This is a genomic window from Methylobacterium amylolyticum (assembly GCF_030700245.1).
Classification (GTDB): Bacteria; Pseudomonadota; Alphaproteobacteria; order Rhizobiales; family Beijerinckiaceae; genus Methylobacterium.
In genome coordinates, this window is the sequence record NZ_JAUYZI010000006.1 from 109155 (window position 1) to 161798 (window position 52644).

Below are 52644 nucleotides of genomic sequence, written 5' to 3' on the forward strand. Positions count from 1 at the left end.
CGCGCATGATCTCGGCGGTGTAGGCGCCGACGTTGATCACCAGGGCGAGCACCGCGGCCGGGAAGGCGCCGATGCGCACCTGCAGCACGGCGAGCCCGAAGAACAGCCAGAACACCTGGATGACGAGCGGCGTGTTGCGGATCGCCTCGACGTAGACGATCGCGACCCGCCGCACCCAGGGCGGCCCGTACAGGCGCCCGACGGCGCAGAGGGTGCCGAGCAGGAAGCCGGGGAGGACCGAGGCCGCGGTCATGCCGAGCGTCAGCCACACGCCGCGCAGCAGTTCGGGTCCGTATTCGTCGAGAAACGCGAAGTCGAACTCATACGACATGCGCGGTCCCCGGCTCTCTCCCACACAAACGCATCGCCCGTCCCCAAGGTCGGCCCTCGAGCGATGCCGTGCATCGTCGCGGTGATATGCTGGAATGTGCCGATGGATGGCGTTCACCGGCCGATCAAAACGGCGCGACGACTGTGTTTCCTCGGGCAGCGGCGCCCTTCGGCGCTCTTGACTTCTCGACGGCTAACATGATTGAACATTGCACGCAATAGCCAATAAGCCGCCGCGCCGCCCACCGGATCCCGCCGGGGGCCCCGGGGCGGCCCGGAGGACACACCATGCCGACCGCGCCCGACAGCGCCCCCGCCATCCGTCTCAACCCGGCCGACAACGTCGCCGTCGCCCGCTCCCGCATCGCGCCGGGGGCGGAGACCGGCTTCGGGGTCGCGGCCCTGGGGGAGGGGGTCCCGAGCGGGCACAAGGTGGCGATCGCGGAGATCGCCGCGGGGGCGCCGGTGACGAAGTACGGGCAGCTCATCGGCTACGCGACCCGGGAGATCGCGCCGGGCGAGCACATCCACCTGCACAACATGGCGATGCGCGACGGCGCCGTGGCGCACGAGTTCTGCGCCGACGCGCGGGCGACGCCGCTGCTGCCCGAGGCCGAGCGCCGGACCTTCCGGGGCTACCGCCGGCCGAACGGCGCCATCGGCACCCGCAACTACATCGGCATCCTCACCTCGGTGAACTGCTCGGCCACCGTCGCCAAGGCGACCGCCGACCTGATGAACCGCACCGGGCTGGCCAATCACCCGAACGTCGACGGGGTGGTGGCGCTGACCCACGGGGGCGGCTGCGCCCTCAACACCGCCACCGAGGGCTACCGGTTCCTGGCGCGCACGCTGTCCGGCTACGCCCGCAACCCGAACTTCGGCGGCATCCTGATCATCGGGCTCGGCTGCGAGACCAACCACATCGGCAAGCTGATGGAGGAGTCGCGCCTCGCCGAGGGGCCGTTCCTGCGCACCATGACGATCCAGGGCATGGGCGGCACCCGCAAGACGGTGGAGGCGGCAGCGCAAGCGATCCGCGGCATGCTCGACGCCGTGAACGCGGTGGAGCGCGAGACCGTGCCGCTGTCGGGCCTTCGCCTCGCCCTCCAGTGCGGCGGCTCGGACGGCTACTCGGGCATCTCGGCCAATCCCGCCCTCGGCCACGCCGCCGACCTGCTGGTGCGGCACGGCGGCACGGCGGTCCTGTCCGAGACCCCGGAGGTCTACGGGGCCGAGCACCTGCTCACCCGCCGGGCCGTCGATCCCGCCGTGGCTTCGAAGCTCGTCGAGCGCATCGACTGGTGGCGCGACTACACCGCCCGCCACGGGGCGGAGCTGAACAACAACCCCTCCCACGGCAACAAGGCCGGCGGCCTCACCACGATCCTGGAGAAGTCGCTCGGTGCGGTCGCCAAGGGCGGGACCATGCCGCTGGAGGCGGTCTACGAGTATGCCGAGCCGATCGACCGCACCGGCTTCGTGTTCATGGACACGCCCGGCTACGATCCGGTGGCGGTGACGGGGCAGGTCGCGGGGGGCTGCAACGTCATCTGCTTCACCACCGGCCGCGGCTCGGTCTCCGGCTTCAAGCCGGCGCCCTGCATCAAGATCGCCACCAACTCCGAGATGTACAGCCACATGGAGGAGGACATGGACATCGATTGCGGGGGCATCGTCACCGGCACCGACACGATCGAGGCGGCGGGCGAGCGCATCTTCGAGCGGATCATCGCGGTCGCCTCGGGCGAGCGCTCCTTAAGCGAGGGCTACGATTACGGCGACAACGAATTCGTCCCCTGGCCGCTCGGCGCCGTGACCTGACGGGCGCGCCCTGACGCCGATGCTGGAGCGCCCGCGCCCCGCCTACGCGCTGATCGGCGACGCCCTGCGCGGGGCGATTCGGGACGGGCGGCTGCCGGCCGGGGCCGTCCTCGTCGAGAGCGCGCTGGCGGTCCTGTTCGGCGCGAGCCGCTCGCCGGTGAAGCAGGCGTTCGCGGCGCTTGAAAGCGAGGGGCTGGTGCGCCGCTTCGGCGGCCGCGGCGTGGTGGTCGGCGCCGCGGAGGCCGACCGGCGCATCGCCGTCACGCCGGACCTGCTCGGGCTCGGCGCCCCGGCGGAGGCCCGCGACGACGGCTGGACGGCCCTGTACTACCGGGTCGAGCGCGACATCATCCTGGCCTCGCTGTTCGGGCGGCCGCGGGTGAACGAGTTGGCGCTCGCCCGCCATCTCGGCGTCGGGCGCACCGTGGCGCGCAACCTGCTGGTGCGCGCCCAGGGCGTCGGGATCCTCGCCAAGGACGGCAACGCCCCCTGGCAGGTGGTGCCCCTCGACCGCGCCCGGATCGACCATCTCTACGAGCTGCGCATCGCCCTCGAACCGCCGCTGCTGCGCGCCGCGGTCGGACGCATCCCCGAGGCCGAGATCGCGGCGATGGAGGCGCGCCTGATCGAGGCGGCGCGCGCGATCCCCGCCCTCGACATCACCGCCCTCGACCGGCTGGAGACCGACCTGCACGTCGCCTGCCTCGGCCACAGCCCGAACACGGAGATGGCCGAGGCCCTGCGCCGGACCCGGCGCCTGCTCGTCGTCGGCAAGCACATCCAGGACGCGCTGCCGGGCCGCCCCGGCATCGACCCGTTCATGGACGAGCACCTCGCGGTGCTGCGCGCCGTCCGGGCGGGCGACGCCGCGACGGCCGGGGCGGCGCTCGCCGCCCACCTCGTCTCCTCGCAGGAGAAGGCGGTGCAGCGGCTCGCGGCCTTCCACGCCGACCGGACCGGGGCGCCGCCCCCCTTCATCGCGGCCTGACAGCCTCGCCGAGACAGCCTCGCCGAACCGGCTTCAAGTTCGCCCGCGCGTCGCGGTTTTCGGCGGCGCGCCCGGTTCCCCCGGCGCGAAACGACTCTACGAATGGTTGCACGAACGAGGGCCGGCCCCGCCAGAAGGGCCGCGCCGCGGCGCCTGGGAGGGAAGCGATGACCAAGCCCGACATCCGCGTGGCCACCTTCAGCGGGCCCGGCGCGGCGCCCCGCATCGAGAGCGTGCCCTGGCCGAAGGTCCCGGACAACGCCGCGCTGATCCAGATCGGCGCCTGCGGCGTCTGCGGCACCGATCAGCACATCCTGAAGGGCCACTGGCCCAAGCCCCTGCCGTGGCCGTTCACGCTGGGCCACGAGATCGGCGGCGTCATCGTCGAGAAGGGCGCGCGCTTCACCTGCGACTTCATGGAGAAGCCGCTCGACATCGGCTCGAAGGTGATGATCCCGCCGCTGATGCCGTGCGGGCACTGCTACTACTGCGTCCACTACCCCGAGCAGGCCAACAAGTGCCTGACCCCGGTCTATTACGGGCGCTATCTCGGCTTCGAGAAGGCGCCGCACCTGTGGGGCGGCTGGGCGGAGTACGTCTACGTCGATCTCGACATGCTGCCGGGCACCAAGGTCTACAAGCTGCCCGACGACATGTCCCTGCGCCTCGGCGCGCTCTCCGAGCCGCTGACCTCCTGCATCCGCGCCTTCAACCGGGCGGTGCGGGCCGGCGGCTTCAAGTGGGGCGACACCGTCGTCATCCAGGGCTCGGGGCCGATCGGCATCCTGGCGGTGGCCGCCGCCCGCGAGATGGGCGCGGGCCGGGTGATCTGCGTCGGCGCCCCCGAGGAGCCGCGCCTCGCCCTCGCGCGCCGCTTCGGCGCCGAGGCGACGGTGGACATCACGCAGGTGACGACCCCCGAGGACCGGATCGCCCGGGTGCGCGAGATCGTCGGCGGGTTCGGCGCCGACCTCGTGATGGACTGCTCCGGCCACCCGAGCGCCGGCCCGGAGGGCATCGAGTTCCTGCGCGACGGCGGCACCTACGTGGAGATGGGCCAGTTCACGGATGCGGGGAAGATCGAGACCTCCTGGCACCGGATCTGCTCCAAGGATCTCAACGTGCTGGGCTCCTGGGCGTTCACCGGCAACGACCTGCCGCTCGGCGTCGACATGCTCTACCGCGCCCGGGACAAGTATCCCTGGCTCGACATGCAGACCGTCTACCCGTTCACCGAGGAGGGGGTCGCCAACGCGGTCGCCGACGCGATGGCGATGCGGACGGTGAAGTCGACGATCGTGCCGTTTCCCGAGCTGGTGGCCTGACAGGCGGCCAGATCCCTGCGGAGGATGGCCGGGAGGCGCTTGCTTTCCGGCCGCCGGTCGATTTGTATTCAAAGCGCGGGAGCGGCCGGCAGAGCTGACCCGATGGGAGGGACGGGTATGGCCTCGGTGGGCATCCGCGAGGTGCGCAAGGCGTTCGGGTCGACGACCATCCTGCACGGGGTGTCGGTCGATATCCGGGACGGGGAATTCGTGATCCTCGTCGGGCCCTCGGGCTGCGGGAAATCGACCCTGCTGCGCATGATCGCCGGGCTGGAGAACATCTCCGGCGGCGAGATCCGCATCGACGACCGCGTGGTCAACGACGTCCCGCCCAAGGAGCGGGACATCGCCATGGTGTTCCAGAACTACGCGCTCTACCCGCACATGAGCGTGCGGGACAACATGGCCTTCTCGATGAAGATCCGGAAGGCGAAGCAGTCCGAGATCGACGAGCGCGTGAACCGCGCGGCCAAGATCCTGGGGCTGAGCCAGCTCCTCGACCGCTACCCCCGCCAGCTCTCCGGCGGCCAGCGCCAGCGCGTGGCGATGGGCCGGGCGATCGTGCGCGACCCGCAGGTGTTCCTGTTCGACGAGCCGCTGTCGAACCTCGACGCCAAGCTGCGCGTGGCGATGCGCACCGAGATCAAGGAGCTGCACCAGCGGCTGAAGACCACGACGATCTACGTCACCCACGACCAGATCGAGGCCATGACCATGGCCGACAAGATCGTGGTGATGCACGACGGCGTCATCGAGCAGGTCGGGCCGCCGCTCCAGCTCTACGACCACCCCGACAACCTGTTCGTGGCGGGCTTCATCGGCTCGCCGGCGATGAACTTCATCCCCGGCACGGTGAAGGCCAACGGCCGCCTGACCTTCGCCTCCGAATCCGGGCTCACGATCCCGCTCGACGCCGTCCCCCCGAACGTCGAGGGCAAGAAGCTGATCCTCGGGGTGCGGCCGGAGCACTTCGCGGTCGCGCCCGATGGCATCCCCGCCGAGGTGGCGGTGGTGGAGCCGACCGGTTCGGAGACCCTGCTCGCGGTGCGGGCCGGGGGCCAGGAGCTGACCTGCGTGCTGCGCGAGCGCGTGCGCGAGAAGCCCGGCGAGACCGTGTCCCTGCGCCCGAGCCTCGTGCACTTCTTCGACGCGGATACGGGCCGGCGCCTGGAAGCCTGACGGGACCTCGAGCCCCGATCGGGGCTGCCCGGGCCCGGGACCCAGGCCGGGCGCGAGACGAGAGGGGCCGGGCAAGGCCCCCGCGGACAGAACGACCGGTGCGACCAACCGGGACATGATCTAGGGAGAGCCGACACGATGACCGTTCTCGATCGCCGTTCCCTCCTCGCGGGCGCCGCCGCGACGGGGCTCGCCGCCGGCGGCGACCTGCTGGGCTTCGCCCGGGCCTGGGCACAGGAGAGCGCCTGGAAGCCGGAGCCGGGCGCGAACCTGTCGCTGCTGCGCTGGAAGCGCTTCGTGCCCTCGGAGGACGAGGCGTTCATGCGGCTCGTGGACGCCTTCTCGAAGGCGACCGGCGTCAAGATGACGGTCACCAACGAGTCGTTCGACGACATCCAGCCCAAGGCGTCGGTGGCCGCCAACACCGGCCAGGGCCCGGACATGGTCTGGGGCCTGTACTCGTTCCCGGCCCTGTTCCCCGACAAGTGCCTGCCGATGGCCGACGTGGCCGAGTCCCTCGGCAAGAAGTACGGCCCCTGGTATCCCTCGGCCGAAGCCTACGGCAAGGTGAAGGGCAAGTGGATCGCCATCCCCGTGGCCTTCAACGGCGGCTATCCGAACTACCGGATCTCGGCGATGAAGAAGGCCGGGTTCGACAAGTTCCCCACCGACACCGCCGGCTTCCTCGAACTGTGCCGCGGCCTCAAGAAGAACAACACCCCGGCCGGCTTCGCGCTCGGCCACGCCACCGGCGACGGCAACTCCTGGTGCCACTGGGCCCTGTGGTCGCACGGCGGCTACCTCGTGGACGCCAACGAGAAGATCATCATCAACTCGCCCGAGACGGCCAAGGCGCTCGAGTACGTGAAGGCGCTCTACGAGACCTTCATCCCCGGCACCGTCTCGTGGAATGACTCGTCCAACAACAAGGCGTTCCTGTCGGGCGAATTGTACCTGACCAACAACGGCATCTCGATCTACGCCGCGGCCAAGAGAGAGAACCCGAAGATCGCCGAGGACATGGACCACGCGCTGTGGCCGATCGGCCCGGTCGGCAAGCCGACCGAGTTCCAGCTCGCCTTCCCGATCCTGGCCTACACCTACACCAAGGCGCCCAACGCCTGTAAGGCGTTCATCGCGTTCATGATGGACGCGGCCAACTACAATCCCTGGTTGGAGGCGGCGCAGGGCTACCTGTGCGAGCCGATGAAGAACTACCCGAAGAACCCGGTCTGGACGATGGACCCGAAGAACGCGGTCTTCGCCGAGGCCGGCGCGCGCTCGCTCGCGGCCGGCGGCCTCGCCCCGGTCACCGAGAAGACCGCCGCCGCGCTCGCCGACTTCGTGGTCGTCGACATGTTCGCGAGCTACTGCACCGGCCGCGACGACGTGAAGGGGGCGATGCGCAACGCCGAGCGCGCGGCCCAGCGCATCTTCCGCAACGCCTGATCCGCCGCCGCGGGCGCCACGCGCCCGCGGCCCGCTCCCCACGGAGGCGACAGCATGGCGGACGCCGCCCTCACACACGACCGTCCCGCACCGGCCTCGGGCCGCACCGCCTGGGAGCGCCTGCGCGCGACCCGCGGCTGGGCCGGCTTCTGGTTCATGCTGCCGACCGCGCTGATCCTCGGCCTGTTCCTCGCCTACCCGCTGCTCAAGGGCATCTGGCTGTCGTTCACCAACGCCAAGATCGGCCGCGCGGGGGTGTTCATCGGCCTGGAGAACTACGAGTGGCTCTGGGACGACGACGTGTTCTGGCTGTCGGTGTTCAACACCTGCCTCTACACGGCGATCGCCTCGGTGGTGAAGTTCGGCGTCGGCCTGTACCTCGCGCTGCTCCTGAACAAGCACATCCCGTTCAAGTCGCTGGTGCGCTCGATCGTGCTGATCCCGTTCGTGGTCCCGACCGTGCTGTCGGCGATCGCGTTCTGGTGGATCTTCGACAGCCAGTTCTCGATCATCTCGTGGTCGCTGCGCCACCTGGGGATCATCGACGGCAACATCGATTTCCTGGGGCGACCGGACATGGCCCGCGCCTGCGTGATCTTCGCCAACATCTGGCGCGGGGTGCCGTTCATCGCCATCACCCTGCTCGCCGGGCTCCAGACCGTGTCGCCCTCCCTGTACGAGGCCGCGACCATCGACGGCGCCTCGCCCTGGCAGATCTTCTACAAGATCACCCTGCCGCTGCTGACGCCGATCATCGCGGTGGTGATGACCTTCTCGGTGCTGTTCACCTTCACCGACTTCCAGCTCATCTGGGCGATGACCCGCGGCGGGCCGGTGAACGCGACGCACCTGATGGCGACCCTGTCCTACCAGCGCGGCATCCTGTCGGGCTCGCTGGGGGAGGGCGCGGCGATCGCCACGGCGATGGTGCCGTTCCTTCTGGCCGCCATCGGCATCTCGTGGTTCGGCCTGCAACGGCGGGCGTGGCAGAGCGGGGGAGACGACCGATGAGAGCCCCGTCCCCGCCCGCACACGCGGACCCGACCCTGAGCGCGGCCACCGTCGCGCCCGCCCCGCTCACCGACAACTCGGAGGGCATGGCCTACCTCGACAAGCTGCCGCGGCGGATCGTGACGGTCTACCTGCCGCTGCTCGTCATCCTCGCGGTGCTGCTGTTCCCGTTCTACTGGATGGCGCTCACCGCCATCAAACCGGACGAGCAGTTGATCGACATGGAGCGGTACAACCCGTTCTTCGTGGTGTCGCCGACCCTCAAGCACATTCAGAAGCTGCTGTTCGAGACCCAGTACCCGCGCTGGCTGTGGAACACGATGTACGTCTCGGTGGCGGCCACCGCCCTGTCGCTGTTCGCCAGCGTGCTCGCCGCCTACGCCTGCGTGCGGGTGCGCTACCGCGGCGCGAGCTGGGTCGGGGCGGCGATCTTCCTCGCCTACCTCGTGCCGCCCTCGATCCTGTTCATCCCGCTCGCCACCATCATCCAGGCCTACGGGCTGTACGACTCGCCCCTGTCGCTGATCCTCGCCTACCCGACCATCCTGATCCCGTTCTCCACCTGGCTGCTGATGGGCTACTTCAAGACCATCCCCTACGAGCTGGAGGAGTGCGCGCTGATGGACGGCGCCAGCCGCTGGCAGATCCTCGTCAAGATCATCCTGCCGCTCGCCTTCCCGGGGCTGATCTCGGCCGGCATCTTCTCGCTGACCCTGTGCTGGAACGAGTTCATCTACGCGCTCACGTTCCTGTCCTCGACGCAGAACAAGACCGTGCCGATCGCCGTGGTGAGCGAGTTCGTGGACGGCGACATCTACCGCTGGGGCTCGCTGATGGCCGGCGCCCTGCTCGGGTCGCTGCCCCTCGTGATCCTGTACTCGTTCTTCGTCGAGTACTACGTCTCCGCGCTCACGGGCGCCGTGAAGGAGTAGCCGGTTGAGCCTGTCCCTCAAACTCGCCGCCCTGGCCGAGGCCGGCAAGCCCGTCCGCGTCGGCGTGATCGGTGCCGGCAAGTTCGGCTCGATGTTCCTGTCGCAGGCGCCGCGCACCCGCGGCCTGCACGTGGCCGGCATCGCCGACCTGAACGTCGAGCGGGCCCGGGCCTCGTGCGAGCGGGTCGGCTGGGAGCCGGAGCGGGCGCGGGCCGCCTCGCTGGCGGACGCCTTCGCCAAGGGCACGACCTTCGTCACCGAGGATGCGGAGGCGCTGATCGCCGCCGACGGGATCGACGTGATCGTCGAGGCCACAGGCCACCCCGGCGCCGGCATCCGCCACGCGCTGCTCGCCTGCCGCCACGCCAAGCACGTGGTGATGGTCAACGTCGAGGCCGACGCGCTGGCCGGCCCGCTGCTCGCCCGGCGGGCGGCCGAGGCCGGGATCCTCTACTCCTTCGCCTACGGCGACCAGCCGGCGCTGATCGCCGAGATCGTCGACTGGGCGCGCACGGCCGGCTTCGAGGTGGTCTGCGCCGGCAAGGGCACGAAGTACCTGCCGATCTACCACGCCTCGACCCCGGACACGGTCTGGGGCCATTACGGCTTCACCGAGGAGCAGGTGGCCGGCGGCGACTTCAACCCGCAGATGTTCAACTCCTTCCTCGACGGCACCAAGTCGGCGCTGGAGATGGCGGCCGTCGCCAATGCCTGCGACCTCCAGCCCGCCGACGAGGGCCTGCTGTTCCCGGCCTGCGGGGTCGACGACCTGCCCGACGTGCTGCGGCCGCGCGCCGACGGCGGCCAGCTCGCGCGCAAGGGCACGGTGGAGGTGGTCTCCTCGATCGAGCGGGACGGGCGGCCCGTGTTCCGCGACCTGCGCTGGGGCGTCTACGCGGTCTTCGAGGCGCCCTCGTCCTACGTGCGGGACTGCTTCAAGCAGTACGGGCTGAAGACGGATTCGAGCGGGCGCTACAGCGCCATGTACAAGCCCTACCACCTGATCGGGCTGGAGCTCGGGATCTCGGTGGCGAGCATCATGGTCCGGGCTGAGCCGACCGGCACCACCCGGACCTTCAGCGGCGACGTGGTCGCCACCGCCAAGCGCGACCTCAAGCCCGGCGAGCGCCTCGACGGGGAGGGCGGCTTCATGGTCTACGGCCGGCTGATGCCGGCCGCCGCCTCGCTCCGGGCCGGCGGCCTGCCGATCGGCCTCGCCCACGGGCTGACGCTCACCGGCCCCGTCGCCGCCGGCCAGCCGGTGCGCTGGGCGGACGTGCAGTTCGACGACGGCAACGAGGCGATCCGCTTCCGGCGGGAGATGGAGGCGGCCTTCCGGGGCTGAAACAACGGGATCCCGAAGGGCCCTCGGCCCTTCGGCGGGTTCTCAGGGCAGAGCCCTGAGCCTGCTCGCAGGGCTCGCGCCCTGCACCCGCGAAAGGGCTCGCCCTTTCGAAACCCGGGCTTGCCGGCCCGCCGGCTACAGCGGCAGGCTGCCCCGGGCCTCCAGCCCCTCGCGGATCGCCCGCTTGGTGATCTTGCCGTAGCCGGATTTCGGCAGCTCGTCCCAGAAGAACACCCGCTTCGGCAGCTTGTAGCGGGCGACCTCCGCCGCGAGCCACGCGATCAGCTCGGCCTCCGCCACGGTGGCGCCGGGGCGGCGCACGCAGACGGCGACGCCGACCTCGCCCCAGGCCGGGTCCGGCACGCCGAGGATCGCGGCTTCCGCGATGTCCGGGTGCTTGAGGAGCTTCTCCTCGGTCTCGCGCGGGTACACGTTCGAGCCGCCGGAGATGTACATGTCCGAGGCGCGGCCGGTGATGAACAGGAAGCCCTCGGCGTCGAGATGGCCGAGGTCGCCGGTGCGGAACCAGCCGTCGCGGAACGCCGCCGCGTTGGCCTCCGGGTTGTCGTAGTAGCCCGCGAACACCGCCGGGCCGCACACGCAGATCTCGCCGGTCTCACCCGCCGGCAGCGCCCGGCCCTGCGTGTCCTGGATCTCCACCTGCATGCCGGTGCGCTCGAAGCCGCAGGTGCCGACCTTGACGCCCGCGCCGTCCTCGGCCGCGTGCAGGCGCGGCGGCAGGACGGTGATGTTGCCCGTCACCTCGCCCAGACCGAAATACTGCACCAGCACCGGCCCGAGCGCGTGGAGCGCCCGCTTCTGGTCCTCGCGGTACATCGGCGCGCCGGCGTAGATCACGTGGCGCAGGCTCGACCGGTCGTGGCGGTCGACCGCCGGGTGCTCGACGAGCAGCTTCACGATGGTCGGCACCGTGAACATGTTGGCGACCCGCCAGCGCGCGACCAGCGCCCAGGCCTCCTCCGGGTCCAGCCGCTCGCCCGCGGTCAGCACCGTCTTGGCGCCGGCCGCCACCTGCGTGAGCTGGTGGATGCCGGCCCCGTGCGAGAGCGGCGCCACCACCAGGGAGGCGTCGGCCTCGGTGGTGCCCGGCATCAGGTCGCAGAGGTGGTTGGTGACCACGAAGGCCATCTGGCCGTGTGTGAGCACCGCCGCCTTCGGCCGCCCGGTGGTGCCGGAGGTGAAGAAGAACCAGCACGGGTCGTCGTGCTCGACCGCCGCGGTCGGCGCGGCCTGACCGGCATGGTCGGCGACGAGGGCGTCGTAATCCTCGCCGAAGCGCGTGCCGCCGATCTCCACCACGACCCGCAGGTCGGGCACGGCCGCGCGGATCGCGGCGGCGTGGTCGGGAAACACCGAGCCGCAGATCAGCGCCGAGGCATGGCTCGCCTTGGCGAGGTAGGCGACCTCGGCGGGCGTCTGCCGGAAATTGGCCGGCACCCAGACCGCGCCGAGCCGGAAGCAGGCGAACATCGACTCGAACATCTGGTTGCCGTTGCGGGCCTGCACCAGCACCCGGTCGCCCTTGGCGACGCCGCGCGCGCCGAGGGCTGCGGCCATCGCGTCGACCCGGGCGTCGATCTCGCCCCAGGTCCAGGTCTTCTCGCCCCACACGAGGCCGACCGCGTCGCGCAGCCGGCCGGCCGAGCGGCGCAGGAAGTAGGCGAGGTTCATCACCCGCCGCGAGCAGGGGGCGACCCCGCCCCGGGGCGCGAGGGCCGCGCTCATCGCCGCAAACCCTGCCGCGCCAAGCCCTGCCGCGCCCCCGTCCGCATCAGGACAGCTTCCCGCAGTACTTCTCGAGGATCGACCAGCCCTCGTCGCCGTAGCGGCCCTTCCACTCGGTGTAGAAGCCGGCCTTGCGCAGCTTGTCGCGGAAGGGGGCCGGGTCCGGCTTGTTGAAGGTCATGCCGCCCTTGGTCAGGTCGCCCTGGAGGCTGGCGTTGAGCTTCTCGACGTCCGCACGCTCCTTCATGCCGGCGTCGTTGATGTGCCGGGCGACCATCGTGCGCAGGTCCTCCGGGATGCGCTCCCAGGCGCGGCGGTTGGCCAGGAACCAGTAGCCGTCCCACATGTGGTTGGTGAGCGAGCAGTACTTCTGCACCTCGTTGAACTTCGCCGTGGCGATCACCGCCAGCGGGTTCTCCTGCCCCTCGACGATCTTGGTCTGGAGCGAGGAGTACACCTCGTTGAAGTTGATCGAGGTCGGCGCGGCGTCGAACGCCTTGAACATCGAGGTCCAGAGCGGCGACGGGGGGACGCGGATCTTGAAGCCCTTGAAGTCGTCGGGGTTCGCGATCGGCCGGGTGGAGGAGGTGGTCTGGCGGTAGCCGTTGTCCCAGATCTTGTCCATCGCCACGAGGTTGACCTTGGCGATGTGGCCCCGCACCCAGGCGCCGAGTTCCCCGTCCATCGCCGCCCAGACCTTGTCGTAGTCCGGGAAGGCGTAGCCGATGCCGTTGATCGAGGCGTTGGGCACGAGCGTCGAGAGGATCAGCGGCGAGAGCGTGAAGAACTCGACGCCGCCCGCGCGGAGCTGGCTCAGGGTGTCGGTGTCGGAGCCGAGCTGGCTCGACGGGAAGACCTTGAGGTCGAACCGGCCGCCGCTCTCGGTGCGCAGGGCCTCGGCCATCTCCCGCGCCCGGATGTTCATCGGGTGCGTGTCGGGCAGGTTGTTGGCGTATTTGTAGGTGAACTCGGCCTTCTGGGCCCGGGCGACGTGCGGGGCACCGATCGCCCCGGCGAGGACGGCCGTCGAGCCGGCGGACAGCAGGCGGCGGCGGGACAGGAGCATGGGGCGGCCTTCCGGTTGCGGGCCGCGGGGAAGGGGCCCGGCGTTTCCTCGGATCCGCGTCGACGCGCCGATCCTTGTCGTTCGCCCGCTTCGATATCCGCTCAAGCCCCGCTGTCAACGGCGCGCCGGTCGGGCGCGGGGGCAAGCGGCGCCGTTATGCCTTTCAGCCGCCGCCGTCTGTGACCGGCGGCGTGCCGTCGGCGCCGCGGCGCGGGTCAGGCGGCCTTGCGGCGTCCCCTGGGCTCGCCGTCGGTCTCGCCCTTGCCGTCCCCGATGCCCTCGCCGCGGGTTTCGCGCTCGGCCATGGCGCCGGGCTGGCCCAGACCGATCGCCTTGGCGAGGTTCGAGCGCGCCTGGCTGTAGGCCGGGGCCACCATCGGGTAGTCGGCCGGCAGCCCGTAGCGGGCGCGGTAGCCGTCCGGGGTCAGGCCGTGGCTGGTCAGGTGGCGCTTGAGCGTCTTGTAGGCCCGGCCGTCGAGGAAGCTGACGATGCCGTCCTGCTGGATCGACTTGCGGATCTGCGCCGGGGTCGGCTTCTCGATCTCGGCCTCGGCGGGTGCCGCGGCGGTGGCGCCCGCGCCGAGCCCGCGGATCGCCGCGTGCACGCTGGCGATCAGCGCCGGCAGCTCAGATGCCGGCACCGGGTTGTTCGACACGTAGGCCGCAACGATGTCGCCCGCGAGCTCGATGTAGTCCCGTCCCTGGCCGATCGTGTCTTCCGTCATTCTACTTTCACCTGATGGGGGCGACACGTCCGCGAATGCGGCGGCCGCACTCCGTACATCAGGATAGTATCGCCGGAATCAAGGGCTATCCGCGCCGATAACCTCCGGTGCTGTTGAAAAACCTCGGGCGGCGGGAAGCTCAATGGGCCGTGGCGGCCTCGACCCGCGAGCGGGTGAACAGGCTGGCGCCGACCGCCGCGCCGGCCGCGCGGATCAGCGCCGCCTCCTCGCAGGTGCGGGCCACCTTCAGGCCCAGCGGCTGGAGCCGCGCGTTCTCGGCGCAGTAGGCCGCCACCCGCGCCCGCCCGTACTCGGGCATCGCCGCGACCATCCTGTCGAACTCGTCCGCGTCGGCGCGGTAGAGCGCCGAGATCAACCCGATCGGGATCGGGTACTTCGCCAGGGTGGCCGTGATCGGTCGGGTGGGTGCAGACGCCATGCTTGCCTCGCCGCTCGGATGACGCGGCCAGGATTCGCGCACGTGGTTAACGGTCCGTTGCCGGGATCGCGGCGTCTCCCCGCGCGGGGACGGCACCGGCCGCGCGGCGGATGCCGGGCCCCGCTCAGCCGTCGCCGCGCGCGGCCGGCCGGGCCCTGCGGCGGGGCGGATCGATCCAGGCCCGCCCGTCCCCGGCCCCCGACGCCGTCTCGGCGGAGGTGGACCCGGACGGGGCCCCGGACGGCGGCGCGATCGATCCCGTGACCGCGGGGTCGTCCCAGATCACCGGCTGCCCGGCGAGGACGGGCGCCGGATCGGGCATGTTGCCGACGTAGCCGGAGACCGCGGCGCCCAGGGCGACGCCGACGAGGGCGAGCGCCGCGCCGTCGAGGAGGATCTTGCCGAGTCGCGCCATGGCACCGTTCCCGCGGGATCCGGTCGGGCTACGGCAACAGGCTTAACGCTTGACGAACTTTCCCTGAGCGGACCGTCCTCCGCCACGGCGGCCTTCAGACGGACACCGCCGCCATCACGCCGAGGCCGGCGGCGGGCAGGGCGAAGGCGAGGACGGTCAGCACGTCGAGGGAGGCCGGCCGGCCCGCGGCGAGCCAGCGGCGCGCGGCGAGGTTCTCGGCGGCCAAGCCGGCCAGCACGAGGCCGCACCCGACCATCAGCATGTTCATCGATCCCATGGCAGTGCCCTGATCCGGTGCGCGGATCGGCACCATACCCGGACAAGTCGTGGCGCGATGCCGCGGTTCAGCGGATCGCGACGGCGCAGGCGCAAAAGACGAGGCCGACGCCCGCGGCGGTCAGGAAACCGGCGCGCCACGAGGGGCCGCTCGGGCTGCGCAGCCTGGTCTCGGCGACCGCCGAGAGGAGGATGCCGGCCAGGAACAGGCCGCACGGGATCAGGTCGCTTCCGAGCATCGCACTCCTGCCGCGCCGGACGCCGTCCGCGGCCGTCCGTTCAGCAGGGCAACGAGCGGAATGGTGGCGGGTGCCGCGCGGCATTTCGGTCATCGCGGCGGGAGCGACTTTTTCCCAGGGCGGGCGCGGGGAGAACGGCGGACGGCTCCGGCGTCCACCCCGCGGCGCAACCTCACGAGCCCAGGAGGACGCTCGCCGAGCCGGCGACGGCCAGGGCGACGCCGCCCGCGAAGGCGGCGATCATCGCGTAGGAGAATCCCTTCAGCATCGTGCGCGCCCCGGTCAGCAGCGGTAGCCGCCGGCGGTCTGGCCGTACTGCTTGACCGGCCGGTTCTGCTGGTTGGCGTTCCCCTCGGCGGCCGAATCGCCTGGGCAGCGGTCGAACGGCGCGCCGGGGACGCCGATCGAGCCGGTGACGAGGACGTCGCCGGGCGTGACCGGCACCCCGCGCTCGACGGCCGGGGCGCGGCCGAACGGCGCGACGTCCTGGGCGAGGGCGATCGTGGCCGGGGCGGCGAGGGCGGCGGCGACGGCGATGCGGGCGAGAACGCGCGTGAACATGGCGGGACTGGAACTCCTGGAGACGGCGCGGCCCGGTGGTCCGGGCACGTGTTCGACCGTGTGACCGGCGACCGTGTGATCGGGAGATGGGGAGCCGGGTGCGCCCGCGACGTGCGAGCCCGCACGCTGCACTGCGGAACAATCGCTGAGCAGGCGCAACATGCCGGCCTGGCAGGCCAGGGCTCCGAACTCGGATGAACGCGACACAGCCGCAGCGTGTGTGTCGCCGATTCTGACACATGCTCCGTCATCCCGGGGCGCCGGAGGCGAGCCCGGGATCCAGAGCCGCCGACCACAGCCATGCCCGGCACGCCCTGTGGTTCTGGATTCCGGGCTCCGCTGCGCGGCCCCGGAATGACGGCGGTGGTGGATCGCAGCCGAGGTGGCCCGGCGTTACCCCGAGTTCGGAGCCCTGCCCGGCGGGCGCCGCGCGCCGGAGTGGCGACGGGACCGCCGCCTCAGCGCAGGCGGCTCGCGGAGGCGGCCTCGACATCGAACCGCGAGGGTTTGTGCTGCGGCGCCGAAGCGCACGCGGCGAGGCAGACGAGTCCGAGGACCAGGATCGCGATACGCTTCATGATGCCCCCCGCGGCGCGCCTCCGCGCACGGTCGGACGCGTTTGCGGCCGGATCATGCCGCGTCGAGGCGGGATGAGGCGCGGGGCGGTAGTCCGCCCCACTTCCGGCGGCGCGGTCCGCCCCGTACCCGGGTCTTGCGGGAGGCCTGCCGCCGGCCCGCGAACCCGGATGATCGCCGATGCCGATCGAACTCCATCCGCGCGGCGACCCGGCGCCCGCATGGGCGGATCGGATCGCGCGGTCGATCTGGCGCGCGGAGATCGCCCTCCAGATCTGGCAGCTCAGGCTGCGGCGTTGGCTCGACCGGCGCTAGGGCGCTCTCCGCCGAGGTGGGCACCGGCTCGGCGGAGAGCGCGTCAAAACAAGGGCTTGGAGCCGTGCACGATTGCAACGCGATCGGGACCGGCTCTAGGGCCGCGCGCCGAGCGCGTTGGACCCGCGGCTGGGGAGATACCGCGATCGCCGGCACCCCGCCCGATAAAGAAATCTTCTCACTTGCGACGTATGAGCCTGCGATCGGAGGCGGGCCAACATTCAATCGATCCGCATGGCGTCAATCTTCGAGCAACCGTGGTGGATCGGCGCGGCCACCGACGGTGCGGTTCGGCAGATCGCGTTCGCGGACGGCGCGAGTTGCCGCGCGCATCTGACCGTGGTCCCGCACCGGGCCTGGGGCCTCCGGCGGCTGGCGATGCCGCGGCTCGCCCGGGTGTGGAGCCCGCAGATCACGTTCGGCAGCGTGCGGCCGAAGAACCCCCTGCCGGCGCAGGTCAGGGCGTTGCAGGGCCTCGTCGCGCAGCTCCCGGCCCACGACGACCTCGCCTACACGCTGCCGCCGGAGAGCGACCTCGTCCTCGCCCACGGCCTGGCCGGCTTCGCGGTGACCCCGACCTACACGTTCCGGTCGGTGCCGTGCCGGGACGGGATGGCGGACGACGGGATGGCGAGCGACGGGATGGCGGGCATGGATCAGAAGATCCGCTACAACATCCGATCCGGGCTGAAGCGCGTCGCGGCGGTCGAGCACGGCGACATCGAGCGCTACATCGGCCTGTCGCGGGCGTTCATCCGCAGCCGCGCGTTCCGCAATTCCTACGACTACGACGCGCTCCGACGGATCTTCCGCGCCGCCCACGAGCGCGGCCAGGGCACGGTCCTGTCCGCGCACGACAGGCAGGGCCGGGACGTGGCCAGCGCCGTCCTGCTCCTGGACGAGCGCTCCGTCTATTACTGGCTTAATTGCCGCGACCCGGAGGCCGGCGACTACGTCGCCAACAGCGTCCTGATCTGGGAGGCGATGCGGTACGCCGCGGCGCGGAACCTGCAATTCGACATGGACGGCTACCACACGCCCGAGGCCGGGGTGTTCCTGTCCCGCTTCGGCCTCACCCCCGTGCCGCGCTACGCCGTCAGCCGCGCATCGCCGCGCTACGCGATGCTGAGCGCCCAGTACGATCTGGCGAAATCGCTCCTCTCCCCGGAGATGCGCGGCCGGCTGCTCGGCGCGCGCGGCCTGCTGGCGAAGGTCCGCGCGGCCCGCATCCGCTGAGAGCGGGGCTCCGGACGGTCCGGGGCGGGGCCGCCGCGGTCAGCGGGCCGCGGTGCAGGTGATCGGCGCGGCGCCGGGCGCCGTCCAGGTCACCTGCTCGCCCCGGCCGCGTAGCGCGTGCCGGCCGTCGCCGTAGAGGAAGCCGTCCCCCGACGGCTGCGCGGCCAGCGTCAGCTCGGGCCCGGCGGGCGGGCGGACCGTGGCGGGGGCCTGCGGGTTCGCCGCGTCGAACTGCGCGACGAGCGTCGCCCCGCCGGGACAGCGGAACGCGACGCTCTGCGCCGCGGCGGCCGGCGACGACACCGCGACGGCGAGGACGGCGATCACTCTCAGCATGCGCGCTCCGGGCAGGCGACGCCGCCCGCGAATCGCGGCGGACCTCCGTGCCGGCTCTCACCGTATCAGAAGCAGTGCCCCGACCAGAACGACCGCGATCGCCGCCACGGCGCCGAGATACACCGGGAGCGTCCAGCGCCGGGTTCCGTGCGGGTCGGCCGCGCGCCGCACGCGCTCGGAGGCCGCCTCGTTCGCCCGCGCCAGCTTGACCCGCTGCGGCGTCGGCGGTGTCCCGCCGGCCTCGTCGCAGGTGCCGAGCATGGCCATGCCGACATCGCCGTGGCGGACCTTGTCGCCGGTGCGCCCGCTGTCGATGTCGGCCTTGAGCTGCGCCACGGTCGGGTGGTCGGACGGCGGCGGCGCGCCGAGATCGATGTCGGCGGGCGGGGGCGGGGTCTCGGATCGCAGGGTCATGGACGGTCTCACGGGCAGTCTCACGGGTGGCGGGAAGCCAACGCGCCCGCGGCCCGCCCGTCGCGCCCGCGGCCTGTGGCGCGCTGACGCCGGTCCCGTCGGCGGCAGGCTGTCCCGGCACGCCCTCGCCCTACCTGTGGACGGAGACGATCGAGGAAGCGCCATGCAGAGCAGGCTCACGAAGACGATCATCGGCGCCGTCATCGCCGTGGCCCTGGCGGCGGCCGTGTCCTACGGGCTGATCAGCCAGCAGACCGCCGACCAGATCCAGACGCAGGCCAACCAGACCCTTCAGACCGATCAGACGGCGACCGCGCCCGATCCGCGGCAACCCTCGCCGCCCCAGAACACGATCCCGCAGGCCCCGGCGCAGCCCGGATCGTCGCCGCAGAGCCCGGCCCCCGCATCCCGCCCGTAGCGGCCCGCCAGGAACGGCCCGCCAAGACGCCGTCGGCGGCTCTCGCGACCGTCGTGCGGCGGTGCAGGCGACCCGGCACCGGTCGTGGCCCAACCGAGAGGGGGCGCCACGGCGAGCGTGGCCGATCGCGCCGGCCGGTGCCAACTCGGACCGATGCCCGCGCCCTGTGAGCGAGCCCGGGCCGCGCTACCTGGAAGGCGATGTTCCTCCCACCCGAAGACCGCGCGATCCCGCCGCGCCGGGAGCCGCCGCGGCCCCGGAAGCGGCCGGGCGATCCCGCGACGCTGCTGATCCTGCTGATCGCCGCCATGGGCCTGCTCGCGCCGGTCGGGGGCGGGACGGTCGTCGCGATGGTGTGGGCGCTGCGCAAGCTGTGGGGGTGAGACCTCGCGCGCCGTGAGACCTCGCGTGCCGTGAGACCCCGCGCGCACCTGCGCGAAATCTCTATTCCCGCGCGCTCCGGCCGGGACCGGCCGCATCTCCCGAAGACATCCGCGCCGATGCGCCCGCCGAACCTGCATCCGCCCCGGCGCGCGGGCCGCTTGCCAGACCGAGTTCGGCAGGTCTTGTATCGTGTCCGGGCGCGCGCCGATTCGAGACGCGCCCGAGACTTGTCGAGGCTGTCGGAGTCGAAGCAGATCCGTTCCTGAGCCCGCGGCGATCGATCTGGCATCGCCTGCGCCCGCGCATCACGCCGATTGCGTTTGGAGATCGCCGGTGGGTACCATTCCCGTATCAGCGGACAAACTGATCCAGTACTACGCGCGGCGGGACAAGCAGGACTCGACTTGGCCCGACGTCCAGGCGGTCATGAAGGGGATCCCCGGCACGCCCTGCTGCGTGCAGATCAGCCGGGCCTTCTGCGGGGCCGGACTCGCGGTCCCGGCCAAGAGCTGGCGCCGGTCGACCGCGGCGTTCCCCGGCGGGCGCGGGTGGCGCGCGCTCCTGGCCACGGACGAGGTCGAGGAGTTCCTGGCCGTCCCCTACGGCGACGGCGAGAACCTCCAGGGTCCGAAGACGAAGCCGGCCGACGTCAAGGGCGCGATCGGCGGGATCCCGGGGGTGCTCATCTTCCGCCACGGGCTGCGGAGGGGCTTTCCGCCGAAGGGGAAGTTCGAGCACACCGAGATCTGGGACGGCTCGCAGATCGTCCAGCGCGACATGGCGGAAGGGTATCTGTTCTCGTGCCCGCGGGTCCTGTTCTGGCCGACGGACGAGAGCGGCGCGGCGGATTTCGAGGTCTAGGATCGCGCATGGGGCTCGGCAGCCCCGTCGAGGCAGGGGTGGGGCAGGCGTCGACGCCGGGATCGCGGGCTCCGGGAGACGCCCCCGCGGGGAAGCGCCGCCTCGCCGGAGCCGCGCCCGATCGCGTTGCACACGGTCCACGACGCGGCGAGCCGAGGAGCGTTTCCGACCCTCCACCTCATCCCCAACCCTCCCCCTCATCCTGAGGTGCCCGCGAGAGCGGGCCTCGAAGGAGACCTCCAGGGATCGCGCGGCCGGCTGGAGTGCTCCTTCGAGGGCGCCGCTGCGCGACGCCGCCTCAGGATGAGGGGGGTGGTGGGATCGGCCGACGCAAACGCCGAACTGTCGTGGACCGTGCGCAACGCGATCGGGAACGGTTCCCAGTCCCCTTGTCCTGACGCGCGCTCTTTCGCCGAACCGGCATCCCCTTCGGCGGCGAGCGCTCCTAGCCCTCGGCCTTGTCGCCCTGGCCCTGCTTGGCACCGCCCCGCGGATCGGTGCTGTCCTCGCCGGTCTCCGTGCCGCTCGCGTGGCCCTGCGGGGTCAGGCGAGGCCGGTCCGGGGTCAGGTCCTCCGGCGTCTCGCGCTCGCTCGTCGCGCGCTCGGTGTCGTCGGCCATGGGCTGTCCTCCTGCTGAAGCGCGTGCCCTGCCGGGCCGGAAACGTGCCCGGTCCGGCGGAAGGCATGCTCGGCGAACCGCCGGGCACGGGAGAAGTTCGGGCGCGGCGTGTCCGGCACGCTCCGGCGGGCTCGCACCGAGGAACCGCGCGAGGCCCGTCATCGACGGCTCCTCAGGGTACCGGAGCGTCCGCGGAGAATACCCCCCGGCCCGGCAGCGCCGGGCTCGGCGGAGGCCCGCCCTGGGACGATGCGGCCCGCGCGTGGGAGTGGGGCGGGGCGGCGACCCGGCCGAGGGCCAGGGCGCCGGTCACCATCGCGAGGATCGCGAACGCGGCGAACAGGCCGTCGCCGATGGGCTCGGCCTGCCGCTCCAACCTCAGGATGACGTAGCCACCGATGGTGAAGACGCAGGCCGCGATCAGCGGGAGGGTGAGGCTCGGCACCGCGCCGCCCCTCACGCGAACAGGCCGGCAACGCCGAGGGCGCCGCTGACCACGCAGGTCGACAGCAGCGCGATCTCGATCGCGCCGCCGGCCTTGAAGCGGGCCGGCTTGATCGAGCCGGTGATGAGGGAGAGGGTCAGGAGCGCTGGCCCCGTGGCCTGATCGAGCACATGCGTGTCCTCGGCGCGCCGCGCGAGATCGCCCGCGGCCGCCGTCCTATCTCGCAAACGCGAGATGACAGGCTGCGTTGCGGAACGACGTGCACCGCTGGCATGCGCTCAGGGCGCGGCGTCGGCAGCGCGCTCTCGCCGGCCGGTCCCGTGCGGGAACGGCCCCGGAGAGGCCGGCGATCCGAAGCGATGGAGTTGAGGATGGCTCCCCGAGCAGTTAAGGGACAACGCTGAGAAATCAGCGCCTTAGTTCCCGCACCGCCCTATTCGGGCCCTTCTGAGCCGCAACGGTTTTTTCCGGCGGCTCCCGCACCCTCCCCACTCCTCCATCACCGCTGATCGACGGCTACGGTTTCCGCAGGCGGACGCCGGGCTCGCCATCGTTCAGGAAGATGATGCCGTTGCGCTCGCATGCGCCCTGTAGCGCGGCGATCGTTCGACCATGCGCGGCCAGAGGTCCGCTCTGCGCCTCGACGCGCTTGAGCGTGGTCAGAGGTACGCCAGAGGCTTCGGACAGCGCTTTCTGGTCCCACCGCAGTAGGGCGCGGGCGGCGCGCATCTGTTCGCTGGTGATGTGCATTCCGGTGCCTCTGGCGCCATTTCTGGGCTCCAGGGAATTGACTGTCAACCTTTGACGATCAGATAATGGTGCCTCAGGGACCACTTCCCTGACGGCCGAACGGAGCGTTCCAGCGCCCCGCCCGGCCTGACCACTCACGCCACCGGAGGGCGTTTCATGGCTATTTTCGCATCTACCACACACTCCCGATTCCCGGGGATCAGCAGGGCGCCCGCATCTACGGTCACGCTGGATGAACGGATCCTGACCGTAGGAGAGGGGGCGTCCTGCCGGGGCCACGTCTACCACCGGCGGGGCGAGTGGGCCGCGTTCCGGATCAGCGGCGAGCGCGTCGGCACGTTCGCCACCGCCCGCGAGGCGTCGGCTTCGCTGGGGGCGCGCTGATGGGACAGCGGATCACCGAAGGGGCTGACGGCCTCAACATCATCGCCGTGCGCGGCCGGGCGCTGTCTCACGGCTATTACGTCGCTCGCCGACGCACTTGGGGGCCCGACAAGTCCTGGCACATCGTCTTCGTGTTCCTGCTGGAGGACGAGACGGGGACGAAGCGAGGCGTGTTTCAGGCGGGGTCGACGGAGCCGGATCACCCGAAGCATTGGATCTTCCGCAGCCGGATCCTCGGGCTCGAGGATCTTCCGGCCTTTCTGCCGCCGCATCCCCGCGTGCAGCTCGCCGAGCTGGTGCACTGATCAAACCGCAAATTTGCGGTTTGATGCGCCCGGTCTCACAGCCGGGCGTTTCAATTTCAATTTAATGCGTTAGAGTGTGGGCCGAAATTTTATTTGAGGTGCCATCATGCGCCCGAATTCGAAACTCGACGTCGCTCACAAGCAGGCGGTGAATACCCAGAACCACGGGCAGGCCGTCGTCACCGCCACGCGGCGCGGCGATGCGGTTCGGGTACACGTCAGCATGTGGCGGAAGATGCGCGGCGCGGCGCACGGCGTCAGCAGCCTCGACATGACCGTGGGGCAGGCGATGCGCCTGCGGCAGATCCTAACCGAAGCGATCCGCTCAGCCTCGCACGCCGGGTTGGACGATGACGCCGCCCTCGACGGCGCCTCTGTAGCCACCAACGCGGCGCGAGGGGCCGGCGGCGAGGATCGGCAGCATGGCCGAGGAGAAGGCGTCAAAGCCGCCTAAGAAGCCCCGCAAGGTCAAGCCGGCGCCCACCGCCGCGGAGGTAGCTGAACGGGACGCCACCCGCTCTTGGACCTCCTGGAAGCTCGACGTTCAACGCGCCATCATCGCGGACAAGCGGATCCCGGCCGCGAGCGCGCGCCTGCTGATCTACCTGTTGCACGAGGCGAACCGGGAAACCGGGATCGCGATCGTCTACGACTCGCGTATCCGCGACGAGGTGCACGGCTTCGCCATCGATACCACCATCTACCGCACCCGGAAGCGCCTGCGCGATTTGGGCTGGCTCGAATATGTCCCGGGCAGCGGTCTCAACGCCTCACGCTATTCAGTGCGAGCGGACAACGTGCAGGGCGTGATGACCCGCGTGCGCCATTTGGCGGACGGTCGCCGGGAGGTGCAGGAGCGGCGCAAAAGCCTGCGGAAGGCGGGAATTGAGACCCTGCATTCTCAGCACAAGGAACAGCGCGCGGAACGCCGGAAGCCAATAAGTGACCCCCTGCATCTCGCTACACAAGCCACTGCCGCAGATGCATGGTTATCACCTTCACTCTCCCCTTCAGCATCAGGGCAGAGGGCTGCCGGGACGGAGCTAGGTGTAGCTCTGCGGGCTGCCGATGTGACGCCCGCTGCTGAGCCTGTCGCTGTGGCGCCTCAGGTTGTGGCTGAGGAGTGTGCCGGGTGCGGTGAACCCGCCACGCAGCGTCGGCGAGCCCCGGGCAGTTCGAAGCTGTTCCCGATGTGTGATGTCTGCGCAGAGGCGACGATCCAGTTGCAGGCCAATTCGGCGAGCAATTCCCGTCGCTCGGATCGAACCATCCGGAAATCCCGGACATCCGCCGCGCACCGGATCACCTGCACCGAGGATGAGTACCGCCGAGCTAAGGGCGATCTCTAGACGGCCCCGTCCGTGCGCTAGGTGGGGGCGCCAGCGGCCACGGTTGGCGCGCGGCTATGACCAGGCCGCCGAGCTTCCGACCGCCCTCCTGAGCGATCCTGCGAGCCCGTGCACAGCCTGCGACATTCGTGCACAGGCGAGCCTAGTAGCATCGGCGCGGCCAATCGAAATTCGCCCCTCATAACAATCCAAATGAGATTGTTTTGCAAAAGCGCGCTTGCGATCCGGCTCTATCCAAGCGAGTTTAATTGCAAGACGGAATGGTGCGCCTGACGCAGCCCCGTCAATTCCCGACCCGCTAATTCGAAATTCACCGCCCGCTAATTCCGGGTGGCGAATCCTCGTGTCGGCATCCTGGGGAAACCCCGATGATGCGCTTGCCCGAATTGCCGCCGGAGTTTCGGCCGGCCCCCGCACGGCCGCCACTCCTGGCGCGCGTGATCAGCGAAATGGCCGCGGCCGGCGTGCGCGTGTCGCCGCTGGGCGTGTTGTGCAGGCTGACCGACCTCGGCGCGGACGATGACGAGGTGGCGAAGGCGCTGGATCAGCTCACGGCCGCCGGCCCGATTGAGGGCGCGCTCCATGGCTGAAACCGCGGCGGCGCGCGTGCGCATCCTTGGGCTTCGTGTCTCCAAGCGCGCAGAGGACGGAAATGCGCTGAGCGGGATGGTCGCCTCGTTCGACGCCAAGATCCCGGGCCTGACCTTGTTCGGCGCCACGCTCTGGCGCAGGCGAGATGGCCAGATGACGGCCAGCCCGCCGCGCGGAGAGCGCAACGACGGCAGCTCGAGCGGCGTGCGGATTGATGACGAAGAGCTCAAGGCTGAGCTGTGCGCTGCTGCCTGCCGCGTCGCTGCGATCTTCGGCGCGAACGTCGATCCCGTCGAGCCGCCCGCCACCGCTTTCAGCGAATTGGCCGGCGCGTTGAAGGATCGATCTGCCTCCGATCGCGAGGCCTGAGCGTGGCCAGGCCGACCGCCCGCCAACGCGGCTATGGCAGCGCATGGGAGAAGGCTCGCGCCGCTCACCTCGCCGCGCATCCCCGATGCACGCATCCGGGCTGCACCGCCCAAGCTGTGCACGTGCATCACGCCCGGCCGCATCGCGGGAACATGGCCGTGTTCTGGGATCGCAGCCTGTGGCGCGGCCTCTGCGCTGAGCACCACAACCGGGACGCGCAGCAGCGTGAGCGACGCGGCTACGCCAGCGCCGTGGGTGCCGATGGCTTGCCGGCCGACAGGGCTCATCCGTTCCTCAAGGACTCCACATGACCGCACCATCGCTGCGCCTCAGGCTCATGGCCACCGTGTCGCCGCGCGCGCTTTCCCTCGCCGCCGGCCCCCGCATCGCTCGGCCGCGCCAGCCCGGGGGCGAGGAATGAAGCACGCCTTGAGATGGGAGGTGTGCCGGCTGTTCGAGCCGTGGGCCGCACCCAATGCCGCGCTGCTCGGCCCGCCGATCGCCACGGGCACCGTGACGCGAGACGACGATAACGCCAGCCCGCCGGCCGATGCGTTCTTCGCACCCAGCGATCCGATCGCCATCCCGGCCGGCCTCGACGGCGAGCGGTCGCTTATCCTGGTGTGCGAGGTGCACGGCCCGAGAGGATGGGTGATCACCATTGGCGCGCCCGCTGCCCCGCCCGCGGCGAGCGATGGCCTCAACCCGCCCATTGACCTTCACCCCTGCATCTTCATCCCGCCCTCGGGAATGCAGGGCAGTGGCCGATCCCGTGAGGTGCGCGCCGTGCGCCCCGGTAGCAGCTTCATCGCACAGCCCGTGAGATCCTGATCATGGCGGACGTCGAGTGGCTGAAGAGCCTGATCGAGCGCACCCCCGTGTTGGTGGTCGACCTCGTGAAGGCAGAGGCCGAGGGCGACACGGCGGCCCTGCGCTATCACGGCGCCGTGCTGGCCTGGCAGCAGGAAGCCGCGCTCGCGCTGTCGCCCGCCGAGCAAGCTGCCCCTGCCGACGTCAAGGGTAGGCCGGTCCGAACTCAAGGCGATAGGAGGGGCGGACCGGTGGTGGAGCCGCCCTCAGAATTAGTTTCGACTCGTGATTTTCCGCAAGGGCTCGCTCTCTAATGGGCCTGCGCGGTCCCGGTGCTGGTCGGCTGAAGGCGGCTGCGGCTGCTCTGCCCGCCCGGCCCCGGAAATTCCCGTGGGAGAAACCCGGTCTCACGCGCGCTCAGCGGGTAATCGCGTTCCTCGAAGCCCTGCCGGTCTCGAAAGGCGTGAAGGCCGGGAAGAAGATGCGTCTGCTGCCCGGTCAGCGCCGCTTCGTCGAGGCGCTGTACGCGGTCGACGGGAAGGGGCGTCGCAAGACCCGGCTGGCAATCCGGAGCGAGCCCCGCGGCAACGGAAAAACCGGGTTGGTCGCCGGCCTGTGCCTCGCGCACCTGCTGGGCCCGGAGAGCGAGGGTCGCGGCGAAATCTTCAGCGCGGCGATCGACCGCCAACAGGCCGGTCTCCTGTTCGCCGAGATGGAGGCGACGATCCTGCGGGTGCCGTCGTTCGCGGCACGGGCGAACATCGTCCGGTTCCACAAGCGCATCGAGGTGCTGAGCGGTCCCGGCCAGGGCTCGATTTACGAGGCGCTCAGCGCCGACGCCCGCCGCGCGCACGGTCTGAGCCCGTCGCTGTGGATTTTCGATGAGCTGGCGCAGGTACAGAGCGCCGAGTTGCTGGAGAACCTGCGGACCGCGATGGGCAAGCGGGCCGAGTCGCTCGGGATCGTCATCTCGACGCAAGCCCCCGACGATGATCACGTGCTCAGCCGCATGATCGACGACGGGTTGAGTGGCGTCGATCCGTCAATCCTGGTCGACCTGACGTGCGTCCCGCCTGAGGCCGACCCATTCGACCTCCCGACGCTGCTGAGAGCCAACCCGGCGGCCGGGATCTTCCTCGACAAGCGGACCCTGGCCGATGAGCTGGAGCAAGCGAAGCGCATCCCGGCGTTCCAGAGCCGGTTCCGAAATCTCCGGGCCAATCAGCGCGCCGAGGCCGACCCGGAAGCCCGGTTGGTGACGGCCGGCGTGTGGCGGATGGGCGCCGGCCCCGTCGACCGCGCCAGCTTGCGGGGCTGTGTCTGCTACGGCGGGTTGGACCTCAGCGGCTCACGCGATCTGACCGCCTTGTGCCTGATTTTCCCCCGCGAGGATGGGGGATTCGATGCCTTGCCGCAATTCTGGACCCCGGAAGGCGCGCTGGCCGCGCGCACCGCGGCAGAGGCCGAGAGGTTCAAGGAATGGATCGCCGCTGGCCACATGATGGCGATCCCGGGCCCGGTGATCCGCACGGATTGGGTTGCGGCGGAGGTGGCGCGGCTGGCGGAGGAATTCGACCTCCGCGGGATCGCCTTCGACCGCTGGCGGATCGCTCAATTCCGGCAGGATTTGGCGGACACCGGGTGCACGGTGCCGCTCACCGAATGGGGGCAGGGCTTCCGCGACATGGGGCCGGCCGTCGAGGGCTTCGCTGAGTCGGCGCTCACGGGCGCGATCCGGCACGGCAACCATCCGGTGCTCACGGCCGCCGTCGCCAACGCGATCACGGTCCCGGATCCGGCCGGCAATCTCAAGATCGACAAGGCGAAGGGCAACGCCCGCGGCCCTGTGCGGATCGACGGCGCCGTGGCGCTGATCATGGCGCTGGCTCTGGCGAAGCGGCTTGAGTCCGCACCCCGGGTCGACGTGTCCGACCTCCTGTCGAACATGGTGTGGGCGTAGATGGGAATTCTCGCAACGATCGGCCGGGCGCTCGGCCTGCGCGATGTAAAGGCTTGGTCCGAATGGTCCGGCGTCGGCACGTGGACCGGGAAATCCGTCACGCCCGAAACCACCTTGCAGGTGGCGGCGGCCCTGGCCTGCATCCGCCTGACCGCGGCGACGATTTCGACCCTGCCGGTGGCGGTCTACCGCGAGGGCCGTGACGGCACCCATGAGCGAGTCCCGGACCATCCTCTGTCCATCCTGCTCCGGCAGTCGCCGAACGCCGACATGACGGCCGTCGAATTTCTGGAGAGCATGGTCGGCTGCCTGATGCTCTACGGCAATGCGTTCGCGCTGAAGACGCGATCGGCCGGACAGGTCCGAGCGCTCGAACTGCTCAACCCGGAGCGGATGACGGTTCGTCGGCATCTCGAAACCGGGGAACTGCTCTTCATCTATTCCGACCCGCGCGGCCGAGAGACGTACACGGCCGACGAGGTGTGGCATCTTCGGGCCTTCGGGGTTGGCGGCGACCTGGGGCTCAGCCCGATCCAATACGGCCGGCAGGCCCTCGGGCTCGCCATCGCCACGGACGAGGCCGCGGCGCGGACGTTCGCCAACGGCATGAAGCCAGGCGGCTTCTTCCTCTCGAAAAATTCCCTCACGCCAGAGCAGCGCGCGCAGGCCCGGAAGGTCCTGGTGGAGCCCATGCAGGGGAGCGAGAACGCGGGCCGGATCGGCATCCTTGAGGGTGACACCTTCACCTGGCAGGCCGTCTCCCTTCCGGCGAAGGACGTCGAGCTGCTGGCCTCGCGCGGGTTGCATATCGAGGAAATCGCCCGGCTGTTCGGCGTGCCTCCCATCCTCATCGGCCACGCCGCCAACGGCGTCACCGCCTGGGGGACCGGGATCGAGTCGCTGATCCTCGCGTGGCTGACCACCAGCCTGCGGCCGCTGCTGATCCGGATCGAGGCGAGCATGAACCGCGCCCTCGTGGCACCGGGCGAGCGCGGCAGGATCTTCGCCGAGTTCAGCTTGGAAGGGCTCCTTCGTGCCGACAGCGAAGGCCGCGCCAAGCTCTACAGCTCGGCCGCTCAGAACGGGTGGATGACCAGGAACGAGATCCGCCGGCTCGAAAACCTCCCGCCTGTCGATGGTGGCGACGTGCCGACCGCGCAGGCGAACCTCTTGCCGCTCCCGAAGCTCGGCACTGTGGCGACGCTGCCCCGGGAGCAGGTGATCCCGCCGGCCAATAACGGGGAACACGAGTGATGCAGGTCAAGCGTCGAGCCTTCCCGCTGGCGATCAAATCCGTCTCCGACGGCGGCGCATTCTCCGGTTACGTGTCGATTTTCGGCACCCCTGACACCTATCGCGAGGTGGTCGCGCCCGGCGCGTTCAAGGCGAGCCTCGCGGCGACGAAGGCGGCCAACCGGAAGCTCCCGATCTGCTGGCAGCATGATCTCCGCGAGCCCATCGGCCACTGGGATGTGCTTCAGGAAGACGAAAAGGGCTTGTACGGCGAAGGCATCCTCTGGACCGCCGAGGCGCCCTACGCTCGGATCGCGCAGCGTGGCATGGCCTCCGGTGCGCTGTCCGGCCTGTCGATTGGGTACTTTGTCCAGGATGACGCCTTTGATGAGGTGCAGCGGATCCGCACCCTGAAGACGCTGGACCTCCGTGAGGCCAGCATCGTCACCGACCCCGCGCACGATGACGCCCGGGTCGACGTGGTGAAGGCGAAGCTCGCCGCGGGCGAACGCGTCACCGAACGAGAGTTCGAGTCCGCTCTTCGGGAGAAGGGCTTCTCGCGCTCGGCTGCTGAGGAGATCGCCTCCCTCGGCTTCAAGGCTTGGGATCGACGGGAGTCGGACCGGCCGCAGGCGGACCCCGCTGACGCGCGCGCCCTGGTGGAGCGCCTGAGCAGCTTCGCACTACCCAAATAGGGACCCCCCAAATGAACATGCATACCCCCGGTGGCCTCACGGCCGCCCACGTCGCCTATGGCCGCGAGTACGGCCGGAAGGATGCCGGCGGCCAGGGCAGCGAGCCCGGCACGTTCCGGGAGATCATGACCGCGCTCGACGCGCGGGACAAAGAGATCCAGGCGTTCGCCACCAAGGCCGATGCCGAGATCAAGGCGCACGGCCGGATCCTCGACGACACGAAGGGCGCGCTCGACAAGGTGCTCAGCGAGTCGGGCGCCCTCGCCGCGCGGCTCCTGGAGCTGGAGCAGAAGGCGGCCCGCCGCCCGGGCGACGGCGCGGCGCAGAAGTCGGTCGGCGAGCGCTTCACCGACCACGACGACTTCAAGGCCCTGGCGCACAAAGGCCGCGGCGTCGCCCGCATGGAGCTGAAGGCCGTCACCGCGATCACCAGCGGGACGACCGGCACGGGCGCGGCCGGCGCCGCGATCCGCCCCGACCGGCTGCCCGGCATCCTCGTGCCCGCCGAACGGCCGCTGACGATCCGCGATCTCCTGTCGCCCGGCCGCACGTCGTCCAACGCGATCGAATACGTGCGGGAGACGGGGTTCCAGAACAACGCGGCCCCGGTCGCGGAGGGCGTTCGCAAGCCGCAATCCGATCTCTCGCTCGGCACCGCCACCGCGAACGTCCGCTGTCTCGCGCACTGGTTCAAGGCGTCGCGCCAGGTGCTCGACGACGTTCCGGCGCTCCAGTCCTACATCGACGCGCGCGCCACGTACGGTCTGCTCTTCGTCGAGGAACAGCAGCTCCTGGCCGGCGACGGCACCGGGCAGAACCTGCTCGGCCTGCTTCCGCAGGCGACCTCGTTCAGCGGCGCGCTGCGCAAGTCCGGCGACACGAAGATCGACACGATCCGCCGCGCCATCCTCCAGGTGCGGGTCGCGGAGTTCCGCGCCTCCGGCATCGTGATGTCGCCGGGCGACTGGGCCGATATCGAGCTGATGAAGGACACGACAGGCGGCTACATCTGGTCCAACCCGGCGATCAACAACGGCCAGAACCTCTGGGGGCTGCCCGTCGTCGACACGAACAGCATGGCGGCCGATCACTTCATGGTTGGCGCGTTCAACATCGCCGCGCAAGTATTCGATCGCCAGCAGGCCGTCGTCGAGGTGTCCACGGAGAACGAGGACGACTTCGTGAAGAACCTCGTGACCATCCGGGCGGAAGAGCGCCTGACGCTCGCGGTGTTCCGTCCCGAGAGCTTCGTCCACGGGACGTTCACCCCCTGATCCGAACCGCACGATTGATCGCAACCGCGGGGGCTGGCGCCATGTGCCGGCCCCCTCTCATTTGGAGAACCGACGTGCCCCACGTCCGAGTCCTGCGACCCTTCAACAACGGCACGCACCACGCCTTCGTGCGCCCCGGCGACGTGCTCATGGTCAGCGATGAGCGCGCCGCGGATCTGATGCGCAACTCCTTGGTGGAGCCCTTCGCTGAGATGAAGGCGGCGCCGGTGCCCGAGAACAAGGCCGCGCCCCTGCCGGCGAACAAGAATGAGGCGGACCCGCCCGTCCGCCGCGGCCCCGGCCGCCCGCCCAAGGTGCGGTGACGCCATGCTGACGGTCATCACCCCGGCGGCCTCGACGGCGCTCACGACGCTCGGCCGGGCCCGTGCGATCCTCGGCTTCGCCAATACCGACGACGCGGCGGCTACGGTGCTGATCGGGCAGGCCTCGCGCGCCATCGCCGAGCACTGCCGCCGCGTGTTCGCGCTCGAATCGGTGCGGGAGACCTTCACCGATGAAGACCTCTGCGGCGGTGGCCCGATCCTCGCCCGCAGCCCGGTGGTGGAGATCACCAGCGTCCGCAGCGGCGCCGATCTCCCGGCGCCGGCCGATTACCGCCTTGACGCCACGACGGGGCGGCTCTGGCGGCTCGACGCATCCGGGCACGTGTTGCCCTGGTGGAGCGGCACCCTGGTGGTGGAGTACCGCGCCGGCTTCACGCTCCCGACGGATGCCTCAGGCGCGCCGGCCCCGACACTGCCCGATACCGTCGAGCGCGCCGCGATCGTGCTCCTGTCGACCTACCTGAGTCTCCGGAAGCGGGACCCGACCGTGAAGACCGACACCGTCGAGGGCATTGGCTCGACCTCCTGGTGGGTGCCCGGCGCCAGCGATCGCCTCGCCTCGCCGGAGGCCGAACAGCTCCTCATCCCCTTCATCCGCTATTTTCCGTGAGGCACGCCGATGGCTGATGGCGCCAAGATCGTCCGCGAGGTCGACCTCGATTACACCACGCGGGGCATCGACGAGGCCATTTCGAAGACGCGACAGCTCGCGTCTGACATGGACCGGCTCAGCTCGTCCGTGGACCGATCGGCCACTGCCGACGACAAGGCATCCGCAGCTCGGGACCGGTCGACGCGAGCGAAGACGAGCGCGGACGCGGCGGCGGCCCGCGCACAACGCCAGATCGAGGCCGAGAACCGTGCCCTTGCGGCGATGGAGCAGGCCCAGCAGGCAGCGGCGGCAGCCACCAGCGGTCTCACGTCGGCGCAGATGAAGGCCGTGGAAGCCTATGCGGCCGTGACCCGGGCGGGCAACGACAACGCCGCCGCCGTCTCCCGCACGGGGGAGGCGTTCAAGAGCGCCGGGAAGTTCATCGCCGAGCATCCGATCTTGGTCTTGGGAGCGAGCGTCGTCGCGGCGCGCGCCTTGGCGGGGCTCGCGACCTCTGCCGCCGGATCGCTCGGCGCCGCGTCGGCCAGTACGGCCGCCTTTGCGGAGGGCGCGGCCGGCATGGGCGCGGCCGTGGTAGGCGGCGCTACGCTCGCGGCTCGCGGCCTCGGGCTCGCCTCATCGGCGGCCACGGCCAGCGCTGCGGGCCTGGGGGCCTACGCCGAAAAGGTCGCCGGCCTGACCACTGCCACCAGCCTCCTGACGCGCGGCCTCGCCTTGGTGCCGCCGTTCCTCCTGCCGATCGCCGCGGGCTTCCTCGTGTTCGAGGCCGGCGCGGCCGCGATCCGGAAGGCTGGCGCCGACCTCGACAAGCTGGTGCAGCTCGGGGAGCGGGCAGAGAAGCTGGACGTCTCGGCCGGTTTTCTGAAGGCGTTCGAGTCCCTCGCGCCCAAGCTCCGGACCACGACCGACGCCATGGATTCGATGCTCGGCAAGGCGTCGAGCTTCCTCCGCGACTCCTGGGGCCAGGGCAACGGCCTGAGCAAGATGCTCGGCGAGATCAGCGCCACGGGCGCGGCCGGCGCGGGCGGGCTTCAGGCGACGGCGCTCGCCGACACAGCCACGACGATCGAGCAGCGCATCAGAGCCGCCCTGGAGGCGATGAAGGAGCTCGACGCGCTCGGGCTGCATCTCGCCTCGCTCCAGGTCGGCGAGCGCGTGTTCGGGCCGGAGTTCGCGGAGCGCGTCCGGACCGGGCAGACCAGCGTCGCGCAGATCGTGGCCGACCTCGACGCGGCGGCCGCGAAGGATCTGGTGCGGCAAGAGCAGGTGGACCGGGCCGTCGCCCTCAACCGCCAGATCGCGGACACGAAGCAGGCCATCAGCGACGCATGGGCCGTCACGGTCGACTTCTCCGGCGCCGCGCTCCTGCTGAACGAGGCGTGGCTGAAGATCCTCCAGGCCGTGCAGTGGGTGCTGGAGAAGATTAACGACGGCATCGCGGCCGTCACCAACTTCGGCGCAGCGGTCGCGTCGAGCATCGGCGGCGCGCTGGACGCGGCGGCGAACAAGGCCAGCGACCTCCTGGCGAAGTTCGGCATCATCTCGAAGCAGGCGGCCGCGGCGGAGGTGCAGGGGCCGCCTGAGCAGTACGGCCCGTTCCAGCCGAAGATCACCGGCCGCTCGTTCCCCTACGTGTTCGGCCCGACCGCGCCGAGTTTCCAGCAGGCCAACGCCGGGGCTCAGCAGGCGAAGCAGGCGGCGACGGAGGCCACCAGCGCCTATGACAACCTGATCCAGCGCACGAAGGATCGGATCGAAGAACTGGACCTTGAAACACGGACGATCGGCCAGAACACCGACGCCGTGATCAGGATGAAGCTCAACAATGAGCTGAACCGGGCCGCGCAAAAGTCCGGGATCGACGTCACGGCCGAGATGCGGGCCGAGTGGGACCGCCTCGGCGCGTCGCTGGCGGCGAGCACCGACCGCCTGTCGGCCGCGAAGCGCGAGATGGAGGTGACCCGCGAGGCGCAGCGCGAGCTCGGGGATCAATTCGGCACCTTCGCGGAGGATCTGATCCTCGGCGGCCGGAAGATCGGCGAGGCGTTTTCCGGGCTGGCCAAGACCTTCGCAAGCGGCAGCCTGAAGGCGCTCCTGACCGGGCAAGGCGGCCTCGCCGGGCTGTACGGCACCGCCCCGGAGAAGAGCGGCGAGCTGGGCGGGTTGCTCGGCGGCAAGTTCAGCCTGTCGAGCCTGTTCCCCACGCGGGAGATCCGCGAGGCCGTCACGGGCGGCACGGCGGACGGCAACGCCTCGTTCTGGGACGGCATCTTCAAGCAGAAGCAGAGCGCGCAGGGTGCGCCTCAGGGCTTCTTCAGTTCGCCAATCGGTGGCGCCATCGCGTCGGTCGGTGCCGGCGCGGCGACCGGCTACGCCAGCCAGAGCCCGTTGATGGGCGGTCTCAGCGGTGTGCTGGCCGGCGCCATGACCGGCAACCCGTTCCTCGCCGCCGCGGGCGGTATCGCAGGCATCGCAGGCGGCGCCTGCGGCCACAAACCCTCTCGGAAGAAGGATCGTGACCATGAGCGCCGTCAACGTCATCTGCGGTTCGCGTAGGGCCTGCGTCCTCACCGACGCCAGCCTGTACGACGGCAGCGGGACCATCGTCGCATTCGCGCTGAAGGCACACGCCGTCGACTCGTGGAACGGCGTCATCACAGGCCGCGGCGCCAACTGGGGCAGTCTCTATGCTGCTGAATTAGCCGAGACGTTCGGCTCGTTCGACGAGTTCGTGTCGCGGAGCGCCCCGGTTATTGAAACGGCACACCGAGCGGCCTTGGCCGAGTGGATGTCGAGCGATGTGAAGGGACAGAGCTTCATCGAGGTGCATGTCATCGGCTGGAGCGAGCGCCGCGACCGCCCGGAGGCCTACGTGCTGTGCTCGCCCTCCGCCTTCCTGGACGCGGAGGAGCCGACCTATGTGTGGCGCAGCCTGGAGGAGGAGGGCGGAATATTCCACTGCGCCCACCTGAACGGGGGCGAGATGTGGCAGCTCCACCGGCAGAGCGCTGAGGAAGGCGTCGACTGGACGGTTGAGACATTCGACCCGGTCCGGCACGGCATCCCGCTCATGGAGGCACAGCGCCGCCAGCCTGCCGACACGCGCGCAGGCGAGGGCGCGGCGGGGAAGCACGTGATCGGCGGCGAACTGTGGCTCACGGTCGTGGATCGCGAGGGCGTGCGCCAAGGCGTGATCCACGAGTGGCCTGACCGCGTGGGCGAGCCGATCCGGCCGGCACCGCTGGACGAAGGCAGCCTGCCGAAGGTCCCGCCGTCCGGCTTAGGACCGTCCTGGCCGTTCGAGCGATTCGATCGCGCAGTGAAGGCCGGCGTCATCGACTTCGCGACCTTCGACTTCGATCCGGCCGCCCTGGCGCGGCTCGAGGCGGCCGCCCCGCCCGGCGCCGGCCTGTCCCGGCAGCAGCGCCGCGCCGCGAAGGCGCAGGCCCGCAAGGGAGGACTCGCCCGTGTCTGAGATCACCGTGCAGATGCGCTTCGCCGATGACGGCGAGCGTCAGCGCTACTGGCGCCTCCGGGAGCAGCCCGAGATGCGCGAGGCGGTCGGCATGGGCCGGTGGCTCGCCGAGAAATACGCTTTGCCGCGGATCTACGGGAATGACGGGGTGCGCTCGCCCGCGCAGCTCGGCGAGATGACGAAGGGCTTTCTGGAGGCGGGCTATGTGGATGCCGCTGCGCACCACGGCCGCGACCTGACCGACGACGAAGCCTTCATGATCCGGATGGGCTATCAGGCGATCACCCTGCCCGCCCTGGAAGGCGACATGCGCACGCGCCAGGCGGGCGAGAAGCTTGGCGAGGGCCTGGCGCTGGCGCTGGCTGGCCTCGCGTCCTGCAACGAAGGGCTGCGGCTCTTGGGCGAGCCGGAGATTCCGAGTTTCCTCGCGCCGCCGCACCTGCTGAGCGTGCCGACGCCGCCCGCCCGCCGTCCGCTGCGGCCCGAGGATTTCGGCTGCCTGCCGGCTCAGCCGCGGCGCTGAAGAGGATCACCGGCCGGCCGACGACGGCAGGTGACGCCCGGCCCCGTGTGGCCACTGAGCATTCAGGCACGGGGCCGGGCACGCTATAATCGGACGATGCCGAAATCCTACATGAGCCGGGCGACCCTCGCGCGCGAACTCGATATGTCCGAGTCGACCGTGAGTGACATGGTCCGGCGAGGGATCCTGCCGCGTCCGCTCAGATTTTCGGCCGGCTGCATGCGTTGGCGCTGGGCCGACGTCGACATGGCCCTGCAATCCTTGGGGAACTCGGCTCACGCGATCGAGGATGCGGAAAGGGCCGAAGGCGTCCGCCGAGCGATCGAGGCTTCCAAGCAGCGAGCCGGTCGCAAATCCGAGCCCCGATGAGGCGCCACCCACGAAACCAGGTGCGATGATGAACGCTCACGCCGTGCCGGCTCTTGCTGGCGCCATGGCCATGCCACGCCAGAAATTCCGGCGGCCCGATCCGCCCCCGCCTCCGCCTGCGCAGCCGGGGACGTTCCGGCTCGCCCGCCTGAGCGAGGTGTCCGGCGTCGATATCGCCACGATCGGCCGCTGGACGTCGCGGCGGATCTGGGACCGTCAGACCGATGGCGACGGCCGGCACCGGTGGTTCACGTTCTGGGACTGCCTGCACGTGGCAATAATCAGGGAAATGGCTTCGCTCGGGATGCAGCTCTCTGGCCGCGGCGCGATCCTGTCCGAATCCCTCCTCCACTCCGCCAAGCTGCACGTGGCCTGGGAAGGCGACATCAACGACGTGCCGGACCGAATCGCCATCTACGCGCTCGACGGCTCGTGCCCTTGGATGATGGATTGGGTCACGCCCCTCGAAAGGCTCCCTCGGTCCTATGTTGTGCTGAACCTCCGCGGCGTCGTTGAGGATGTGAATCGGCGATATCATGCGCCCACCGAAAAATAAGAGCTATTCTTCTGGTGTATCATCTTCCTCTTTATCTTCTAATACTCCGTGAAGGGCCAAGATGCTATAGCCCCTAACTTCTCCACGGACCAATAGCAGTTCAACGTCTACGATGAAGCCAACTAGGAAGGGATTTTCCCTACCCGCCATCATCTGCTGCTTGATGTCCGGATCGTCGATGAATACCGGAAGGGGCTTCTTTTCAATAGTTTCAATGATGGCCTTATCACTAGTCTTACTAGGCTTGCCGCGCGTCGCAGCATACCAATACATGAGCCTCTTGTTGAAACGTTTTTGCTCTGGCTCCTTCATTACTTCAATCTGACGCACCGCCTGATTCTGGATGGCGTTTGCTTCCTGAGAGTTGAAGTTGACTGTTATATTCTGAGTGGCGCCGTCCGTAGCTTGGAACATAAAAACCGCTCCGGCCTCTTTCGCCGTGGGCTCAATGATTTGCTTTAGATCCCTAAGATCCTTGGTTGTAAGATTTTCGGAAGATTTCTTCCCTCCAAGAAGCGCATCAAAGCCACCTTTAAGATACTTCGCAAATCCGAGTACCTTTTTAGCGTCTTCAGTGTATGGGGCAACCGTACTAACAGCAGCCCCAACCTCTTGCGCGTAAGGAACTAGATCAGTGATGTAGCTGCCTCTTCTAAGGTCTGCCACAAAAAGCTTCGCTTCGCCTCGTGAATTAACGTCTTCCGATTCCACGGCATATTTCTGATATTGACGCACTAGAGCATTCAGACTGCTCGTTAGGTCGGTCACATCAAGTGGTTGTTTGTTGTCGAATTTGAGCGTCAATTTAGGCGCTTCACTCACTACAATTCCCCTCCCGCATATAGATTCTATTGGGCCGCCGATCAGCAACCGAGTTGAGCGGCCCGCTCGCCTAGCTCTGTATCGGCTTCAGTCAGCAAGCCAGACCTTCGATCTAGTGCTCCGTCTATCGCCTTTCGACCCCGCCGCCCGGAAGATCGGGCACACCCAATTCCAGAGTTGGATTCTATGCCGCGTCGCGCTGCCGCCGTCACGCAAGCTGACATCGCGCGCGCGATCCGTGCTGCGCAGGCGGCGGGCCTGCCCGTGGTCCGAATCGTTGTGCGCCCTGATGGGGTCGCGGTGGAGACGGCGGAGATCGCCGAAACCCCGGCGCGCGGGCGTCCTCTTGCCGAAAGGGAACGAGTGGTGGTCCTATGACGGAGAGCATGCCACGCCCGCGCCCAAAGCACCTTCACCGTGAGACGACCCGACACGGGGAGACCGTCTGGTATTTCCGCCGCGGCGCCGGTCCGCGGACGCGCCTGCGCGAGCCCTACGGCACCCGGGCGTTCTGGGCCGAGTTCGAGGCGGCGCTTGCAGGCCGGCCTACGGCGACGCCCAAGGCGGCCACGGTCGGCACCGTGGCGTGGCTGATCGGTCGCTACATGGCGAGCGCGCAGTGGACGGAAGCCCTGTCGGCCGCGACCCGCGCTCAGCGATCTGGGATTCTGCAAGAGACGGCGCGCATCGCGGGCATCGAGCCCGTCGAGGACATCACCACGCGCGCGATCCGCGAGGGCATGGATCGGAGAGCGGCCCGCCCGCACGGCGCCAATAACTGGCTGAAGACGATGCGCGGCCTATTCGGTTTCGCCGTTGAGCGCGAGTACCTGTCGGCCGATCCCACCCGCGGCGTGAAGCTCATGGGCGGCCCGAACGATCGCAACGGCTTCCACACCTGGACCGAGGAGGAAGTCGCGCGGTTCGAGGCGCGCTGGCCGATCGGCACCCGCGAGCGACTCGCACTCGACCTTCTGCTCTACACCGGCCTGCGCCGAGGCGACGCCGCTCGGCTTGGGCGGCCGCACGTCCGCAACGGCGTGATTCGGATCGAGACCGAAAAAACCGGCCAGGAGGTGACGATTCGCATCTTGGCGCCGCTCGCGGCCTCAATCGCCGCGGCGCCGACCGGCGATCTCACGTTCATCGCTGGTGAGCGCGGCCGGCCCATGACGAAGGAAAGCCTGGGGAATTGGTTCCGCGATGCCTGTGCGACCGCTGGTGTACCCGGCCGAGCACATGGGCTCCGCAAAGCCGGTGCGCGGCGGGCGGCCGAGAACGGCGCGACCGAGATGGAATTGAACGCGTGGTTCGGTTGGGCGGAAGGCTCGCGGGAGAGCGCCACCTACGTGCGCGGCGCGAACCGGGCCAAGCTCGCGGAGCGCATCGCAGAGCGGTTCAACGATGACGCTATTTCCGCACCTTCCGACCCGGTGCGGGCGGCAGGCCAGAAAGGCGAGCGATCTGAGGAGCTTAAAATTCGCTTGGCTCCCCGAGCAGGACTCGAACCTGCGACAAGGCGATTAACAGTCGCCTGCTCTACCAACTGAGCTATCGGGGATCGCGAGGGGGTCTCTACACACCGGGCGCGCGGGGCGCAAGGGCCCCGGGCGCGCGATTTCGGCGGGCCGCGCGCCCGGGGCGGGGTCAGCGGCGCTCGTAGAGCAGCCGGGCGCGGATCGTGCCGGGGATGGCGCGGATCTCGCCGAGCAGGGTCTCGGCGTCGGCGTCGGTGGCGTCGGTCTCCAGCACCACGTAACCGACCTCGCCGTCGGTCTGGTAGAACTGCGCGGCGATGTTCACGGCGCTGCGCGCGAACACCTCGTTGAGGCGCCCGAGCATGCCCGGCAGGTTGCGCTGCACGTGGATGAAGCGGATGCCGGTGGCGCGGGCCGGCAGTTGCACCTGCGGGAAGTTCACGGCGCCCACCGTCGCGCCGATGTCGGAGTAGTCCACGAGCTTGCGCGCCACCTCGGCGCCGATGCGCTCCTGCGCCTCCTCGGTCGAGCCGCCGATATGCGGGGTGAGGATGACGTTCTCCAGGCCCTGGAGCGGGCTCACGAACGCCTCGGCGTTGGAGCCGGGCTCCACCGGGAACACGTCCACCGCCGCACCCCTCAGGTGGCCGTCGCGCAATGCGGCGGCCAGCGCGTCGAGGTCGACCACCGTGCCGCGGGCGTTGTTGATCAGGAAGGCGCCGGGCTTCATCGCCCGGATCTCGGCCGGCCCGATCATGTTGTGGGTCGCCTCGGTCTCCGGCACGTGCAGGGAGATCACGTCGCACTGGCCGAGCAGGTCGTGCAGGGTCTCGGTCGGCTCGGTGTTGCCGTGACGCAGCTTGTCGGTGTGGTCGTAGAACAGCACCCGCATGCCCATCGCCTCGGCGAGCGTCGAGAGCTGCGTGCCGATGTTGCCGTAGCCGACGATGCCGAGCGTCTTGCCCCGCACCTCGAGCGAGCCCGTCGCCGACTTGTCCCAGAGGCCGGCATGTGCGCCGACCGAGCGCGGCACGATCCGGCGCAGCAGCATCACGATCTCGCCGATCGTCAGCTCCGCCACCGAGCGGGTGTTGGAGAACGGCGCGTTGAACACCGGGATGCCGCGGTGGCGCGCCGCGTCGAGATCCACCTGATTGGTGCCGACCGAGAAGCAGCCGACCGCGAGCAGCCGGTCGGCCGCCTCGAAGGCCGCGGCGTCGAGCTGCGTGCGCGAGCGGATGCCGAGCATGTGCACGCCCTGGAGCGCCTGATGCAGCGCCTCGCGGTCGAGCGCCTTCGGCAGGCGGGTGAGGTTGGTGTAGCCCGCCGCCCGCAGGAGGCCGACCGCGCTGTCGTTGATGCCCTCCAAGAGGAGGACGCGGATCTTGTCCTTGGGGAGCGAGAGCTTGTCGGTGGCCATCGGTGCACAGTCGGTCCGGGTGAATCGGCGCACGGTTAGGCAGTCGGGCTGTGCGATGCAACATCGGCCCCGGAAGGCCAGCCCCGCGTCCCGGGTGGCGGGCCGGCCCGCGCTACCCTGAAAGCAGTCGCGTGCCGCACATTTGTGCAGTCGATGCGCCGGGAACAGAGCTGTCGCGCGGAACTCGGCAGTACATCCCGGGTTATGCCGCACTGCATCCAGCACTCGCCTCCAAGTCCGGGCCCCGACCCGGCCCACGGCACGACCTACGGCCCGACCCATGCACATTCGCACCGGCTTCACCCTCGCCTTCGACACGCCCGGCCCAACGCCGATGAACCTGCTGCTCAGCGTCCGGCCCGAGCGCCACGCCGACCTCGTCACGCCGGAGGCGATCGCCTTCGACCCGCCGGTGGCACAGAGCCGGCACGTGGACGCCTTCGGCAACGTCGTCACCCGGATCGTCGCCCCGGGCGGCCGCATCACCATGGCCGCCGACTTCACCGTGCGGGACAGCGGCGAGCCGGACGCCTGCGCCCCCGACGCCCGGGAGATCCCGGTGCAGGACCTGCCCGACGCCGTGCTGCCGTTCCTGCTCGGCTCGCGCTACTGCGACACCGACAAGCTCTCGCAGACCGCCTGGAACCTGTTCGGCGGGATCGCGCCGGGCTGGGGCCGCGTGCAGGCGATCGTCGACTACGCCCACGCGCGGCTGCGCTTCGACTACCAACAGGCCGACGCGACGCGCACCGCCCATGACGGCCACGGCCAGCAGGTCGGCGTGTGCCGCGACTTCGCGCACCTCGCCATCACCCTGTGCCGCTGCATGAACATCCCGGCCCGCTACGCCACCGGCTACCTCGGCGACATCGGCGTGCCGAAGGACCCCGCGCCGATGGATTTCTCCGCGTGGTTCGAGGTCTATCTCCAGGGCCCGGACGGCCCGACGTGGTACACGTTCGACGCCCGGCACAACCGCCCGCGGATCGGCCGCATCGTCATGGCCCGGGGCCGCGACGCCACCGACTGCGCCCTGACCACGAGCTTCGGCCCGGCCTACCTCGTGCGGTTCGACGTGCACACCGACGAAGCGCCCGAGACCGGGGTGCACGAGACCGGGGTGCAAGAGACCGGGGTGCAAGAGACCGGGGTGCCCGAGGCGCCGCCGCTGGCCCGGGCGGCCTGACACCGGCCGCGCGACCGCCCACGACCCCGCCGTGCCCCCGGCCGACCCGACGCGTCGGCCGTGGGCCCCACGCGTCGCAGGGGCCGGCGCAACGGGTTCGGCGACGGGTTTGATTGAATTTGCGGACGGCTTGCGCTAAGGGGCGGGTGCCTTCCCGCCTCCCGCGTGGCGCCGCCGATCCGGCGCGCCTGTCCGGGACGACCGGGCGGGCCGCCCTCGTCATCCGTATCGACGCGTCGGCAAGCCGGTCTCCCGCGGGACCCGGCCGCTTCCCCGCTCAGGGAGGCCGCGGCGAGCGAAGGGCGTTCCGCAACGCGAGCCGCCGGCGCAACGGGCCTCCCCGACGGGGGGCCGCCCAGGAGAGAGAATGACCGCAGGTAACGCCTTTGCGCAGGGTTCGAGCCGCGAGGACTTCGCCGCGCTTCTGGAGGAGAGCTTCCTCCAGCACGAGATCACCGAGGGTTCCGTCGTCAAGGGTCGCGTCGTCGCGATCGAGAAGGACGTGGCCGTCATCGACATCGGCGCCAAGACCGAGGGCCGCGTCGCGCTGAAGGAGTTCACCGGCCCCGGCCGCGAGGGCGAGCTGAAGGTCGGCGACGAGGTCGAGGTCTACGTCGACCGCATCGAGAACGCGCTCGGCGAGGCCGTGATCTCGCGCGACAAGGCCCGCCGCGAGGAGAGCTGGGTCAAGCTGGAGAAGTCGTTCGAGAACAACGACCGCGTCACCGGCACGATCTTCAACCAGGTCAAGGGCGGCTACACCGTCGACCTCGACGGCGCCGTGGCCTTCCTGCCGCGCTCGCAGGTCGACATCCGCCCGGTGCGCGACGTGACCCCGCTGCTGGGCACGCCGCAGCCGTTCCAGATCCTCAAGATGGACCGCCGCCGCGGCAACATCGTCGTCTCGCGCCGCACGGTGCTGGAGGAGAGCCGCGCCGAGCAGCGCTCGGAGCTGGTGGCCAACCTCGAAGAGGGTCAGGTCATCGACGGCGTCGTCAAGAACATCACCGAGTACGGCGCCTTCGTCGATCTCGGCGGCATCGACGGCCTGCTGCACGTCACCGACATGGCCTGGCGCCGCGTCAACCACCCGTCCGAGGTCGTGCAGATCGGCCAGACGGTCAAGGTCAAGATCATCAAGATCAACCACGAGACGCACCGCATCTCGCTCGGCATCAAGCAGCTCCTGGCCGATCCGTGGGAGGGCATCGCCGCCCGCTACCCGGAGGGCGCCAAGCTCAAGGGCCGCGTGACCAACATCACCGACTACGGCGCCTTCGTGGAGCTGGAGCCGGGGATCGAGGGCCTGATCCACGTCTCCGAGATGAGCTGGACCAAGAAGAACGTCCACCCGGGCAAGATCGTCTCCACCTCCCAGGAGGTCGAGGTGCAGATCCTGGAGGTCGATCCGGTCAAGCGCCGCATCTCGCTCGGCCTCAAGCAGACCCTGCAGAACCCGTGGGAGGGCTTCTCCGAGAAGCACCCGGTCGGGTCCGAGGTCGAGGGCGAGGTCAAGAACAAGACCGAGTTCGGCCTGTTCATCGGGCTCGAAGGCGACGTCGACGGCATGGTCCACCTGTCGGATCTCGACTGGAACCGTCCCGGCGAGCAGGTCATCGACGAGTTCAAGAAGGGCGACATGGTCCGCGCCCAGGTGCTCGACGTCGATGTCGAGAAGGAGCGCATCTCGCTCGGCATCAAGCAGCTCGCGGGCGACCCCTTCGCCGAGGCCGGCGAGATCAAGAAGGGTCAGGTCGTGACCTGCGAGGTCGTCGAGGTGAAGGATTCCGGCCTGGAGGTGAAGCTCGTCGACACCGACATGCAGTCCTTCATCCGCCGCGCCGAACTCGCCCGCGACCGGGCCGACCAGCGCCCCGAGCGCTTCGCCGTCGGCGAGAAGTTCGACGCCCGCGTCGTGCAGTTCGACCGCAAGGCCCGCCGCGTCCAGGTCTCGATCAAGGCCCTGGAAGTGGCCGAGGAGAAGGAGGCGATGGCCCAGTTCGGCTCCGCCGATTCGGGTGCCTCGCTCGGCGACATCCTCGGCGCGGCCATGAAGAAGGCCCGCACCGACGACGAGTGATTCTTTTTGGGGTTGTGCCGCCCGGCTTCGCTGGGCGGCATGCCGGGAGACTCGAGAGACCGCGCGGGACCCGCTCCCGCGCGGTTTTTCGTTGTGTCGGCGCCCGATTCCGCCTCACCCTCGACGCCACGACTCGCCGCGTATCGGACGCATCGTCCGCATCCCCCGCGCGGCGCTTCGCAGTCCGGAGCGAGGGCGAACCCTGATGAGCGGCAACCCCCTGCTGCGCGGCCTCGCGCCGATGCACCCCGGCGAGATCCTCCGCGAGGACATCCTGCCCGCCACCGGCCTGCCCCAGGCCGAGATCGCCCGCCGCCTCGGCGTCTCGCGGCAGACGCTCGACGACCTGATCGCCGAGCGCCAGCCGGTGACGCCGGCGATGGCCCTGCGGCTCGCCAAGCTGTTCGGCAACGCCCCCGAGTTCTGGCTGAACCTCCAGCGCGACCACGATCTGCGGGTGCTGGAGCGGGAGATGGCCGAGGAACTCGCCGCGATCCCCGCCCTCGACGCCGCCTGACCCGGACGCCCGCCCGGCCGCCCCGAAACGGCGACGGCCCGCCCCCCGCATTTTCTTCGCCCGCCCCGTATCCAGGCCCGCGGAAAATGCTCTAGAACACCGCCTCCCGCGCGGATCGCATCCGTGCGAAGCGAAGCATACCAACGACTTGTGCGGTGCGGGGCCGCCCCGGGGCGCAGCGTGCGCCCGGCGCCCGGCACGGGTCGGAGAGGCGAAGGAAACGGGTCCGCATGGCAGCCGACGCCGAACTGTTGATCGACCGGCGGCGCCTGCGCCGCAGGCTGTCCCTGTGGCGGGTGCTCGGGATCGGCGGGCTGATCGTGGCGGTCGGGGCGCTGGGCTACCGCGTCCGCGCCGGGGCCGAGGGCGGCGGCTTCGCCGTGCGCCCGCAGATCGCCCGGATCTCGGTCTCGGGCTTCATCGCCGGCAGCGAGGCGACCGCCAAGCTGATGAAGCGGGTGGGCGAGTCCGACGCGGTCAAGGGCGTGGTGGTCTCGATCAACTCCCCCGGCGGCACCACCACCGGCTCGGAGGAGATCTTCCGCAACCTGCGGGCGCTGGCCGCCAAGAAGCCGCTGGTCGCCTTCGTCGACGGCACCGCGGCGTCGGGGGCCTACATCACCGCCATCGCCGCCGACCACATCGTCGCCCGCGAGACGAGCCTCGTCGGCTCGATCGGTGTGCTGTTCCAGTATCCGGACGTGTCGGGCCTGCTCGACAAGGTCGGCGTCAAGGTCGAATCGATCAAGTCCTCGCCGCTCAAGGCCGAGCCCTCGGGCTTCTCCCCGACCTCACCGGAGGCGCGGGCGGCGCTGGCCTCGGTGGTCGGCGACACCTACGCGTGGTTCAAGGGGCTCGTCGCCAGCCGCCGCGGCATGGACGCCGCCCAGGTCGCCGTCGTCTCGGACGGGCGGGTGTTCAGCGGCCGCCAGAGCGTGCCGCTCAAGCTCGTGGACGAGCTGGGCGGCGAGCGCCAGGCGGTGGCGTGGCTGGAGACCGCCCGCGGCGTCCAGAAGGACCTGCCGGTGACCGACTGGAAGCCCCGCTCGGAGAACGACTTCTCCCTGTGGTCGGCGGCGGGCTTCGGCGCCGACCTCCTCGGCCTCGACGGTCTCGCCGCCCGCGCCCGGGCGATCGGCGCGGAGGCGGAGGCGGCGGCCCGGGGCGGCCTCCTGGTACTCTGGCGCCCGGAACCCTGATCCCGCGCCCTGCCGAGCCCCCTCCGCCCCCGGTGGAAGACGACACGCCATGATCAAATCCGAGCTGGTCCTCAAGATCGCCGAGCAGAACCCGCACCTCTACCAGCGGGACGTTGAGATCCTGGTCAACGCGATCCTCGACACCATCGCCGACGCCCTGGCCCGCGGCGACCGGGTGGAGCTGCGCGGCTTCGGCGCCTTCTCGGTCAAGCGCCGCGAGGCGCGGCGCGGGCGCAACCCGCGCACGGGCGCGGCCGTTGCCGTCTCCGAGAAGGCGATCCCGGTGTTCAAGACCGGGAAGGAGATGCGCCTGCGCCTCAACGCCGCCGGGATCGGCGAGGCCTCGGCGGCCGAGTAGCGCATGGTCGTGTGGGACGAACGGTGACGGGAGAATGTCCGCGATGATCCGGTTCCTGAAGAGCCTCGTGCTGCTGCCGATCGCCGCCCTGGTGATCCTGCTGGCTGTGGCCAACCGCGCGCCGGTGCCCCTGTCCTTCGATCCCTTCAACGGCGACGCGCCGGTCTTCAGCGTCTCCCTGCCGCTCTACGCGATCCTGTTCGGCGCGGTGGCGCTCGGCATCGTCGTCGGCGGGGTGTTCACGTGGCTCGGCCAGGGCCGGGTCCGGGCGCGCGCGCGCCACCACCGCCGCGAGGCCAGCCATTACGAGCGCGAGGCGACGCGGCTGCGCGCCTACGCCCCCGAGAGCGAGGTCCCCGGCCCCTACGTCGTCCCGGGCACCCGCGCGGCGCTGCCCGCCCCGCGCTGAGCCCCGGCCTCACCCGCCGCGTCGGACCACGGAGACGAGGCCGAGGCGCTGGTTCCGTGCGATCGCGGCCTTGAGCGCGCCGAATGCGCCGGGCGGTCCTTCCGCCCCTCCCGCAACCCCGCCTCGTGCTCGGCCTTCCAGAGATAGGCCTAGCAGAGGACGAGACCGGGGCGCGGATCGTCCGGCAGGTTCACGGCGTCGGCGCGTCCGCGTCGGCGTGCCCGGCGGGGACCTCGGCGTCGAGGATCATCGCCATCTCCTCATCGGACAGCGGACTCACCGTGCCCCCGCGCGCGAAGCCCGCCCAGAGCTCGTGGAACACCGCGGCGGAGAGGAGGTAGGCGGTCTCCCGGCCCTGACTCGTGATCTGCACCGGCTCGCGCATCGCCTGCTCGTGCCAGTGGTCGAAATCCTTCTGCAGGTCGGATGCTGCGACGCTGACGGTCATGATCCCTCCGGGGTCGGCCCGATGCGGAAGGCCGCGGGACGCGGCGACGCGCCGCCGGCCCGCCATTGTAACCCGGCCCGTTCCGGCGCACATCCGGCCCGCACGCGTCCCGATCGTCACCGACCGATGCCCGAGATCAAGATCTGCGGCCTGAGCACCCCCGAGACCCTCGACGCGGCCCTGGCGGCCGGCGCCGACTGGATCGGGCTCGTGCACTTCCCCCGCAGCCCGCGCCACGTCGGGCTGGAGACCGCCCGCGCCCTGGCGCGGCGGGCGGGGACCCGCGCCGGCCGCGTCCTGCTGCTGGTCGATCCCGACGACGCGACCCTCGACGCCGCGGTCGCGGCGGCCGATCCGGACCTGATCCAGCTCCACGGCCGGGAGAGCCCGGAGCGGGTCGCCGCGATCCGCGCGCGCGCCGGGCGGCCGGTGATGAAGGCGCTCGGCGTCGCGGTCCGGGCCGACCTCGACGGGGTGGCGGCCTACGCGGCGGTCGCCGACCGCCTGCTGCTCGATGCCAAGGCGCCCCCCGGCGCGGCGCTGCCCGGCGGCAACGGCGTCGCCTTCGACTGGGCGCTGCTGGCGGGCGTCGCCCTGCCGCCCGGCTGGATGCTGTCGGGCGGCCTGTCGCCCGAGACCGTGGCCGAGGCGGTCGCGCGCACCGGCGCCCGGGCGGTCGACGTGTCCTCGGGCGTCGAGTCGGCGCCCGGCGTGAAGGACCCGGTTCGGATCGCCGCCTTCGTCGCGCGGCTGCGGGCCGGCGCATCCGCCCCATTGTCGGGCACCGCCCCCGCGGTCTAAGCACCGGCCGAATCGGATCCGCCGGGAGCGGACCGCGCGTGCCCGGCCGAGGCCGGCGCGCCGACACAGCAGGACGACGCCCGTGACCATCGCCCCCGTCCCGAACTCCTTCCGCACCGGGCCCGACGAGCGCGGGCGCTTCGGCATCTTCGGCGGCCGCTTCGTCGCCGAGACGCTGATGCCGCTGATCCTCGAGCTGGAGGCGGCCTACGAGGCGGCCAAGGCCGACCCGGCCTTCCAGGCGGAGATGGTCTCCTACGGCACCCACTACATCGGCCGGCCGAGCCCGCTCTACTACGCCGAGCGCCTGACCGAGCACCTGCGCGCGAAAGCCCCCGCGGGCCACGGCGCCAAGGTCTACTTCAAGCGCGAGGAGCTGAACCACACCGGCTCGCACAAGGTGAACAACGTGCTCGGCCAGATCCTGCTCGCCCGCCGCATGGGCAAGCCGCGGATCATCGCCGAGACCGGCGCCGGCCAGCACGGGGTGGCGACCGCGACGCTGTGCGCCCGGTTCGGCCTGAAATGCGTGGTCTACATGGGCGCCGTCGACGTCGCCCGGCAGGCGCCCAACGTGTTCCGCATGAAGATGCTCGGCGCCGAGGTCGTGCCGGTGGAATCGGGCACCAAGACCCTCAAGGACGCGATGAACGAGGCCCTGCGCGACTGGGTCACCAACGTCGCCGACACCTTCTACTGCATCGGCACGGTCGCCGGCCCGCACCCCTACCCGGCGATGGTGCGCGACTTCCAGTCGGTGATCGGTACGGAGACCCGGGCGCAGATGATCGCCCAGGAGGGGCGCATCCCCGACTCGCTGATCGCCTGCATCGGCGGCGGCTCGAACGCGATGGGCCTGTTCCACCCCTTCCTCGACGACCGCGAGGTCGAGATCTTCGGGGTCGAGGCGGCCGGCCACGGGGTCGGCAGCGGCCTGCACGCGGCCTCGCTCACCGGCGGCAAGCCCGGGGTGCTGCACGGCAACCGCACCTACCTGCTGATGGACGCGGACGGTCAGATCGCCGACGCGCACTCGATCTCGGCGGGCCTCGACTATCCCGGCATCGGCCCGGAGCACGCGTGGCTGCACGAGATGGGCCGCGTCACCTACCTCTCGGCCACCGACGCCGAGACGCTGGAGGCGTTCAAGCTCTGCTCGATGCTGGAGGGCATCATCCCGGCGCTGGAGCCCGCCCACGCGCTGGCCAAGGTGCTGGAGCTGGCCCCCCAGCGCCCGGCCGACCACCTGATGGTGCTCAACATGTCCGGCCGCGGCGACAAGGACATCCCGCAGGTGGCGGAGATGTTCGGCACGCGGATCTAGACCCGCGCGGGCGTCACCCCTCCGCGGCGATCTTGTCGCGCGCCGCGGAGGCCAGGAAGGCGGATCGTGTCAGGCCCCGTGCCCGGGCGGCCGCGTCGACCTCTTCCAGCAGCGCGGCGTCGAGCGAGACGTTGACGCGGATGGGACGCCCGGACTCGAGCAGGAGCGGGACCACGCCGAGGGTCGCCTCGACGAGGTCGTCGGCGAGAGCGGGATCGGCCCGCAGCGCATCCGGTCCCCGCGGTACGGGGGGCTCGAACCCCGCGGCCACGCGATCGGCCATCCATTCGCTGAGTGCGGCGGCCGCGTTCGTCAGCGCCTCGTCGAGCGTGGCGCCCATGGCGGTGCAGCCGGGGCAGTCCGGGAAGGCCGCTCCGTAAGCGCCTGCACGCCCATCGATCAGCACGGTGTAGCGCGCCATCGTCTCGTCCTCGGATCCAGCCCGCTGCCCTGGCGATGGTGCGCGCGACGCCGGGCGAGAGCTCACCGCACCGTCACCTGATCCTTGATCCGCTCGTAGACGGAGCGGCTGAGCACGCGCTTCGTCAGGAGCTGGTCCACGGAGGCGTAGGGCCGCTTGGCGGTGATCGCCCGGCCGATGGCGCCGCCGCCCTGGAGGCGGTTGAGGTCGGCCACCGAGGCGGTGTTGAGGTCGACGAGCGCCACCGCCCGCGGCGGCGCCGTCTCCTCGGCCTGCTCCAGCTCCGCCTCGCCCCGCGGGACGGGCGTCGGCGACGGCGTCTCCGGGAAGGCGAGGGCGTCCCGCGGCATCTGCAGCGGCGGCGCGGCCTCGGGCCGCGGGGCCGGTTGCGGCTGGGCAGGGGGCTGGGCAGGAGGCTGCGGCTGCGGCTGCGGGGCCGCCTGCGGCGGGGCGGCCGCTTGCGGCGCCGCGGCCGGTGGGGCAGGGGGGACGGGCGCGCCCGGGCTCTCCGCGGCCGGCGGTTCCGCCACCGGGCTCGGCGGGGCGGCCGGCAGCAGGTACTGCGCCAGCGCGGCCAGGACGCCCGCCACGAGCAGCAGCACCGAGATGCGCAGGATGGCAGGGCCGCTGAGCAAGGATCCCCCGAAAACAGTCTTGAGCGCCGTCACGTTACGCGCCCGGCCCGGATCGGCAATCGGGCAATCGCGATCGGGAGGCGCTCGGCGCCGATCGTCAACAGCCGATCACCGCCCGGGACGCGCGGCGCGGTGAGGCCGCCGCGGGACCGCGGGGCGGGCGCGGCGCGGCTCGGGGCGCTGCGCCGGCTGCCGGCGCTGTTCCGCGAGATCGCGGCCGCCAGCCCGGGCCTGCTCGCCGCGAGCCTCGGCCTGCGCCTCGTGGCCGCCTTGCTGCCGGTGGCGAGCCTCTACCTCGCCAAGCTGATCCTCGACGGGATCGTCGCCGAGCACGCCCGGCCGGTCGCCGCGGACGGGCCGGCGGGCGGGCTCGCGGCGTGGCTCGCCGACCCGGCCCGCGCGCGTCTGGCGTGGCTGGTGGCGGCCGAACTCGGCCTCGCGCTCGCCTCCGACCTGACCGGGCGGCTGGCGAACCTCGCCGAGACCCTGATCGGCGACCTCTACGCCAACGCCGCCTCGCTCCGGCTGATGCGGCACGCCGCCACCCTCGACCTCGCGCAGTTCGAGGACAGCGCCCAGCAGGACCGGCTGGAGCGGGCGCGGCGGCAGGTGAGCGGCCGCACCGGCCTCGTCGGCGCGGTGTTCGGGCAGGCGCAGGCCGCGATCACCCTGGCGACGCTGGTGGCGGGGGTCGCCGCCTTCACCCCGTGGCTGGTGCCGCTGGTCGCCCTGGCGCTGGTGCCCGCGGTGCTCAACGAGTGGCACTTCACCCGGGCGGGCTACCGCCTCGCCTGGATCCGCTCGCCCGAGCGGCGGCGGATCGACTACCTGCGCTACCTCGGCGCCGGCGTCGAGACGGCCAAGGAGGTGAAGCTGTTCGGGCTCGCGGGCTACCTCGCCGGGCTCTACGGGCAGCTCGCCGGGCGGCTCGCGGCCGAGAACCGCGACCTCGCGGTCGCCCGCGCCGGCTGGGGCTTCGCCTTCGCGAGCCTGGGCACGCTCGCCTACTACGCCGCCTACGCGGTGATCGTCTGGCGCACCCTGACCGGCCAGTTCTCGATCGGCGACCTCGCCTTCCTCGCCGGCGCGTTCCAGCGCCTGCGCGGCGGCCTGGAGGGGCTGCTGCTCGGCCTCACCCAGATCACCGCCCAGGCCCAGTACCTCGACGACTTCTTCTCGTTCTTCGAGATCCGGCCGACCATCCGCTCCCCCGAGCGGCCGGTGCCGGTGCCGAGCCCGATCCGCGAGGGCCTCGTGTTCGAGGATGTCGGCTACCGCTACCCCGGCTCCGAGCGCTGGGCCCTGCGCGGCCTGTCCTTCGCGGTGCGGGCGGGGGAGACCGTGGCGCTGGTCGGCGCCAACGGCGCGGGCAAGACCACGATCGTCAAGCTGATGACCCGGCTCTACGACCCCGACGAGGGCCGGGTGCTGCTCGACGGCCGGCCGCTCCAGGACTACGCGCTGGAGGACCTGCGCGCGCGGATCGGCGCGATCTTCCAGGACTTCGTGCGCTTCGACCTGACCGCGGGGGAGAACGTCGCGGTCGGCCGGGTCGAGGCCGCGGACGACGCGGAGCGGATCGCCGGGGCCGCCGCGCACGGCCTCGCGGCGCCGGTGATCGCGGCCCTGCCGCTGGGCTACGGGCAGCCGCTCGGCAAGCGCTTCGAGGGTGGCGTCGACCTCTCCGGGGGCGAGTGGCAGAAGGTCGCCCTGTCCCGCGCCTACATGCGCGCGGCCGAGATCCTGATCCTCGACGAGCCGACCGCGGCGCTGGACGCCCGGGCCGAGCAGGCGGTGTTCGCCCGCTTTCGGGCCCTGTCGGCCGGGCGCACCGCCGTGCTGATCTCGCACCGCTTCTCCACGGTCCGCATCGCCGACCGCATCGTCGTGCTGGAGGGCGGGCGGGTGCTGGAAGAGGGGAACCACGCCGCGCTGATGGCGCTGGGCGGGCGCTACGCCGAACTGTTCTCGCTTCAGGCGGAGGGGTATCGGTGACGGCGAGGCGCGAAGGGCGGACCTCACGTCCGATCGAACAGCCGCGCGGAGTCGCGGGCACCGTGCAGCACGCGGACGACCGCGACCGTGTCACCCGCGTGGGTGAAATAGATCAGATAGCGCCCATGCCGTGCGACGCGGAGGTTCGGTGCCAAGTCGGGCCGTGCCGGAAAGCTGGCGGGCCGGACGGCCACCTGCCGGACGATGACAGCCTCGATCTCCGCGACGAACGAGCGGGCGCGCACAGGATTGTCCGAGGCGATGAAGTCGCCGATCTCGATGAGATCGGCGCGCGCCGCCGGGAGGATGGCCAGGGCCATGCTCAGTTCGCCATGCTCAGTTCGCCATGCTGAGTTCGCTATCCTCGGCCGGCCTTGCTCAGCTCTTGGCGGAATAGCGGGCGCGCAGTTCGGCGAAAACGTCTTCCGCCGGAAGCGCCGGACCGCTGTCGAGGCCGGCCTGGATTGCAGCCCGCAGGTCGTCCCGTTCTCGCCGCT

General features: G+C 70.6%; 63 protein-coding genes, 1 tRNA gene and 1 pseudogene (2 of these 65 running past the window's edge). 42 read left to right on the forward strand and 23 right to left on the reverse strand.

Annotated features, from left to right (window positions below; translation table 11 throughout):
• A protein-coding gene (locus Q8W71_RS06680) for an amino acid ABC transporter permease (protein ID WP_305524554.1) crosses the window boundary here: on the reverse strand, window positions 1-331 show its start. The gene continues 353 nt to the left of window position 1, outside the view; only the first 331 of its 684 coding nucleotides appear in the window; its start codon is at window positions 329-331; its stop codon lies off the left edge, out of view.
• 287 nt (window positions 332-618) lie between these two features.
• Here Q8W71_RS06680 and Q8W71_RS06685 point away from each other — a divergent pair, with 287 nt between their 5' ends.
• From Q8W71_RS06685 to Q8W71_RS06720, 8 genes are all read left to right on the forward strand, one after another.
• Window positions 619-2154, forward strand: a complete 1536-nt coding sequence (locus Q8W71_RS06685) for a UxaA family hydrolase (RefSeq protein WP_305524555.1) — start codon at window positions 619-621, stop codon at window positions 2152-2154.
• A 19-nt stretch (window positions 2155-2173) separates the two neighbouring features.
• A complete protein-coding gene (locus Q8W71_RS06690; protein ID WP_305524556.1) occupies window positions 2174-3142 on the forward strand; it encodes a GntR family transcriptional regulator in 969 nt (322 codons plus the stop codon).
• A gap of 167 nt (window positions 3143-3309) precedes the next feature.
• Window positions 3310-4467 carry a zinc-binding dehydrogenase gene (locus Q8W71_RS06695; RefSeq protein WP_305524557.1) on the forward strand — a complete coding sequence of 386 codons (1158 nt, stop codon included), beginning with the start codon at window positions 3310-3312 and terminating at the stop codon, window positions 4465-4467.
• Window positions 4468-4584: 117 nt separating this feature from the next.
• Window positions 4585-5646, forward strand: coding sequence for an ABC transporter ATP-binding protein (locus Q8W71_RS06700; protein ID WP_305524558.1), 1062 nt, complete (start codon window positions 4585-4587; stop codon window positions 5644-5646).
• Between the two features lie 138 nt (window positions 5647-5784).
• The gene (locus tag Q8W71_RS06705) at window positions 5785-7095 is read left to right on the forward strand and encodes an ABC transporter substrate-binding protein (RefSeq protein ID WP_305524559.1); all 1311 of its coding nucleotides are present in this window, start codon (window positions 5785-5787) and stop codon (window positions 7093-7095) included.
• Window positions 7096-7149: 54 nt separating this feature from the next.
• Window positions 7150-8106: a carbohydrate ABC transporter permease gene (locus Q8W71_RS06710; RefSeq protein ID WP_305524560.1), complete on the forward strand. Its 957-nt coding sequence runs from the start codon at window positions 7150-7152 to the stop codon at window positions 8104-8106.
• A gap of 86 nt (window positions 8107-8192) precedes the next feature.
• Window positions 8193-9038, forward strand: coding sequence for a carbohydrate ABC transporter permease (locus Q8W71_RS06715; protein WP_370875354.1), 846 nt, complete (start codon window positions 8193-8195; stop codon window positions 9036-9038).
• Between the two features lie 4 nt (window positions 9039-9042).
• Window positions 9043-10383: an NAD(P)H-dependent oxidoreductase gene (locus tag Q8W71_RS06720; RefSeq protein WP_305524562.1), complete on the forward strand. Its 1341-nt coding sequence runs from the start codon at window positions 9043-9045 to the stop codon at window positions 10381-10383.
• Window positions 10384-10518: 135 nt separating this feature from the next.
• On the opposite strand, the gene Q8W71_RS06725 is transcribed toward Q8W71_RS06720, so the two are convergent.
• The 8 genes from Q8W71_RS06725 to Q8W71_RS06760 form a co-directional block, all read right to left on the reverse strand.
• Window positions 10519-12129: an acyl-CoA synthetase gene (locus tag Q8W71_RS06725; RefSeq protein WP_305524563.1), complete on the reverse strand. Its 1611-nt coding sequence runs from the start codon at window positions 12127-12129 to the stop codon at window positions 10519-10521.
• A 46-nt stretch (window positions 12130-12175) separates the two neighbouring features.
• Window positions 12176-13195 (reverse strand): TRAP transporter substrate-binding protein, encoded by a 1020-nt coding sequence (locus tag Q8W71_RS06730; RefSeq protein WP_305524564.1) that lies wholly within the window; start codon window positions 13193-13195, stop codon window positions 12176-12178.
• A 215-nt stretch (window positions 13196-13410) separates the two neighbouring features.
• Complete coding sequence (locus Q8W71_RS06735; protein WP_305524565.1) at window positions 13411-13920, reverse strand: Ros/MucR family transcriptional regulator; 510 nt, start codon at window positions 13918-13920, stop codon at window positions 13411-13413.
• A 139-nt stretch (window positions 13921-14059) separates the two neighbouring features.
• On the reverse strand, window positions 14060-14359 hold the full coding sequence (locus Q8W71_RS06740; protein ID WP_305524566.1) for a hypothetical protein: 300 nt from the start codon (window positions 14357-14359) through the stop codon (window positions 14060-14062).
• A 124-nt stretch (window positions 14360-14483) separates the two neighbouring features.
• Entirely contained in the window at window positions 14484-14774 is a 291-nt protein-coding gene (locus Q8W71_RS06745; protein ID WP_305524567.1) for a hypothetical protein, read from the reverse strand.
• 94 nt (window positions 14775-14868) lie between these two features.
• Window positions 14869-15051 carry a hypothetical protein gene (locus Q8W71_RS06750; protein ID WP_305524568.1) on the reverse strand — a complete coding sequence of 61 codons (183 nt, stop codon included), beginning with the start codon at window positions 15049-15051 and terminating at the stop codon, window positions 14869-14871.
• 67 nt (window positions 15052-15118) lie between these two features.
• The gene (locus Q8W71_RS06755; protein ID WP_305524569.1) at window positions 15119-15289 is read right to left on the reverse strand and encodes a hypothetical protein; all 171 of its coding nucleotides are present in this window, start codon (window positions 15287-15289) and stop codon (window positions 15119-15121) included.
• Window positions 15290-15571: 282 nt separating this feature from the next.
• Window positions 15572-15850, reverse strand: coding sequence for a hypothetical protein (locus Q8W71_RS06760; protein ID WP_305524570.1), 279 nt, complete (start codon window positions 15848-15850; stop codon window positions 15572-15574).
• Window positions 15851-16606: 756 nt separating this feature from the next.
• Here Q8W71_RS06760 and Q8W71_RS06765 point away from each other — a divergent pair.
• A complete protein-coding gene (locus tag Q8W71_RS06765; protein WP_305524571.1) occupies window positions 16607-16741 on the forward strand; it encodes a hypothetical protein in 135 nt (44 codons plus the stop codon).
• Between the two features lie 234 nt (window positions 16742-16975).
• Window positions 16976-17977: a GNAT family N-acetyltransferase gene (locus tag Q8W71_RS06770; protein WP_305524572.1), complete on the forward strand. Its 1002-nt coding sequence runs from the start codon at window positions 16976-16978 to the stop codon at window positions 17975-17977.
• A 39-nt stretch (window positions 17978-18016) separates the two neighbouring features.
• Here the strand turns inward: Q8W71_RS06770 and Q8W71_RS06775 are convergent, their stop codons facing one another.
• Window positions 18017-18313: an MliC family protein gene (locus tag Q8W71_RS06775; protein WP_305524573.1), complete on the reverse strand. Its 297-nt coding sequence runs from the start codon at window positions 18311-18313 to the stop codon at window positions 18017-18019.
• Between the two features lie 57 nt (window positions 18314-18370).
• Window positions 18371-18727 carry a hypothetical protein gene (locus tag Q8W71_RS06780; RefSeq protein ID WP_305524574.1) on the reverse strand — a complete coding sequence of 119 codons (357 nt, stop codon included), beginning with the start codon at window positions 18725-18727 and terminating at the stop codon, window positions 18371-18373.
• Window positions 18728-18890: 163 nt separating this feature from the next.
• On the opposite strand from Q8W71_RS06780, the gene Q8W71_RS06785 reads away from it, so the two are divergent.
• The 3 genes from Q8W71_RS06785 to Q8W71_RS06795 all read left to right on the forward strand — a co-directional run bounded on the left by Q8W71_RS06785 (window position 18891) and on the right by Q8W71_RS06795 (window position 20390).
• A complete protein-coding gene (locus Q8W71_RS06785; RefSeq protein ID WP_305524575.1) occupies window positions 18891-19145 on the forward strand; it encodes a hypothetical protein in 255 nt (84 codons plus the stop codon).
• Between the two features lie 200 nt (window positions 19146-19345).
• Window positions 19346-19528 (forward strand): hypothetical protein, encoded by a 183-nt coding sequence (locus Q8W71_RS06790; RefSeq protein ID WP_305524576.1) that lies wholly within the window; start codon window positions 19346-19348, stop codon window positions 19526-19528.
• Window positions 19529-19862: 334 nt separating this feature from the next.
• Complete coding sequence (locus Q8W71_RS06795; protein ID WP_305524577.1) at window positions 19863-20390, forward strand: hypothetical protein; 528 nt, start codon at window positions 19863-19865, stop codon at window positions 20388-20390.
• Between the two features lie 445 nt (window positions 20391-20835).
• Here Q8W71_RS06795 and Q8W71_RS06800 read toward each other — a convergent pair whose 3' ends face one another.
• The 4 genes from Q8W71_RS06800 to Q8W71_RS06815 form a co-directional block, all read right to left on the reverse strand.
• Window positions 20836-21009, reverse strand: a complete 174-nt coding sequence (locus Q8W71_RS06800) for a hypothetical protein (protein ID WP_305524578.1) — start codon at window positions 21007-21009, stop codon at window positions 20836-20838.
• Between the two features lie 172 nt (window positions 21010-21181).
• Entirely contained in the window at window positions 21182-21454 is a 273-nt protein-coding gene (locus Q8W71_RS06805; protein ID WP_305524579.1) for a hypothetical protein, read from the reverse strand.
• A gap of 11 nt (window positions 21455-21465) precedes the next feature.
• Window positions 21466-21624 (reverse strand): hypothetical protein, encoded by a 159-nt coding sequence (locus tag Q8W71_RS06810; RefSeq protein ID WP_305524580.1) that lies wholly within the window; start codon window positions 21622-21624, stop codon window positions 21466-21468.
• Window positions 21625-21970: 346 nt separating this feature from the next.
• Complete coding sequence (locus tag Q8W71_RS06815; protein WP_305524581.1) at window positions 21971-22204, reverse strand: helix-turn-helix domain-containing protein; 234 nt, start codon at window positions 22202-22204, stop codon at window positions 21971-21973.
• Window positions 22205-22587: 383 nt separating this feature from the next.
• On the opposite strand from Q8W71_RS06815, the gene Q8W71_RS06820 reads away from it, so the two are divergent.
• The 19 genes from Q8W71_RS06820 (at window position 22588) to Q8W71_RS06910 (ending at window position 37054) form a co-directional block, all read left to right on the forward strand.
• On the forward strand, window positions 22588-22893 hold the full coding sequence (locus tag Q8W71_RS06820; RefSeq protein WP_305524582.1) for a hypothetical protein: 306 nt from the start codon (window positions 22588-22590) through the stop codon (window positions 22891-22893).
• Window positions 22894-22999: 106 nt separating this feature from the next.
• The gene (locus Q8W71_RS06825) at window positions 23000-23347 is read left to right on the forward strand and encodes a hypothetical protein (protein WP_305524583.1); all 348 of its coding nucleotides are present in this window, start codon (window positions 23000-23002) and stop codon (window positions 23345-23347) included.
• Window positions 23316-24242: a hypothetical protein gene (locus tag Q8W71_RS06830; RefSeq protein ID WP_305524584.1), complete on the forward strand. Its 927-nt coding sequence runs from the start codon at window positions 23316-23318 to the stop codon at window positions 24240-24242. Before Q8W71_RS06825 ends, Q8W71_RS06830 begins: the two co-directional genes overlap by 32 nt.
• 368 nt (window positions 24243-24610) lie before the next feature.
• The gene (locus Q8W71_RS06835) at window positions 24611-24832 is read left to right on the forward strand and encodes a hypothetical protein (protein ID WP_305524585.1); all 222 of its coding nucleotides are present in this window, start codon (window positions 24611-24613) and stop codon (window positions 24830-24832) included.
• Window positions 24825-25202: a hypothetical protein gene (locus Q8W71_RS06840; protein WP_305524586.1), complete on the forward strand. Its 378-nt coding sequence runs from the start codon at window positions 24825-24827 to the stop codon at window positions 25200-25202. The genes Q8W71_RS06835 and Q8W71_RS06840 overlap by 8 nt, the downstream gene beginning before the upstream one ends.
• A gap of 2 nt (window positions 25203-25204) precedes the next feature.
• Window positions 25205-25513, forward strand: coding sequence for a hypothetical protein (locus tag Q8W71_RS06845; protein WP_305524587.1), 309 nt, complete (start codon window positions 25205-25207; stop codon window positions 25511-25513).
• A 106-nt stretch (window positions 25514-25619) separates the two neighbouring features.
• A complete protein-coding gene (locus Q8W71_RS06850; RefSeq protein ID WP_305524588.1) occupies window positions 25620-26033 on the forward strand; it encodes a hypothetical protein in 414 nt (137 codons plus the stop codon).
• Window positions 26034-26035: 2 nt separating this feature from the next.
• Window positions 26036-26326, forward strand: a complete 291-nt coding sequence (locus tag Q8W71_RS06855; protein WP_305524589.1) for a hypothetical protein — start codon at window positions 26036-26038, stop codon at window positions 26324-26326.
• Window positions 26326-27972 (forward strand): terminase large subunit, encoded by a 1647-nt coding sequence (locus Q8W71_RS06860; RefSeq protein WP_305524590.1) that lies wholly within the window; start codon window positions 26326-26328, stop codon window positions 27970-27972. The genes Q8W71_RS06855 and Q8W71_RS06860 overlap by 1 nt, the downstream gene beginning before the upstream one ends.
• Entirely contained in the window at window positions 27973-29226 is a 1254-nt protein-coding gene (locus tag Q8W71_RS06865) for a phage portal protein (protein ID WP_305524591.1), read from the forward strand.
• On the forward strand, window positions 29226-29900 hold the full coding sequence (locus tag Q8W71_RS06870; RefSeq protein WP_305524592.1) for an HK97 family phage prohead protease: 675 nt from the start codon (window positions 29226-29228) through the stop codon (window positions 29898-29900). The genes Q8W71_RS06865 and Q8W71_RS06870 overlap by 1 nt, the downstream gene beginning before the upstream one ends.
• Window positions 29901-29911: 11 nt before the next feature.
• Window positions 29912-31174, forward strand: a complete 1263-nt coding sequence (locus tag Q8W71_RS06875; RefSeq protein ID WP_305524593.1) for a phage major capsid protein — start codon at window positions 29912-29914, stop codon at window positions 31172-31174.
• A 74-nt stretch (window positions 31175-31248) separates the two neighbouring features.
• The gene (locus tag Q8W71_RS06880; RefSeq protein WP_305524594.1) at window positions 31249-31497 is read left to right on the forward strand and encodes a hypothetical protein; all 249 of its coding nucleotides are present in this window, start codon (window positions 31249-31251) and stop codon (window positions 31495-31497) included.
• A 4-nt stretch (window positions 31498-31501) separates the two neighbouring features.
• The gene (locus Q8W71_RS06885; RefSeq protein ID WP_305524595.1) at window positions 31502-32128 is read left to right on the forward strand and encodes a hypothetical protein; all 627 of its coding nucleotides are present in this window, start codon (window positions 31502-31504) and stop codon (window positions 32126-32128) included.
• A 9-nt stretch (window positions 32129-32137) separates the two neighbouring features.
• The gene (locus tag Q8W71_RS06890) at window positions 32138-34687 is read left to right on the forward strand and encodes a hypothetical protein (RefSeq protein ID WP_305524596.1); all 2550 of its coding nucleotides are present in this window, start codon (window positions 32138-32140) and stop codon (window positions 34685-34687) included.
• Window positions 34653-35606, forward strand: coding sequence for a hypothetical protein (locus Q8W71_RS06895; RefSeq protein ID WP_305524597.1), 954 nt, complete (start codon window positions 34653-34655; stop codon window positions 35604-35606). Before Q8W71_RS06890 ends, Q8W71_RS06895 begins: the two co-directional genes overlap by 35 nt.
• On the forward strand, window positions 35599-36129 hold the full coding sequence (locus Q8W71_RS06900; RefSeq protein ID WP_305524598.1) for a hypothetical protein: 531 nt from the start codon (window positions 35599-35601) through the stop codon (window positions 36127-36129). Before Q8W71_RS06895 ends, Q8W71_RS06900 begins: the two co-directional genes overlap by 8 nt.
• Window positions 36130-36225: 96 nt before the next feature.
• On the forward strand, window positions 36226-36498 hold the full coding sequence (locus tag Q8W71_RS06905; protein WP_305524599.1) for a helix-turn-helix transcriptional regulator: 273 nt from the start codon (window positions 36226-36228) through the stop codon (window positions 36496-36498).
• Window positions 36499-36523: 25 nt separating this feature from the next.
• Window positions 36524-37054, forward strand: a complete 531-nt coding sequence (locus Q8W71_RS06910) for a hypothetical protein (protein ID WP_305524600.1) — start codon at window positions 36524-36526, stop codon at window positions 37052-37054.
• A 3-nt stretch (window positions 37055-37057) separates the two neighbouring features.
• On the opposite strand, the gene Q8W71_RS06915 is transcribed toward Q8W71_RS06910, so the two are convergent.
• Window positions 37058-37876, reverse strand: coding sequence for a hypothetical protein (locus Q8W71_RS06915; protein WP_305524601.1), 819 nt, complete (start codon window positions 37874-37876; stop codon window positions 37058-37060).
• Between the two features lie 863 nt (window positions 37877-38739).
• Here Q8W71_RS06915 and Q8W71_RS06920 point away from each other — a divergent pair.
• Window positions 38740-39168, forward strand: a pseudogene (locus Q8W71_RS06920) (tyrosine-type recombinase/integrase); the annotation flags it as partial.
• Window positions 39169-39361: 193 nt separating this feature from the next.
• On the opposite strand, the gene Q8W71_RS06925 reads toward Q8W71_RS06920, so the two are convergent.
• Both Q8W71_RS06925 and serA read right to left on the reverse strand, forming a co-directional pair.
• Window positions 39362-39437: transfer RNA gene (locus Q8W71_RS06925), tRNA-Asn, on the reverse strand.
• Window positions 39438-39523: 86 nt separating this feature from the next.
• A complete protein-coding gene (gene serA, locus Q8W71_RS06930) occupies window positions 39524-40774 on the reverse strand; it encodes a phosphoglycerate dehydrogenase (protein WP_305524602.1) in 1251 nt (416 codons plus the stop codon).
• A 280-nt stretch (window positions 40775-41054) separates the two neighbouring features.
• On the opposite strand from serA, the gene Q8W71_RS06935 reads away from it, so the two are divergent.
• The 6 genes from Q8W71_RS06935 to Q8W71_RS06960 all read left to right on the forward strand — a co-directional run bounded on the left by Q8W71_RS06935 (window position 41055) and on the right by Q8W71_RS06960 (window position 46523).
• Window positions 41055-41960, forward strand: a complete 906-nt coding sequence (locus Q8W71_RS06935) for a transglutaminase-like domain-containing protein (RefSeq protein WP_305524603.1) — start codon at window positions 41055-41057, stop codon at window positions 41958-41960.
• Window positions 41961-42327: 367 nt separating this feature from the next.
• Entirely contained in the window at window positions 42328-44040 is a 1713-nt protein-coding gene (rpsA, locus tag Q8W71_RS06940; RefSeq protein WP_305524604.1) for a 30S ribosomal protein S1, read from the forward strand.
• 205 nt (window positions 44041-44245) lie between these two features.
• Window positions 44246-44557: a HigA family addiction module antitoxin gene (locus tag Q8W71_RS06945; protein WP_305524605.1), complete on the forward strand. Its 312-nt coding sequence runs from the start codon at window positions 44246-44248 to the stop codon at window positions 44555-44557.
• A gap of 230 nt (window positions 44558-44787) precedes the next feature.
• Complete coding sequence (gene sppA / locus Q8W71_RS06950; RefSeq protein WP_305524606.1) at window positions 44788-45756, forward strand: signal peptide peptidase SppA; 969 nt, start codon at window positions 44788-44790, stop codon at window positions 45754-45756.
• Between the two features lie 49 nt (window positions 45757-45805).
• Entirely contained in the window at window positions 45806-46114 is a 309-nt protein-coding gene (locus Q8W71_RS06955; RefSeq protein ID WP_305524607.1) for an integration host factor subunit beta, read from the forward strand.
• Window positions 46115-46157: 43 nt separating this feature from the next.
• Window positions 46158-46523 (forward strand): LapA family protein, encoded by a 366-nt coding sequence (locus tag Q8W71_RS06960; RefSeq protein WP_305524608.1) that lies wholly within the window; start codon window positions 46158-46160, stop codon window positions 46521-46523.
• A 190-nt stretch (window positions 46524-46713) separates the two neighbouring features.
• On the opposite strand, the gene Q8W71_RS06965 is transcribed toward Q8W71_RS06960, so the two are convergent.
• Window positions 46714-46971, reverse strand: a complete 258-nt coding sequence (locus Q8W71_RS06965) for a type II toxin-antitoxin system Phd/YefM family antitoxin (RefSeq protein WP_305524609.1) — start codon at window positions 46969-46971, stop codon at window positions 46714-46716.
• 126 nt (window positions 46972-47097) lie between these two features.
• On the opposite strand from Q8W71_RS06965, the gene Q8W71_RS06970 reads away from it, so the two are divergent.
• Both Q8W71_RS06970 and trpB read left to right on the forward strand, forming a co-directional pair.
• The gene (locus Q8W71_RS06970) at window positions 47098-47772 is read left to right on the forward strand and encodes a phosphoribosylanthranilate isomerase (RefSeq protein ID WP_305524610.1); all 675 of its coding nucleotides are present in this window, start codon (window positions 47098-47100) and stop codon (window positions 47770-47772) included.
• A gap of 82 nt (window positions 47773-47854) precedes the next feature.
• A complete protein-coding gene (gene trpB / locus Q8W71_RS06975; RefSeq protein WP_305524611.1) occupies window positions 47855-49096 on the forward strand; it encodes a tryptophan synthase subunit beta in 1242 nt (413 codons plus the stop codon).
• 13 nt (window positions 49097-49109) lie between these two features.
• On the opposite strand, the gene Q8W71_RS06980 is transcribed toward trpB, so the two are convergent.
• Together Q8W71_RS06980 and Q8W71_RS06985 are read right to left on the reverse strand one after the other, a co-directional pair.
• Entirely contained in the window at window positions 49110-49517 is a 408-nt protein-coding gene (locus Q8W71_RS06980; protein ID WP_305524612.1) for a type II toxin-antitoxin system HicB family antitoxin, read from the reverse strand.
• Window positions 49518-49579: 62 nt separating this feature from the next.
• Entirely contained in the window at window positions 49580-50152 is a 573-nt protein-coding gene (locus tag Q8W71_RS06985; RefSeq protein ID WP_305524613.1) for a helix-hairpin-helix domain-containing protein, read from the reverse strand.
• 132 nt (window positions 50153-50284) lie between these two features.
• Between Q8W71_RS06985 and Q8W71_RS06990 the strand changes: the two genes are divergently transcribed.
• Complete coding sequence (locus tag Q8W71_RS06990; RefSeq protein ID WP_305524614.1) at window positions 50285-52147, forward strand: ABC transporter ATP-binding protein; 1863 nt, start codon at window positions 50285-50287, stop codon at window positions 52145-52147.
• Between the two features lie 23 nt (window positions 52148-52170).
• Here the strand turns inward: Q8W71_RS06990 and Q8W71_RS06995 are convergent, their stop codons facing one another.
• Both Q8W71_RS06995 and Q8W71_RS07000 read right to left on the reverse strand, forming a co-directional pair.
• On the reverse strand, window positions 52171-52467 hold the full coding sequence (locus tag Q8W71_RS06995) for a type II toxin-antitoxin system RelE/ParE family toxin (RefSeq protein ID WP_305524615.1): 297 nt from the start codon (window positions 52465-52467) through the stop codon (window positions 52171-52173).
• Between the two features lie 58 nt (window positions 52468-52525).
• A protein-coding gene (locus Q8W71_RS07000; RefSeq protein WP_305524616.1) for a type II toxin-antitoxin system ParD family antitoxin crosses the window boundary here: on the reverse strand, window positions 52526-52644 show its 3' end. Its footprint extends 145 nt past the window's final position; 119 of the gene's 264 nt are visible here — the last part of the coding sequence; its start codon lies off the right edge, out of view; the stop codon is at window positions 52526-52528.

Excerpts from the sequence above, each read along its gene's own strand:
- Q8W71_RS06745 (WP_305524567.1), bottom strand. The coding sequence starts at position 14,774 with ATGGCGCGACTCGGCAAGATCCTCCTCGACGGCGCGGCGCTCGCCCTC.
- Q8W71_RS06850 (WP_305524588.1), top strand. The coding sequence starts at position 25,620 with ATGAAGCACGCCTTGAGATGGGAGGTGTGCCGGCTGTTCGAGCCGTGG.
- Q8W71_RS06910 (WP_305524600.1), top strand. The coding sequence starts at position 36,524 with ATGATGAACGCTCACGCCGTGCCGGCTCTTGCTGGCGCCATGGCCATG.
- Q8W71_RS06865 (WP_305524591.1), top strand. The coding sequence starts at position 27,973 with ATGGGAATTCTCGCAACGATCGGCCGGGCGCTCGGCCTGCGCGATGTA.
- Q8W71_RS06945 (WP_305524605.1), top strand. The coding sequence starts at position 44,246 with ATGAGCGGCAACCCCCTGCTGCGCGGCCTCGCGCCGATGCACCCCGGC.
- sppA (WP_305524606.1), top strand. The coding sequence starts at position 44,788 with ATGGCAGCCGACGCCGAACTGTTGATCGACCGGCGGCGCCTGCGCCGC.
- Q8W71_RS06785 (WP_305524575.1), top strand. The coding sequence starts at position 18,891 with ATGCAGAGCAGGCTCACGAAGACGATCATCGGCGCCGTCATCGCCGTG.
- Q8W71_RS06815 (WP_305524581.1), bottom strand. The coding sequence starts at position 22,204 with ATGCACATCACCAGCGAACAGATGCGCGCCGCCCGCGCCCTACTGCGG.
- Q8W71_RS06760 (WP_305524570.1), bottom strand. The coding sequence starts at position 15,850 with ATGTTCACGCGCGTTCTCGCCCGCATCGCCGTCGCCGCCGCCCTCGCC.
- Q8W71_RS06870 (WP_305524592.1), top strand. The coding sequence starts at position 29,226 with ATGCAGGTCAAGCGTCGAGCCTTCCCGCTGGCGATCAAATCCGTCTCC.
- Q8W71_RS06740 (WP_305524566.1), bottom strand. The coding sequence starts at position 14,359 with ATGGCGTCTGCACCCACCCGACCGATCACGGCCACCCTGGCGAAGTAC.
- Q8W71_RS06960 (WP_305524608.1), top strand. The coding sequence starts at position 46,158 with ATGATCCGGTTCCTGAAGAGCCTCGTGCTGCTGCCGATCGCCGCCCTG.
- Q8W71_RS06750 (WP_305524568.1), bottom strand. The coding sequence starts at position 15,051 with ATGGGATCGATGAACATGCTGATGGTCGGGTGCGGCCTCGTGCTGGCC.
- Q8W71_RS06780 (WP_305524574.1), bottom strand. The coding sequence starts at position 18,727 with ATGACCCTGCGATCCGAGACCCCGCCCCCGCCCGCCGACATCGATCTC.
- Q8W71_RS06840 (WP_305524586.1), top strand. The coding sequence starts at position 24,825 with ATGGCTGAAACCGCGGCGGCGCGCGTGCGCATCCTTGGGCTTCGTGTC.
- rpsA (WP_305524604.1), top strand. The coding sequence starts at position 42,328 with ATGACCGCAGGTAACGCCTTTGCGCAGGGTTCGAGCCGCGAGGACTTC.
- Q8W71_RS06770 (WP_305524572.1), top strand. The coding sequence starts at position 16,976 with ATGGCGTCAATCTTCGAGCAACCGTGGTGGATCGGCGCGGCCACCGAC.
- Q8W71_RS06965 (WP_305524609.1), bottom strand. The coding sequence starts at position 46,971 with ATGACCGTCAGCGTCGCAGCATCCGACCTGCAGAAGGATTTCGACCAC.
- Q8W71_RS06885 (WP_305524595.1), top strand. The coding sequence starts at position 31,502 with ATGCTGACGGTCATCACCCCGGCGGCCTCGACGGCGCTCACGACGCTC.
- Q8W71_RS06730 (WP_305524564.1), bottom strand. The coding sequence starts at position 13,195 with ATGCTCCTGTCCCGCCGCCGCCTGCTGTCCGCCGGCTCGACGGCCGTC.
- Q8W71_RS06835 (WP_305524585.1), top strand. The coding sequence starts at position 24,611 with ATGATGCGCTTGCCCGAATTGCCGCCGGAGTTTCGGCCGGCCCCCGCA.
- Q8W71_RS06800 (WP_305524578.1), bottom strand. The coding sequence starts at position 21,009 with ATGGCCGACGACACCGAGCGCGCGACGAGCGAGCGCGAGACGCCGGAG.
- Q8W71_RS06705 (WP_305524559.1), top strand. The coding sequence starts at position 5,785 with ATGACCGTTCTCGATCGCCGTTCCCTCCTCGCGGGCGCCGCCGCGACG.
- Q8W71_RS06685 (WP_305524555.1), top strand. The coding sequence starts at position 619 with ATGCCGACCGCGCCCGACAGCGCCCCCGCCATCCGTCTCAACCCGGCC.
- Q8W71_RS06935 (WP_305524603.1), top strand. The coding sequence starts at position 41,055 with ATGCACATTCGCACCGGCTTCACCCTCGCCTTCGACACGCCCGGCCCA.
- Q8W71_RS06775 (WP_305524573.1), bottom strand. The coding sequence starts at position 18,313 with ATGCTGAGAGTGATCGCCGTCCTCGCCGTCGCGGTGTCGTCGCCGGCC.
- Q8W71_RS06695 (WP_305524557.1), top strand. The coding sequence starts at position 3,310 with ATGACCAAGCCCGACATCCGCGTGGCCACCTTCAGCGGGCCCGGCGCG.
- Q8W71_RS06855 (WP_305524589.1), top strand. The coding sequence starts at position 26,036 with ATGGCGGACGTCGAGTGGCTGAAGAGCCTGATCGAGCGCACCCCCGTG.
- Q8W71_RS06890 (WP_305524596.1), top strand. The coding sequence starts at position 32,138 with ATGGCTGATGGCGCCAAGATCGTCCGCGAGGTCGACCTCGATTACACC.
- Q8W71_RS06905 (WP_305524599.1), top strand. The coding sequence starts at position 36,226 with ATGCCGAAATCCTACATGAGCCGGGCGACCCTCGCGCGCGAACTCGAT.
- Q8W71_RS06765 (WP_305524571.1), top strand. The coding sequence starts at position 16,607 with ATGCCGATCGAACTCCATCCGCGCGGCGACCCGGCGCCCGCATGGGCG.
- Q8W71_RS06790 (WP_305524576.1), top strand. The coding sequence starts at position 19,346 with ATGTTCCTCCCACCCGAAGACCGCGCGATCCCGCCGCGCCGGGAGCCG.
- Q8W71_RS06825 (WP_305524583.1), top strand. The coding sequence starts at position 23,000 with ATGCGCCCGAATTCGAAACTCGACGTCGCTCACAAGCAGGCGGTGAAT.
- Q8W71_RS06830 (WP_305524584.1), top strand. The coding sequence starts at position 23,316 with ATGGCCGAGGAGAAGGCGTCAAAGCCGCCTAAGAAGCCCCGCAAGGTC.
- Q8W71_RS06715 (WP_370875354.1), top strand. The coding sequence starts at position 8,193 with ATGGCCTACCTCGACAAGCTGCCGCGGCGGATCGTGACGGTCTACCTG.
- Q8W71_RS06755 (WP_305524569.1), bottom strand. The coding sequence starts at position 15,289 with ATGCTCGGAAGCGACCTGATCCCGTGCGGCCTGTTCCTGGCCGGCATC.
- Q8W71_RS06980 (WP_305524612.1), bottom strand. The coding sequence starts at position 49,517 with ATGGCGCGCTACACCGTGCTGATCGATGGGCGTGCAGGCGCTTACGGA.
- Q8W71_RS06710 (WP_305524560.1), top strand. The coding sequence starts at position 7,150 with ATGGCGGACGCCGCCCTCACACACGACCGTCCCGCACCGGCCTCGGGC.
- Q8W71_RS06875 (WP_305524593.1), top strand. The coding sequence starts at position 29,912 with ATGAACATGCATACCCCCGGTGGCCTCACGGCCGCCCACGTCGCCTAT.
- Q8W71_RS06860 (WP_305524590.1), top strand. The coding sequence starts at position 26,326 with ATGGGCCTGCGCGGTCCCGGTGCTGGTCGGCTGAAGGCGGCTGCGGCT.
- Q8W71_RS06955 (WP_305524607.1), top strand. The coding sequence starts at position 45,806 with ATGATCAAATCCGAGCTGGTCCTCAAGATCGCCGAGCAGAACCCGCAC.
- Q8W71_RS06700 (WP_305524558.1), top strand. The coding sequence starts at position 4,585 with ATGGCCTCGGTGGGCATCCGCGAGGTGCGCAAGGCGTTCGGGTCGACG.
- Q8W71_RS06690 (WP_305524556.1), top strand. The coding sequence starts at position 2,174 with ATGCTGGAGCGCCCGCGCCCCGCCTACGCGCTGATCGGCGACGCCCTG.
- Q8W71_RS06995 (WP_305524615.1), bottom strand. The coding sequence starts at position 52,467 with ATGGCCCTGGCCATCCTCCCGGCGGCGCGCGCCGATCTCATCGAGATC.
- Q8W71_RS06820 (WP_305524582.1), top strand. The coding sequence starts at position 22,588 with ATGGGACAGCGGATCACCGAAGGGGCTGACGGCCTCAACATCATCGCC.
- Q8W71_RS06895 (WP_305524597.1), top strand. The coding sequence starts at position 34,653 with ATGAGCGCCGTCAACGTCATCTGCGGTTCGCGTAGGGCCTGCGTCCTC.
- Q8W71_RS06970 (WP_305524610.1), top strand. The coding sequence starts at position 47,098 with ATGCCCGAGATCAAGATCTGCGGCCTGAGCACCCCCGAGACCCTCGAC.
- serA (WP_305524602.1), bottom strand. The coding sequence starts at position 40,774 with ATGGCCACCGACAAGCTCTCGCTCCCCAAGGACAAGATCCGCGTCCTC.
- Q8W71_RS06735 (WP_305524565.1), bottom strand. The coding sequence starts at position 13,920 with ATGACGGAAGACACGATCGGCCAGGGACGGGACTACATCGAGCTCGCG.
- Q8W71_RS06725 (WP_305524563.1), bottom strand. The coding sequence starts at position 12,129 with ATGAGCGCGGCCCTCGCGCCCCGGGGCGGGGTCGCCCCCTGCTCGCGG.